40 protein-coding genes and 12 pseudogenes (2 of these 52 running past the window's edge) are annotated in these 57,671 nt (G+C 59.6%); 16 read left to right on the top strand and 36 right to left on the bottom strand.

The annotated features are described in order from the left end of the window. The 10 genes and pseudogenes from hypB to HAP41_RS44240 all read right to left on the bottom strand — a co-directional run. Positions 1 to 170 carry the 5' end (the start) of a hydrogenase nickel incorporation protein HypB gene (gene hypB, locus HAP41_RS44200; protein WP_224580576.1) on the bottom strand. It extends 571 nt beyond the left edge of the window, so the window shows 170 of its 741 coding nt (coding positions 1-170); the start codon lies at positions 168 to 170; the stop codon falls past the left edge of the window. Between the two features lie 4 nt (positions 171 to 174). Continuing rightward, positions 175 to 539, bottom strand: a pseudogene (hypA, locus tag HAP41_RS44205) (hydrogenase maturation nickel metallochaperone HypA). A 405-nt stretch (positions 540 to 944) separates the two neighbouring features. Next, a complete protein-coding gene (locus HAP41_RS44210; RefSeq protein ID WP_224580575.1) occupies positions 945 to 1,625 on the bottom strand; it encodes a hypothetical protein in 681 nt (226 codons plus the stop codon). Positions 1,626 to 1,801: 176 nt separating this feature from the next. Further along, positions 1,802 to 2,644, bottom strand: a complete 843-nt coding sequence (locus HAP41_RS44215; protein WP_166060442.1) for an IS5 family transposase — start codon at positions 2,642 to 2,644, stop codon at positions 1,802 to 1,804. A 116-nt stretch (positions 2,645 to 2,760) separates the two neighbouring features. Continuing rightward, complete coding sequence (locus tag HAP41_RS44220) at positions 2,761 to 3,162, bottom strand: hypothetical protein (RefSeq protein WP_166073132.1); 402 nt, start codon at positions 3,160 to 3,162, stop codon at positions 2,761 to 2,763. After that, on the bottom strand, positions 3,159 to 3,335 hold the full coding sequence (locus tag HAP41_RS50190; RefSeq protein ID WP_224580574.1) for a hydrogenase expression/formation protein: 177 nt from the start codon (positions 3,333 to 3,335) through the stop codon (positions 3,159 to 3,161). The genes HAP41_RS44220 and HAP41_RS50190 overlap by 4 nt, the downstream gene beginning before the upstream one ends. Before the next feature lie 47 nt (positions 3,336 to 3,382). Next, the gene (locus HAP41_RS50195) at positions 3,383 to 3,712 is read right to left on the bottom strand and encodes a hydrogenase expression/formation protein (RefSeq protein ID WP_256478484.1); all 330 of its coding nucleotides are present in this window, start codon (positions 3,710 to 3,712) and stop codon (positions 3,383 to 3,385) included. Positions 3,713 to 3,837: 125 nt separating this feature from the next. Next, positions 3,838 to 4,863 (bottom strand): annotated as a pseudogene (locus HAP41_RS44230) (nickel-dependent hydrogenase large subunit); the annotation flags it as partial. 13 nt (positions 4,864 to 4,876) lie between these two features. Beyond that, positions 4,877 to 5,897: pseudogene (locus HAP41_RS44235) on the bottom strand (hydrogenase small subunit). A gap of 1,372 nt (positions 5,898 to 7,269) precedes the next feature. Then, entirely contained in the window at positions 7,270 to 7,554 is a 285-nt protein-coding gene (locus tag HAP41_RS44240) for a hypothetical protein (protein WP_224580573.1), read from the bottom strand. Between the two features lie 101 nt (positions 7,555 to 7,655). Here HAP41_RS44240 and HAP41_RS44245 point away from each other — a divergent pair, with 101 nt between their 5' ends. Next, positions 7,656 to 8,699, top strand: a complete 1,044-nt coding sequence (locus HAP41_RS44245; RefSeq protein ID WP_166073103.1) for an IS110 family RNA-guided transposase — start codon at positions 7,656 to 7,658, stop codon at positions 8,697 to 8,699. Between the two features lie 194 nt (positions 8,700 to 8,893). Here the strand turns inward: HAP41_RS44245 and HAP41_RS50845 are convergent, their stop codons facing one another. From HAP41_RS50845 to HAP41_RS44280, 7 genes and pseudogenes are all read right to left on the bottom strand, one after another. Further along, positions 8,894 to 9,466, bottom strand: a complete 573-nt coding sequence (locus tag HAP41_RS50845; protein WP_414643356.1) for a molybdate ABC transporter permease subunit — start codon at positions 9,464 to 9,466, stop codon at positions 8,894 to 8,896. Between the two features lie 109 nt (positions 9,467 to 9,575). Further along, positions 9,576 to 10,040: a hypothetical protein gene (locus HAP41_RS44255; RefSeq protein WP_166073057.1), complete on the bottom strand. Its 465-nt coding sequence runs from the start codon at positions 10,038 to 10,040 to the stop codon at positions 9,576 to 9,578. A 424-nt stretch (positions 10,041 to 10,464) separates the two neighbouring features. Further along, positions 10,465 to 11,443 (bottom strand): annotated as a pseudogene (locus HAP41_RS44260) (PDR/VanB family oxidoreductase). Positions 11,444 to 11,539: 96 nt separating this feature from the next. Further along, positions 11,540 to 12,822: pseudogene (locus HAP41_RS44265) on the bottom strand (IS256 family transposase). Between the two features lie 92 nt (positions 12,823 to 12,914). Further along, positions 12,915 to 13,630 (bottom strand): annotated as a pseudogene (locus HAP41_RS44270) (GntR family transcriptional regulator); the annotation flags it as partial. Positions 13,631 to 13,633: 3 nt separating this feature from the next. Beyond that, a pseudogene (locus HAP41_RS44275) lies at positions 13,634 to 14,681 on the bottom strand (aromatic ring-hydroxylating dioxygenase subunit alpha). Between the two features lie 255 nt (positions 14,682 to 14,936). Further along, positions 14,937 to 15,125: a hypothetical protein gene (locus tag HAP41_RS44280; protein ID WP_414643269.1), complete on the bottom strand. Its 189-nt coding sequence runs from the start codon at positions 15,123 to 15,125 to the stop codon at positions 14,937 to 14,939. Between the two features lie 522 nt (positions 15,126 to 15,647). On the opposite strand from HAP41_RS44280, the gene dctA reads away from it, so the two are divergent. The 5 genes from dctA to HAP41_RS44305 all read left to right on the top strand — a co-directional run bounded on the left by dctA (position 15,648) and on the right by HAP41_RS44305 (position 21,741). Beyond that, positions 15,648 to 16,970, top strand: a complete 1,323-nt coding sequence (dctA, locus tag HAP41_RS44285) for a C4-dicarboxylate transporter DctA (RefSeq protein WP_166073047.1) — start codon at positions 15,648 to 15,650, stop codon at positions 16,968 to 16,970. Between the two features lie 467 nt (positions 16,971 to 17,437). Next, the gene (locus HAP41_RS44290) at positions 17,438 to 17,767 is read left to right on the top strand and encodes a hypothetical protein (RefSeq protein WP_166073024.1); all 330 of its coding nucleotides are present in this window, start codon (positions 17,438 to 17,440) and stop codon (positions 17,765 to 17,767) included. A 147-nt stretch (positions 17,768 to 17,914) separates the two neighbouring features. Then, entirely contained in the window at positions 17,915 to 20,587 is a 2,673-nt protein-coding gene (locus HAP41_RS44295) for a PAS domain S-box protein (RefSeq protein ID WP_166073013.1), read from the top strand. Next, positions 20,584 to 21,261 carry a response regulator transcription factor gene (locus tag HAP41_RS44300; protein WP_166072984.1) on the top strand — a complete coding sequence of 226 codons (678 nt, stop codon included), beginning with the start codon at positions 20,584 to 20,586 and terminating at the stop codon, positions 21,259 to 21,261. Before HAP41_RS44295 ends, HAP41_RS44300 begins: the two co-directional genes overlap by 4 nt. Before the next feature lie 93 nt (positions 21,262 to 21,354). Beyond that, entirely contained in the window at positions 21,355 to 21,741 is a 387-nt protein-coding gene (locus tag HAP41_RS44305; RefSeq protein WP_166072973.1) for a response regulator transcription factor, read from the top strand. A 1,847-nt stretch (positions 21,742 to 23,588) separates the two neighbouring features. Here the strand turns inward: HAP41_RS44305 and istB (HAP41_RS44315) are convergent. The 4 genes from istB (HAP41_RS44315) to glmS all read right to left on the bottom strand — a co-directional run bounded on the left by istB (HAP41_RS44315) (position 23,589) and on the right by glmS (position 28,559). Beyond that, positions 23,589 to 24,341, bottom strand: coding sequence for an IS21-like element helper ATPase IstB (istB, locus tag HAP41_RS44315; protein WP_166057122.1), 753 nt, complete (start codon positions 24,339 to 24,341; stop codon positions 23,589 to 23,591). A gap of 14 nt (positions 24,342 to 24,355) precedes the next feature. Further along, positions 24,356 to 25,867: an IS21 family transposase gene (gene istA / locus HAP41_RS44320; protein WP_166105319.1), complete on the bottom strand. Its 1,512-nt coding sequence runs from the start codon at positions 25,865 to 25,867 to the stop codon at positions 24,356 to 24,358. A 156-nt stretch (positions 25,868 to 26,023) separates the two neighbouring features. Continuing rightward, positions 26,024 to 26,218, bottom strand: a complete 195-nt coding sequence (locus HAP41_RS44325) for a hypothetical protein (RefSeq protein WP_175617981.1) — start codon at positions 26,216 to 26,218, stop codon at positions 26,024 to 26,026. Between the two features lie 514 nt (positions 26,219 to 26,732). Next, positions 26,733 to 28,559, bottom strand: a complete 1,827-nt coding sequence (gene glmS, locus HAP41_RS44330) for a glutamine--fructose-6-phosphate transaminase (isomerizing) (protein ID WP_166072953.1) — start codon at positions 28,557 to 28,559, stop codon at positions 26,733 to 26,735. A gap of 553 nt (positions 28,560 to 29,112) precedes the next feature. Here glmS and HAP41_RS44335 point away from each other — a divergent pair. The 4 genes and pseudogenes from HAP41_RS44335 to HAP41_RS44350 all read left to right on the top strand — a co-directional run bounded on the left by HAP41_RS44335 (position 29,113) and on the right by HAP41_RS44350 (position 33,759). Next, entirely contained in the window at positions 29,113 to 30,444 is a 1,332-nt protein-coding gene (locus tag HAP41_RS44335) for an IS5 family transposase (protein WP_166072938.1), read from the top strand. A gap of 342 nt (positions 30,445 to 30,786) precedes the next feature. Next, positions 30,787 to 31,872 (top strand): GDP-mannose 4,6-dehydratase, encoded by a 1,086-nt coding sequence (gene gmd, locus HAP41_RS44340; protein WP_166072935.1) that lies wholly within the window; start codon positions 30,787 to 30,789, stop codon positions 31,870 to 31,872. After that, complete coding sequence (gene fcl, locus HAP41_RS44345) at positions 31,853 to 32,863, top strand: GDP-L-fucose synthase (RefSeq protein WP_166072927.1); 1,011 nt, start codon at positions 31,853 to 31,855, stop codon at positions 32,861 to 32,863. Before gmd ends, fcl begins: the two co-directional genes overlap by 20 nt. Positions 32,864 to 32,923: 60 nt before the next feature. Then, a pseudogene (locus HAP41_RS44350) lies at positions 32,924 to 33,759 on the top strand (IS5 family transposase). A 637-nt stretch (positions 33,760 to 34,396) separates the two neighbouring features. Here the strand turns inward: HAP41_RS44350 and HAP41_RS44355 are convergent. Next, on the bottom strand, positions 34,397 to 34,639 hold the full coding sequence (locus tag HAP41_RS44355; RefSeq protein WP_166072920.1) for a DUF2274 domain-containing protein: 243 nt from the start codon (positions 34,637 to 34,639) through the stop codon (positions 34,397 to 34,399). 4 nt (positions 34,640 to 34,643) lie between these two features. Then, positions 34,644 to 35,408, bottom strand: a pseudogene (locus HAP41_RS44360) (TraB/TrbI/VirB10 family type IV secretion system protein); the annotation flags it as partial. Positions 35,409 to 35,799: 391 nt separating this feature from the next. On the opposite strand from HAP41_RS44360, the pseudogene HAP41_RS44370 reads away from it, so the two are divergent. Beyond that, positions 35,800 to 36,937, top strand: a pseudogene (locus HAP41_RS44370) (IS256 family transposase); the annotation flags it as partial. 224 nt (positions 36,938 to 37,161) lie between these two features. On the opposite strand, the gene HAP41_RS44375 reads toward HAP41_RS44370, so the two are convergent. From HAP41_RS44375 to istA (HAP41_RS44390), 4 genes and pseudogenes are all read right to left on the bottom strand, one after another. Beyond that, positions 37,162 to 37,335 (bottom strand): hypothetical protein, encoded by a 174-nt coding sequence (locus HAP41_RS44375; RefSeq protein ID WP_166072911.1) that lies wholly within the window; start codon positions 37,333 to 37,335, stop codon positions 37,162 to 37,164. 1,019 nt (positions 37,336 to 38,354) lie between these two features. Beyond that, positions 38,355 to 39,115, bottom strand: a protein-coding gene (locus HAP41_RS44380) for an IS5 family transposase (protein ID WP_224580569.1) whose coding sequence is annotated in 2 segments (ribosomal slippage) — positions 38,355 to 38,786 and positions 38,789 to 39,115 — 759 coding nt in all. Because the reading frame shifts where the segments join, the coding sequence is not laid out codon by codon here. A gap of 162 nt (positions 39,116 to 39,277) precedes the next feature. Continuing rightward, positions 39,278 to 40,039, bottom strand: a complete 762-nt coding sequence (gene istB, locus HAP41_RS44385; RefSeq protein ID WP_166072888.1) for an IS21-like element helper ATPase IstB — start codon at positions 40,037 to 40,039, stop codon at positions 39,278 to 39,280. A 16-nt stretch (positions 40,040 to 40,055) separates the two neighbouring features. Continuing rightward, positions 40,056 to 41,528 (bottom strand): annotated as a pseudogene (istA, locus tag HAP41_RS44390) (IS21 family transposase); the annotation flags it as partial. 98 nt (positions 41,529 to 41,626) lie between these two features. Between istA (HAP41_RS44390) and HAP41_RS44395 the strand changes: the two are divergent. Then, positions 41,627 to 42,901 carry an IS256 family transposase gene (locus tag HAP41_RS44395; RefSeq protein ID WP_166064748.1) on the top strand — a complete coding sequence of 425 codons (1,275 nt, stop codon included), beginning with the start codon at positions 41,627 to 41,629 and terminating at the stop codon, positions 42,899 to 42,901. A 220-nt stretch (positions 42,902 to 43,121) separates the two neighbouring features. After that, positions 43,122 to 44,020 (top strand): IS630 family transposase gene (locus tag HAP41_RS44400; protein WP_414643395.1). Its coding sequence is split into 2 segments (ribosomal slippage): positions 43,122 to 43,413 and positions 43,413 to 44,020, totalling 900 coding nucleotides; the frame shifts between segments, so codons are not numbered across the junction. Positions 44,021 to 44,032: 12 nt separating this feature from the next. Here the strand turns inward: HAP41_RS44400 and tnpB (HAP41_RS50850) are convergent. The 3 genes and pseudogenes from tnpB (HAP41_RS50850) to tnpB (HAP41_RS44410) all read right to left on the bottom strand — a co-directional run bounded on the left by tnpB (HAP41_RS50850) (position 44,033) and on the right by tnpB (HAP41_RS44410) (position 46,156). Continuing rightward, on the bottom strand, positions 44,033 to 44,164 hold the full coding sequence (tnpB, locus tag HAP41_RS50850) for an IS66 family insertion sequence element accessory protein TnpB (RefSeq protein ID WP_166072851.1): 132 nt from the start codon (positions 44,162 to 44,164) through the stop codon (positions 44,033 to 44,035). 33 nt (positions 44,165 to 44,197) lie between these two features. Then, a pseudogene (gene ltrA, locus HAP41_RS44405) lies at positions 44,198 to 45,424 on the bottom strand (group II intron reverse transcriptase/maturase). Positions 45,425 to 45,985: 561 nt separating this feature from the next. Next, positions 45,986 to 46,156, bottom strand: a complete 171-nt coding sequence (gene tnpB, locus HAP41_RS44410) for an IS66 family insertion sequence element accessory protein TnpB (RefSeq protein WP_206706260.1) — start codon at positions 46,154 to 46,156, stop codon at positions 45,986 to 45,988. A gap of 352 nt (positions 46,157 to 46,508) precedes the next feature. On the opposite strand from tnpB (HAP41_RS44410), the gene HAP41_RS44415 reads away from it, so the two are divergent. Beyond that, positions 46,509 to 46,787 (top strand): hypothetical protein, encoded by a 279-nt coding sequence (locus HAP41_RS44415; RefSeq protein ID WP_166072791.1) that lies wholly within the window; start codon positions 46,509 to 46,511, stop codon positions 46,785 to 46,787. A 22-nt stretch (positions 46,788 to 46,809) separates the two neighbouring features. Here the strand turns inward: HAP41_RS44415 and HAP41_RS44420 are convergent, their stop codons facing one another. Continuing rightward, positions 46,810 to 48,246 (bottom strand): IS701 family transposase, encoded by a 1,437-nt coding sequence (locus tag HAP41_RS44420; RefSeq protein WP_166105276.1) that lies wholly within the window; start codon positions 48,244 to 48,246, stop codon positions 46,810 to 46,812. Between the two features lie 516 nt (positions 48,247 to 48,762). Then, a complete protein-coding gene (locus HAP41_RS44425; RefSeq protein WP_166072787.1) occupies positions 48,763 to 49,434 on the bottom strand; it encodes a 2OG-Fe(II) oxygenase in 672 nt (223 codons plus the stop codon). Between the two features lie 399 nt (positions 49,435 to 49,833). On the opposite strand from HAP41_RS44425, the gene HAP41_RS44430 reads away from it, so the two are divergent. After that, the gene (locus HAP41_RS44430) at positions 49,834 to 50,094 is read left to right on the top strand and encodes a hypothetical protein (RefSeq protein WP_166072785.1); all 261 of its coding nucleotides are present in this window, start codon (positions 49,834 to 49,836) and stop codon (positions 50,092 to 50,094) included. 793 nt (positions 50,095 to 50,887) lie between these two features. On the opposite strand, the gene HAP41_RS44435 is transcribed toward HAP41_RS44430, so the two are convergent. The 3 genes from HAP41_RS44435 to HAP41_RS44445 form a co-directional block, all read right to left on the bottom strand. Further along, positions 50,888 to 51,730 (bottom strand): electron transfer flavoprotein subunit beta/FixA family protein, encoded by an 843-nt coding sequence (locus tag HAP41_RS44435; RefSeq protein ID WP_166072773.1) that lies wholly within the window; start codon positions 51,728 to 51,730, stop codon positions 50,888 to 50,890. 577 nt (positions 51,731 to 52,307) lie between these two features. After that, positions 52,308 to 54,056 (bottom strand): nif-specific transcriptional activator NifA, encoded by a 1,749-nt coding sequence (gene nifA / locus HAP41_RS44440; RefSeq protein ID WP_166072741.1) that lies wholly within the window; start codon positions 54,054 to 54,056, stop codon positions 52,308 to 52,310. Between the two features lie 252 nt (positions 54,057 to 54,308). Then, the gene (locus HAP41_RS44445) at positions 54,309 to 55,145 is read right to left on the bottom strand and encodes an SDR family NAD(P)-dependent oxidoreductase (RefSeq protein WP_166072738.1); all 837 of its coding nucleotides are present in this window, start codon (positions 55,143 to 55,145) and stop codon (positions 54,309 to 54,311) included. Between the two features lie 499 nt (positions 55,146 to 55,644). Between HAP41_RS44445 and HAP41_RS44450 the strand changes: the two genes are divergently transcribed. Then, positions 55,645 to 56,988, top strand: a complete 1,344-nt coding sequence (locus HAP41_RS44450) for an IS1380 family transposase (RefSeq protein ID WP_166053720.1) — start codon at positions 55,645 to 55,647, stop codon at positions 56,986 to 56,988. Positions 56,989 to 57,315: 327 nt separating this feature from the next. Here HAP41_RS44450 and HAP41_RS44455 read toward each other — a convergent pair whose 3' ends face one another. Next, positions 57,316 to 57,671: the 3' portion of an IS1380 family transposase gene (locus HAP41_RS44455; protein WP_166065068.1), read on the bottom strand. 988 nt of this gene lie beyond the right edge of the window; 356 of the gene's 1,344 nt are visible here — the last part of the coding sequence; its start codon lies beyond the right edge, outside the window; the stop codon is at positions 57,316 to 57,318.

Genomic DNA, 57,671 nt, shown 5'->3' on the forward strand with positions numbered 1-57,671 from the left:
GGATGGCCGGGATGATGATGGCGAGCATGGTCTTGGCGAGCATGGTAGGAATGCAGCAAGCTTTGATCACCATGCACATACGCTCCGTGGCGATCACCGTCCTGCACACGAGCATGATAGCGCCGGTGGTCTTGCGCATCATGAACTTCGACGCGTCCGGTCGAATACATTCCTTCACTGCAACCGCATACGGTCACACCAATTGACCTCCAGCTCTTTCGCGCGCATCTGTTCGCCTGTCGTTATCTGCAACTGATAACTGCCGCAGTAAGGACAACACTCAGCGCGCAGAGCAATTTCGACACTCTTCGAACAGGCCATGCACCAGGACATGCCAGGCACTTCGATGATTTTAAGAACCGCGCCGTCGGCGACGGTCCGTGTTGCGACAGCTGTGCAGCAGAACTTAATAGCTTCGGGCGCGACATCGCTGAGGGCCCCGATCTCCAGACAGATGCTCCGCACCTGCGAAATCGATCGGCGACGCGCCTCCTCCTCGACAATTTCGACGATGCCAGACAAAGCGCCATTTCATGCATCGCCAACCTCGCGAAAATTGAGCGTGAACCCGGCGCAAGGATTGAGCGATGCAATCACCGCACGAACCGCTTCCTGATGTGGTCTCGCCGTCAGCACCGCGCCCTGAAGGCGCCGGACAAGTGGTCCGCACCGAAGGAAATTCCATTCCGTCGGCGCTAGGAATTCGACGCGGGATATCCGGCCCCGAGGATCAAGCTCAACCGCGTGATAGAGGCGCCCCCTGGCGCATTCGACTGCTGCCGCTGCACGGCCAGGACCTAGCCTGTAGCTTTCGATGATCCCATGTTCCGCCGACTCGATATGAGCACGAGCCTCGAGCCAAGCGCACAGCCGAACCATCTCCGTAATTCGGGCCATCAGCCGCGCAACCGCACCCGGCCGGCCCGGCGGAAGCCGATTGCGCGTCATGTGGCGCGCCAACGGCCCCGTTTCGGGCGCAGCCCCTCGAGATCCGGACAACAGCAGAACGTATCGTCGTCCGCGAGTAACCGTTCAACGATATTGCGGTCGTCGGCAACGGACAGGAACGAGTGCTCGATCGAGATTGACTTCAAGTCGACCTCATCAAGCTCTGCAATGCGAAGCGCGAACGGGCTGCCGGACTTCAGCGCACAAGCCTCTCTCGTTATGCCGAACGCGGCCATCGCGGCCCCAATTCGCGCTATTGCTTCGCGTCGAGCAGGGCCGCGGATTGGCTGTTCGCTGCCGATAGACACTGATGTTCCGTGCATCACGGATCGAACCGCTGCCGCACTGCCGACGTTCGGCGTAAGATGACCGACAAAGAGGCCACGCAGCAATTCCGCGATACGCTCGGCAACGACCAAGGTAATACGATGCTGCTTTGTCGCGAGGATGATCTCTTCCTTGCGCGCCGCCTCGATCGGGGCCAGTAAGGCAGCCTGCTGCGCAGCGGCACATAGCGCGAAGAGCCGCGGCAGCCCCTCAATCACCGACGATGCCTGTTTGCCGGCGAACAGCCACGCCAGCGGCGGCCGGGCTCGGGGCACGATCTCGACTGCGCCGATTACGTCGGCAGCAATCGATACGGTGACATCAATCTTGTTGCGGGAGGCGAGGCTCATGGGCGGCGCTCCTCCATCATCTCACGCAACAAAAGCCGGCGACCAGACGCACTGAGATCCAACGCGTGGCTCCAATGTGGCGCTGAGCGGTTGTCCGACTAGACGCCGGCAAGGACCGCTGCTTTGGCGCGGGCGGATCGCATAGCTTTGCATGCAAAGATCGCTGAGAGCCTGACTCAAAATTGCATTGCTGTTTTTATCGCTGCGATGCGCCTTGTCATGAGTTGGACAGAGGCGAGGAAGAGCCAGGCAGTTGCGCTTTCGATGGTTCGCTCGAAGTCCTTGGCCAATCTGCGGTTGCGGCCGAGCCAGGCGAAGGTTCGTTCGACCACCCAGCGGCGCGGAAGCACCTCGAAGCCCTGTGCGGCATCGGAGCGCTTGATGATCTCGACAGTCCACCGGCCGATCTTTTCCAGCACCGCCTTGAGCTTTTCGCCGGCATAGCCGCCATCGGCGAAGATATGGCGCAGCCAGGGGAAGCGGTAGCGAATGCTGCACAGGACATCTGGCGTGCCGTCACGATCCTGGACGTCGGCAGCGTGAACGATCGCTCCGACCAGGAGCCCTTGGGTGTCGGTGACGATGTGGCGCTTTCGACCCTTGATCTTCTTTCCCGCGTCGTAGCCGCGAGGGCCGCCACTTTCCGTGGTCTTGACCGATTGGCTGTCGATCACGCCGGCCGTCGGCGAGGCCTCCCGGCCGATCGCCTCGCGCGCCAGCATCAGGAGTGCGTGGTTGATCGATTGCCACAATCCGCTGTCGCGCCATTGGTAGAAATAGTACTGCACCGTGGTCATTGGTGGAAACAGAGTGGGCGGCAGCATGCGCCACGGCAATCCGCCGCGCAGCAGATAGAGTACTGCCTCGACGATGTCGCGATAGCTCCATTTCGGGCGCCGCCCGCGCTTGGCCCGCACAGGAAGCAACCTCTCCAGCACGCCCCATTCCGCATCCGTCAAGTCGCTTGGCAAACGCAGCTCCTCTCGGGCAAATTGTGCCCGGGTGATATCAGTCCACATTCTCGATCCCTTTGATGCTTCGCAACACCGATGGAATCAGAACTCGCTGATATCACTCAACTTATTTTTCGGTCGGACACTGAGAGGGGAGCAACAGGCAATTACGGCGAATGGCGCTAGCTCGCCGACAATAAGTTCGATGCAACCGGATCCGGCCCGCGGGGGTAGATACCATTTGTGGCCAGCACGCGGTTGGCAAGTGGCCTTACGCAAGATGCAACCGCCTTCATGACCCGACGCGCAATCATGCCGACGGGCGAGCGCTCATGCGTGCGAAATTCGCTCGCCTCGACCCTGGGCGGTTCGCTCGAGGTCCGTCGCTTGCGATTGGCGATATGCCGATTGGCTACCACAAGCATCGCCACCGATGTGAACATATCGTTTTGCATGCTCCCGCGAGGGCTTGTTTCACGGTCAAGCATCGTACTCAATCGACACGCGATCCAGCCAATGTCGCGTTGCCGGCGCGCCGTCTGCGACGAACGCGCCGGATGCCGATTGATTTCCAAGTACTTCATGTGAAGTATGCCTCGATAATTTCCTGCAGGCGTTCGGCGGAATCCTCGAGATCTTCGTCGGCGGCCGACGCAACAATCGGCACGCCGCCGACCTTCCAGCGTATCCAGAGTGATGTTGTCCATAAAAATTGAAGTATTGCACGTTCCGGATCCGGGTCGCCTGCACTCGGCATGCGCCGTAGCCGCAGAAGATCAGTCGGACCGGACCATTGCCCACGCTTCACCGCTGAAACGCCAGCTCGACAGCGCTCATCGGCAGCAGCGTGAGATTGATGACATGCGCGTGCATGCCAGACAGCCAGGCACGAGCCCGTCCGCGTATTTCGGCGAGCACCGGCAGCACGTTCATCGTACCGTCCGGCGCCGGGCCTATCACAAGATCGGTGGACGTCAGATCAGTCGCGGCGCGCTGCACAATCTGTGGGATCGCCCCGACCTGAATATATTCATGTGCCGGCTCCATCCCGATGCGCAGGCGCCAGATTCCCGCATGCACGGTCTCCCCGATTTGCGCCAGAGAGCCGTCCGGCAGTGCAACGACGCCGGCCACCTCACCCTCCCCGAGCACTTCGGCAATCAGCTTGCGTTCGAGATCGTCGAGTTTAGCGAGTCTGTAGAGTTGCGTCCCGGCGCCGCTCGTCTGACCGCCAGCAGCAGCGGCAGCGCTCGACAGCAGCGCTTTGGATCACCATGGTTCGATCGGCAACACCTCGCTGAGATCGCCATCAAGAATGACGCCGCGCGGCAGCTTGAGACTTTTCGCGGAACAGTCGTTGGCATTTTCGGGGATGTCGCCATAGGACATCACACCTTTGCCCGAAAGCCCGCTGCCATGCAGCCAGTCCTTGTAGAACGAGCCGATCGCTGCAATGTCCGGCAGATAGACCTGCTCGACAAACTCGATCGAACGATCGATGATCGAGGACACTAAGCTAAGCCGCTCCATATTGATCGCACCCACCGCGCCAGTTCCGTCGATATTGATCGCGCAGGGCACGCCGCCGACCAGCCAGTTCGGATGCGGGTTCTTGCCCCCATAGACCGCTTGGACCTTGACGATTTCTTTCTGGAAATCGAGCGCCTCCAGATAATGCGCCACGGCCATCAGATTCGCTTCCGGTGGAAGCTTGTAGGCCGGATGCCCCCAATAGCCATTCTTGAACGGACCGGGTTGCCCGGATCCGAAGAACTTAGTGAGCCTGATCTGCAGATCGTTAAAGTAGCCAGGGCACGACAGCGGCCAGGGCGAGATAGACTGCGCCAGCGCCGACGTCGACTTGGGATTGGCCTTGAGCGCGGACATCACGTCAACCCAATCGAGCGCGTGCACGTGGTAGAAATGCACCAGGTGATCATGCACAAGCAGACACAGTTGCATGATATTGCGTATCGAGTTGGCATTCTCCGGAATGGCGATCCCTAGCGCACTTTCAACGGCGCGCACGGAGGTGAGCGCATGGGTGCCGGTGCAGACACCGCAAATCCGCTCGGTGAAGGCCCAGGCGTCCCGCGGATCGCGCCCGCGCAGGATGACTTCGATGCCACGCCACATCGTCCCGCTCGAGACCGCATTGCGGATCACATTATCAGAATCGACATTGGCCTCGACGCGCAGGTGCCTTCGATGCGGGTCAGCGGATCGATGACAATTCGCTTGCCGGAAGGATCGAGATTGAACCCATTTGGTGTCTGAACAGCCACCGTCACCTTCCCCTCAACTCGGCTTACTTTTGTCAGTTGCGCGATCCGGCTTGTGGGTCAACCGCTTCACAGCCGTGACCGCCGCATGCGCAGCGACGGTCAGCCCAACAACGCCGGCAGCGGCCATGCCAATCTGATCGGCGTTCTTCTCAATGCCGAGTGGCCAGATTGAATCGGGAATGACACGCCGCCGTTCCCGAACGGCCGAACAGGCATTGTAAGTGGTCGGCCCCTTGCAGCCCATGTTGTATAAGCAATAGCCCTTGCGTGCGCCCTCATCGTCCCACTCCTCGACAAACTGGCCAGCGTCGAAATGGGAACGCCGATAGCACTTGTCGTGAATGCGCTCGGAATAAAACATCTTGGGGCGTCCCAGGCGATCGAGCTGCGGCAGCTTTCCGAACGCGGTCACGAAGGTCACCAGGCCGGTCATGACCTCTGCGATGTGCGGGCACCCGGGCACCTTGATGATCGGCCTGTTGGTGATCACCTTATCGATCGGCACCGCCCCAGTCGGATTGGGCTCGGCCGCTTGCACGCAGCCCGAGGACGCACACGTGCCCCAAGCGACGATCGCCATGGACTCTTCCGCCATCGACCTGAGCTTTTCAACGAACGGCTTGCCGCCGTCTATGCAGAACATGCCCCCTTCGTTCAGCGGCGGATTGCCTTCCACGGCAAGCACATACCTGCCCTTGTACTTGGCACGGGTTTCCTCCAGGATGGCTTCGGCTTGGTGTCCTGCCGCCGCCATGATAGTGTCGTCATAGTCAGCGAAATCATCGATAGCAGCGGTCTTCAATCAACGGATGAGACGATCGGATAAAGCTTTCCGAGCAGCAGGTGCACTCGAGCCCGTGCATCCAGATGACCGGCACACGCGGCTTGATCTCCAAGGCGGAAGCAATACCGCTTGCGGCGAGCGAACCGAGTCCGAAGCTCCCGGTTATCAAACTGCAGAATTTGTGAAAACTACGACGCGTGATACCCTGACGTCTGATCACGCTGTAGAAAGTTTCCGATGCCCCGCCCATGGCCCCTTCCAAGTGACTTGTCGGCCGTAACAATTACTGACCTCAACAGCAAGAAACAGGCCACCGCATGGGAGCACACTCGGCAGATACGCGACCGCCGCTTCGCGATTATCGGTAGGGATGAGCGAGCCGAGCTCGCGAGGCACAAGCTACGCGTTGTCCGCCATTCGTGCTAATGATCCGTCGGGGCGGATCGATCCGATGCATCTTTCATTCAGTGGGTGCTTGCTGCGCGAGCACTTTCACAGGATCTATAATCGGAGTCTGGACCTTCAAAGCTCACATCCAGCGGCGCCAGTCCAGGTCAACTCACCTGAATTGCCTGGAAGCGCCGAGGAGCCCTTTCATGCGCGCACAGCCGCTCCGAGTCCCAATCCCGCAAAGTCGTTGGAGATTATGTGATGCGCCGTCTTGAGATCTCGATAGCGTTGCCCATCAAGGTCCTGCCGTTTAGCAGCATTTGTCCAAACCGCACAGCGTCATGGACTGTCACAAATACGCAAGCTCCCCCGCAGTCAAACTTCGTCGGACTTCGAGGAGCTCGAGTTCTGTGGCTTTCCTGTCAGAGGGGCGTCTAGAAATTGACGCGCGGGGCGCTCGCGTTGCGATCCCGACAAATGGAACGTGGCATCTTGCGTTTCGATCAGCCTCCACGTGCTGTTCGCAGGATACTGTCACAATCGCTATTCGCTGACTTTTCGACAACAATCCCGAGCACATCGGTCGAGAAGATGGGGCAGCGGCAGCTTAGTATGGCTTCGATGAAAGCCTGTTCATCGCTCTTGACCGGCGGAGCTACGAAATTCGGATGAAGACGCGCTGCTTGATCCGAGCTATCCGGGCGCGCCATAAGTGAGGCTAATCTATGGCGCCCTCGGCGATCGAATTTTTGATCAACCGTCAGGCTGCACCCCCTCTATTGTTTTTGCGAAGTCCAGGTAGTGCCCGGTAATCTGGGCCTGCAGAGGTAAGCAACTTGCCTCAGCGTAATAGGCAATCGCCATTATCGGTTTGGCGACGGACGCGACTGCGAATATCGCTTCGAAGCGCATCGATGTTGCTTTCGCAGGGATCGAATTGCCCGTATGCCTTTAGTGGATGAGCTTGCCGCCTCAGGCGATGCAACCCGCGCCGGCACGCACTTGCCAGCGATCGAGCGCAGAGCTCCTCCAGTTTGGCAAGGCGGCTCTTGGAACTCCGACGTCAAGCCCCAGCCTCCCGCAGAGGCGCGACGTGCGGCGAATTAAAGCCGATTCCAGCGGCAGCCGCGGCCATAACGGATGGCCGGATCCGGCTTGCAATGCGGCTGCTCGCTCACGATCGGACATGTCTGGCCGTCATACCGAAGCGGATTTAATCAGGGCTGGTGCCCTCATGTGCCTCTTCTGGCACAGCGTTTGTCGATGAAGGTTAGAATAAAAATGACGGCAAAGGCAAACATCACCATACCGCCGGCAATCCAACTTGCCTCGCTCCAGCGCGATTCTTGCACATAGTCAATGACATAAGCTGACAACACCTTGGTGCGCCCAGGAATGTTGCCGCCGATCATCATCACTACGCCGAAGGTGCCGATCGAATGAGCAAAGCCAACCAAGGCAGCCTTGAGAAACTCCAGTCGCACCAACGGCAGACCGATAGTAATGAAGGCATACAATGGAGAAGCACGCTGATTGATGTGGTGGAACGGCCCGCTCCGACAGCATCATCGTGCTAAAACGTGGTCGTTGTTCGAACGCCACAAGGAGGGACCGTTCCATGAAGCAGGTTAGCACCATCGGGTTGGATTTGGCGAAGCACATTTTTCAAGTTCACGGCGCGGGTGCCGATGGCTCGCCGGTGTTCAACCGGAGACTACGGCGCAGCGAGGTCCTGCATTTCTTCTCGAAGCAGCCGGCCTGCCTTGTCGGAATAGAAGCCTGTGGCAGCGCTCACTATTGGGCACGCGAGATTGCAACTCTCGGCCATGAAGTGCGGCTGATCCCACCAGCTTACGTCAAGCCGTTTGTGAAGCGTGGAAAAACGGATGCGGCGGATGCCGAGGCCATCAGCGAAGCCGTGACTCGCAAGACCATGCGCTTCGTTCCGATCAAAACGGCCGAGCAACAAGCCGGAATGATGGTCCTGAAGAGTCGCGCACTTCTGGTGAAACAGCAAACGCAGACGATCAACGCCCTGCGCTCGCATCTGGCTGAGTTGGGCATCATTGCCGCCGCCGGCCGGACAAAGGTCGAGGCGTTGGTTGCAATCGTACGGGATGTAGCAGATATCCGCTTGCCTGCGGCAGCGCGCTTCGCGCTGACGGCAATTGCCGATCAGATCGAGGCTCAGGCGGACCAGATTGACAAGCTCGAGCGAGCCATTGTTGCCGCGGCAAGGACCGACAAGGACATGCGCCGACTGACTACCATCCCCGGCATTGGAGCCATTACAGCGGCGACCATCAAGGCGCTGGTGCCAGATCCCGGCGGCTTCAAATCCGCTCGTCACTTTGCTGCCTGGCTGGGACTGACGCCGCGACAGCATTCGAGTGGGGGCAAGGAGCGGATGGGGCGAATCTCGAAGATGGGAAACCCCGAACTTCGGAGCCTCCTCGTTCTTGGGGCGACATCCGTCCTGCGAATTGCCCGGAAGGCTGATCGGGCGCCGCCATGGTTGAAGTCGTTGCTCGCCAGACGTCCGTACAAGGTGGCAGCGGTCGCACTGGCCAACAAGACAGCGCGAATTGCCTGGGCGCTCTTGAACAGGGGCGGGATTTATCGGCATCCGGAGACGCTAGCGACGACTACGGCTGCCGCTTGATGAATACAGCAGTTGTCAAAGATATCTGACCGGCGCGGGCCGGCAGAGGGCAAGGAGCAATAACAGGCGATGAACCCACGGGACGAAATCCCGACACGAGTGAGGCTGGCGCGACAATGCGCTTCAAGCGCGTCTGATTGATTTAGCCCCTTGTGTCGCGGACTTCATCGAGGCCAGCGGTCATGCGCCGCGCTTTACAGGCCGTATACATGACCGCACCGCTCCCATGTGTGAAGTCGACTGAGAAAGCTCTTGCGCCCGCGGGCCGTTCCATACATGACGAGCGGTCCCCCGCCTATCGCAATAAAGGCATTATGGATCGGCTGCACCACCAAAGGGAGCGCTGAGAGGACCGATCCGACTACAATTCCTGCAAAGGTAAAGGCGAGCGTGTGCTCGCCCCAGAAAGAGGCGAGAAAGCCACCCGGTCTGTTCGGGCCGAGCAGGACGAGTACGCAGAAACCAAGCGCCGTCGGAGGCAGCACCAGCGGCAGCGCGATGATCGTCGCCACCGCCTTGCTCAAAACCGTCTTTGAACGTGCCAGCCACCATGCGAGTGGCGCGCCAACAACCAAAAGGATCATCGTCGTCAGGCTGGCGAGCTCGATCGTGAGCGCAACGGATCGCCAGATCTCGGCCGAAAAGGTATCCATGTGCGTCAGCTCCACGGTGAGAGCACGTTGCCATATCGGCAGAGCGATCGCCTGCACGTCCGGCTTGCTGAAGGATTTGGCATGCAGCGCCTTTTGGCCGGATCCAACCTCCAAGAGCGAGCATCCTGCCAGGTCGGTTCACAAGGTCCTTTGCTAACCGCCGGCGCATTCTCACATCGTTGCCTTTTAGCGGCGATTCAGAATCTCCGGTTGAATCAATCGATCAATCTGTGGGATCGACGCACACTGTACTAGCTTCGGCCGCGCCGCCTTCCCCATTGCGAATGCATCTGCGGTGTCCGGCCCACTCGTCCCCTTTTGCGGCGACGACGCGCCTGCGGATCGACGGCACGGAGAACGACGACGGCTTGCGCGCACGATTCACAACGTTCGAAGCCGAACTCGCCAGAGAGGCGAAGTGGCTTTCCAGCGGCGCGAGGCCGCCCTCAAGCAGCCGAGCCGGGCGACCGCGGTCGCCCGAGCGAAACGCCAGAAATGTTGGAGCTTGCGTGGCCTGGCTGTATAGCTCAGTGCCCGCTATGACATTCAACATGGCTTCGGACCACCTCGCCCGCTTTGACAATCCGGCAAGCCTATCCGTCGGCATGCGGAACTTGATGAGGGGTGCCATATTGACGCGCGTCGTTTCTGCGAGAGAGGGCAAGAGGGCGGAAATCGCAGTACTCATCGGAGACTCCTGTGACAGGGCCGCTTCAACAGCAGCTCCTGTCTTGTCGTCCAGCAATGTCTGTGCCGCTTGCCAAATGTGATGCACTCCGTGCTCAACGTGAGGAAAAACGCGCATAGATGCGGGCATTGCTGTGGAGTGGACCTAACGCTCTGTCAGCTTTCTGGCATCATTGTCCTCGAGCGGACAGCGCCGCACACTGAAACTGCAGAGTTGACGTGCGCGAGATGCCCTTGGGGTCTCATAACGTTCCTCGACGGAAATCCTCGCGTGCATCTCCTGCTTCGAAGAATTGGTTAGCCGTTCCTTAAACGCTAGCAGGTATGACGGCCGGCAACCGCGCGACAGTCCCATGCGTGGTCATGCGCCAGTTGTTCCGAGCGCTGGACTAAGACCCACTGCCGAAACAAGCGCTGCAACGAGCCTATATCGTGTCCAGGCGATGTAGTATATCGAGGGTTATCGTGTCGTGAGCGCGCGAATCGCATGCACAGATCTTTGCGTTCGCGCGCTTTTGCTGCTCGCTGAAGAAGACGTCGCGGTGGTCAAGCTCACCGTCGATGTTGACGAGATCGATCGCACACACGCCGCACTCCCCGCGCCGGCAATCCGCAATCAGCTCGTAACCCGCTGCATTGAGTACATCGAGCAACGAGCGATCGCGCGGAATCGTTGGCTCGATGGCACGATCTGCAAGGCACACCCGGAAACCTTCAGTCGGCAGCGAGCCACTCGAACCGAAGGTCTCGTAGCGTAGGTCCGCTAGTGTGCGCCCTGCGCCGGTCCAAGCCCGGCGGGCCGGATCGAGCATCCGCATCGGACCACACAAGAGTGTCAAGGCGTTAGGCGGCAGCGAGGCGAACAAGTCATCGAAATCGAGCCGACGCCCTTCGTTGCTTGCATGGATATTAAGTCTCTCGTTCAGCAAGGGGGCGAGGACATCCAGATAGACGGCTTGATCACAAGAAGGCACGGCATAATGTAAAGTGAATTGGCTATCGCGGCGGGCTATCGCTTGAGCCCCTATTCGTGGTGTAATATCGATGCCCCGGCGATTAGGCAGCAGTGCCGGCGCGCCCAGTCTATCGACAGCAGTGAGACCGGCAATGTAATGGTCAGCCGCGTGCCCGGCGCGAGCGACCACATGTACTGCGAGCCGCCGCGCGAGTCCTCCACGCGCCGCACCGCAATGCCATAGCCCGCCCAGTCGACTTCGCCGACCAAGGAGTAGGACCGCGTCTCCGGCCGTGTCCATCGACAGTGACGGCGACATTGATATGGCTGCCCACCGGATAGGCCGCGCCATCAAAGTTGTCCGGCTTGATCAGCAGCTCGCGGATCGAAGGCGTCAGATCGCATGTCGCAACGAGGGTTGCGGGTATCCAGCTTTCAATGAACCGCATGCAGCTCCCTTCAATCGCCTGCCATCCTAATGAGCGCCAGTCCCGGCAGCTGGTCGGAATGGAGCTATCGCCAAATTTTGGTGACGGCGCGGCCGGTCAGGCGGCGGCGGTTATGGGCTGACGGTCAGTCGGTTTGGCGATGAGCTCGATCCCGTCGTTGAATGTCACACCGAGAACGAGTTTTGGCAACTGGTTGTGGCCATCGAGACGACGCCGGCTTTTCTGCGCGGCCTCAAGCAGTTTGAAGACCATCGCGAGCGCCGTTCTGTTGGACAGGCAGCCCTTTGATCGGATCGTGCGGTGGCGCACGGTAGCGAAGGTGCTTTCAATGGGATTGGTGGTCCGCAGGTATTTCCAGTGTTCGGCCGGGAAGTCGTAGAACGCCAGTAGCGTGTCCCGATCCTTGCTCAGGCAGTCGGCCGCCTTCTCGTATTTGGGCGTATAGCTCTCGATGAAGGCGTCGAACGCCAGCTCGGCGGCGGCCTTGGTTTCGGCCATCCAGCTCTCCTGCAACGCGCGTTTGGCTTTAGGCTGCTGGCTCTTCGGCAACTTGGCGATCACGTTGGCGGTCTTGTGTACCCAGCAGCGCTGCTCGCGCGTTTTCGGCCAGACCTCGCCGGCGGCCTTCCAGAACCCGAGCGCGCCGTCGGCGATGGTGAGCCGCGGCGGCACGCCGAGCCCGCGCCGCTTCAGGTCGAGCAGCAGATCGCGCCAGTCCTGCGCGCTCTCGCGGGCGCCATCGGTGAAGCCGACCAGTTCCTTGCGGCCTTCCGGCGTCGCGCCGATCAGCACCAGGATGCACTGCTTTTCGTCTTCGAGGCGTGCTTGGAGATGGATGCCATCGGCCCAGATGTAGACGTAGCGCTTCGCCGACAGATCGCGCCTCTGCCACGCGGTGTGTTCGTCAAGCCAACCGTCCTTCAGACGGCCGATGGCGGATGCCGACAACCCGGCAGCATCCTTGCCGAGCAGCGCCGCCAGAGCCTCGGAGAAGTCGCCGGTGGAGATACCCTTCAGGTAAAGGATCGGCAGCAGCGTCTCGATCGATTTCGAGCGGCGCATGTAGGGCGGCAGGATCGACGGAGAGAACCGGATGCGGTCGGGATCGGTAGCCTCCGCCTCGCGATCGCGTACACGCGGCTGGCGGACGCCGACCGGACCGATACCGGTCATCACCTCGCGTTCCGGCAGGTGACCGTGGCGCACGAGCGCTGGTGGCCGTCCGCAGTCTTCAAATCGGCATGCTTGCCGAGAAAGTCCGCGACCTCAGCCTCGACCGCCTGGGCCAACAGAGCACGCGCCCCATTGCGCAAGATTTCGATGAGTTGATCGTCGACGTTTCCTGGCTGAATCAACTTGATGATGTTATCTTTGGACACGGCATATCGCTCCTTCGGTGGAGAAGTGGAGGCGTCAAGCACCCCCACGATATGCCGCCTTCCCGATTCCCGCCGTCACCAACTTTTAGCGATAGCTCGTCGGAATGCGTCTTGTTCTTGAGCACCAAGCGCAAATTGCGCGCCGCCACTTGCGGGTGCTCTCGCAAGATTGCTTCGGCGCGCGCGCCTTCTCGATTTTCGATTGCGTCGATTACGACGCGGTGTTGATCCTGCGCAATTAGGAGTGTGTGGCGCACATCCGGCAGTGTCGATTGTGTCATCACAAAGCCGCTAGGCGAGGCGAACGGTAATGCGGACGCGCGATCGACCTGCCTGATCAAGGGCGGATGCGCGACAATTCCGTCAGCAGCGCGTGAAAGCGCGCGTTGAGCGCGACGTAGGAGGAGAAAGTCTGGACGGAGATTGGATCCTGCCGCACAAGACCGTCAGTCTCGTCAAGACAACCTTTCAAGGGTTCGAGATCGCGCAATGAAACACCCCGCTCGGCGGCAACGCGTGCGGCCAGCCTCTGGAGCGTGCCGTGCAGTTCGATCGAGTCCACGACATCACACTCGGAGAATGCCTTTACCATGAAACCACCGGAAGAGATCGCTTCCAAAAGCCCTTCCTCCTGCAGTCGAACCAGCGCCATTCGCACCGGAGTGCGCGAGGCGCCGGTCGCCTCCACAGCCTGCAATTCGGAGATCCGTTCGCCAGGCAGCAAATCACCCGACAGAATCAGATCGCGCAAACTGAGCTGGGCACGCACCGTCTGTGAGACAGAGCGATCGCTGTAACGCTCGGCCATGTCCTACTCCGCGGCTTGCCGGTGCTGCGGCGGATTTCCGCGTCGATCATGGATCTATCAGGCGGCGTGCCCACATCGCGCCAGCGTCGATGTTGAGGTTGTAGAAGACCCGATCGGCATGTTCGTCGATGGCGCGCTGTTGCGCCTCGAGAATAACCTCATCCTCCCGGAAGATGCCGGAAACGCCTTGGCGGGGTTCGGTGGTCAGACACTGTTCGCTTAAGCGGTAACTACGTACGAATGCCCAGAAATAATGGCAGCTCGTCTCCGTTTCGGGCGTGATGGTGTTGAAAACCATACCATTGACACCCGCCGAGCGATCGCCTTCGGGCGCTCCTGTTCCGGCGGGCGCCACCCCGACGTCGATATTGATGGTGCACGGCGCCTCGAAACGAATGATTTGCCAGCGGTCCACCCGACCAGGCTTTTGCAACTGTTTCGACCAGAACGGCGGCGGGGGTATTCCCCTTCATCCAGCGCGTTACCGTGGCAGTCTTCTCGCCGTGCGTGACGTCAAGCGGCGCTTCCGCGATGGCGTCGTTGCCAATACTGGCCCCGTGCACAAAGGTCTCGTGCGTCACGTCCATGAGATTGTCGACGACCAAACGATAGTCGCATTTGGGGTGAACGGTCTCACCATCAGCGACCCAAGCAGGATCGTCGTTCCAGTGCATGTCCGGCACCAAATCTGGGTCAGCCAGCGCCAGATCGGCCATCCACAGCCAGATGAAGCGATTGCGCTCGACTGCGGAATAGGCACGCACGCATGCGGAGGGATTGATTGTCTCTTGCGAGGGCATGAAGGTGCAGCGCCCCTGCGCATTGAATTTCAGCCCATGATAGCCGCGGACAACGCTGTCGCCCTCAAGGCGCCCTTTTGAGAGCGGCACCAACCGATGCCAACAGGCGTCCTCCAGCGCCGCGACTTCACCATCGGCCCGCCGATACATTACGGCGCGCCTGCCGCAGATCGTGCGCGGCAACAGCGCCTGCTTGACCTCGGCATCCCAAGCGGCCGCGTACAGGCATTGGTCGGAAAGCAACAGCTCATGCGGCAACCTCGCTTCTCTGTATAGTTAATGTATACAGCAATTCGAGATTTCGCGCGAAATATGCTCATTATGGTGAAATCTTTGCGGTCAGATCGTCGTCGTAATGGCAGCATGTATACAAAATTCGATTTTATCAACCCTATATGTCCCGGCCGGCGATGGAGAGGCATCAGCTAGTCAAACTCCCGGGACATCGCCAGACGACACATCCTGCTGCATCACAGTCCTGCATCGTCGCTATTCTCGTGCGGCGATCACCGTGACTCCTGGCGTGCATAGGGCGCAGCCTTGGGCGATTCTTGGCCGGCAGTAACGATGCCTTCACCGGGATCGGACGTTGACGCCCTGACAGCGAGATCGGCCCGCGCTTTCAGCTCTTTCAGCTCATCCAGTGCGTAGATGACGCGACCGCCAAATTCTTCGATACGTTGGCCCTGCGCCATATGTCCGGCGCTTCTTGAGCGTGCGGCCCGCCAGACGGAGATAACGCGCCCAAAAGAATCTCGATCTGACGCTCAGATGTCGCCAAGCTTCCATCGCGCGGATACCTGCGATCCAAACAATCGATTTTACCAATGCGACGCACTGTTGCATCAACTCGGCACTCGACACATTCCGATCACATCAAGCTTCAACGCTGAGACGCGACTCGGCTTACGTGCCCTGCCAGAGCAAGAGATACGTCACCCAGCGCAACGCCTTCCATTCGAACATGCGAACGCAGGTCCGAGCATTCAGATAACTCATCAAGAGATAGACGGCTTATGCCTGGTTTGATCGGCCGCAGATTAGCGTCTGGTGCAAATCTTGCTTGCCGAAAAAGATAACGTGACTGAATGCCTGCCTTTGGAATGACGCGCCGGCTCCCGGAACCGTCTTCAATCGGACAAGGCTACGGCCAAAAGGACAGCCTCGTATGATGCCGTCGGCGGCTCACATTCGAGGGAATTCGGGAAGGAAGCGTCATGACCACCATGGCAACTGCGGCGCCTGCGCGCGCGTCACAAACCTGGTATAAAATTCTCTACGTCCAAGTGTTGATCGCTATCGTGATTGGCGCCATCGTCGGATGGCAGTGGCCATCGGTCGCGACCAACGACTGGGTCAAGGCGCTCGGTGACGGCTTCATCAAGCTGATCAAGATGGTGATCGCGCCGATCATCTTCTGCACCGTTGCATCCGGCATCGCGCATATTCAGGACGCAAAGAAAGTTGGGCGCGTCGGCGTCAAGGCGCTGGTATACTTCGAAATCGTCTCCAGCTTTGCCTTGGTGTTGGGCCTTGTCATGGGCAATCTGGTTCAAGTCGGCCGTGGCGTTGCCGTCAAACCCGACGCTGCGGCAGTCGCCAATTTCGTCAAGCAGGCGGAAGCCTCGAAAACCGTCGATTTCTTTCTCAATATCATTCCCGATACCGTGGTCGGCGCCCTGGCTCGCGGCGATGTTCTGCAGGTGCTCCTGTTCGCGATCCTGTTTGGCTTTTCGCTGATGGCGCTGGGAGAGCGTGGAGCGCGGCTGCGCGGCATGATTGACGACGTTGCGCACGCGGTGTTCGGCGTGATCGCTATCATCATGAAAGCGGCTCCGATCGGCGCGTTCGGCGCAATGGCCTTCACGATCGGCAAGTTCGGGCCGGCGGTGCTCGGTAATCTGATCGGTCTGATCGCGCTATTTTATGCGACGGCCGCGATATTTGTAGTGGTCGTTCTCGGCCTAATCGCGCGCCTTGTCGGCTTTTCGATCTTCAAGTTCATTGCCTATATCAAGGATGAGCTTCTAATCGTGCTCGGCACCTCGTCTTCGGAAAGCGCGCTGCCGCAATTGATGGAGAAGCTCGAGCGGCTGGGCTGCTCCAAGCCCGTGGTCGGCCTCGTGGTGCCAACCGGCTACTCCTTCAACCTCGACGGCACCAACATCTATATGACGCTTGCGACCTTGTTCATTGCCCAGGCGCTCGGGGTCGATCTCACTCTTGGCCAGCAGCTCACGATCTTGCTCGTGGCAATGCTGGCCTCGAAGGGGGCAAGCGGCGTCACCGGCGCGGGCTTCATCACGCTCGCTGCTACGTTGTCGGTGGTCAACCCAACGCTAGTGCCGGGCATGGCAATCGTGTTCTCGATCGACAAGTTCATGAGCGAGGTACGCGCCCTTACCAATATCACCGGCAACGGCATCGCAGCTGTGTTCGTCTCCTGGTGGGAAGGCGAACTCAAGCACGGGACGCTGCACGCCCGCCTCAACCAGCCCGCCGATTCCACCAGCATCGACGTTAGAAGCACAAGGAGGTAGGCCCCGGACTTTATCCGTGATTACAAGACGCGTCGAACGCGAGTGTTGCCCAAACTTGTGATTCTTCGCAGTTCAGATCGGCTCAGCCGACCTGAACAGCAAACCGGAGCGTTTTCTCACGCGATCTCGGACCGCCTGCTTTGCGCTGCGGTCCAGGCAACTGCTCTGAGAAAGATCCTCACATATAAAGGGAAAAGAGAGCATTGTTTTCGGCAGCCATCTCCAGGCGCGCCTTTTGAGGTACAGCTCCTGGCCATCCAAATGCCGGGGCAAGGTTGGCCGAGCCAGACCATACGGTTAATGACAGAATCTGTGCGGCGTGACGGTCCACGGTACCCGGTCCGCCCATGAAACGGTTGGTACGTGGCTACTGAACCCGCCATGTCCGACCGACAATGTGGCGGCGACCTCGCTGGCGCAACTCGATCATCTGGCTTGTTCCGGTGCGCATTGCGGAAGAGACCGCGATGGACGTGATCACGGTGGACCAGATTGCCCCCTTCACCAGCATGAGATGGATCCCAGAGGGTAACGTCACGGCGCTTCACAGCTTTTCGCTGCTCTCTCCGCATAGGCAGAAGGCCTGCCGCATTGTTCAGCGTCAGCGCTTAGCTGAATTGATGTGGCCGGTGACCCTGACCTTGATGTGCCTTGGCGCCACGCAGCTGTACTCGGCCGCAGCCTCACGCGCCCGCGACCGTTTCAATAGCGAAGGAAAACAGATAGCCCGGGCTCGGTTGTACGCATGTCAGCGCGCGATATTGGATGGTTTAGGACAACTATACGTACGTTTGTAATGCGCCTTCCTTCGGTACGTGCTCAGTTCAACCGTAAGCAATCGATCCCGGAAATGCTCGTGAGCGTCTCTGGGGCAGAAAGGATTGCCTTACTTTTGCCTAGAATGTTATAGCTCTCCTGCCGCATAACGGCCGGATGGTCGAAGAATGCATAATCAGATCAGCAATTTCAAACGTTCGGCCACGCAGTTTGCCTTCGGCAGCATAACGCTGGCGGTAGTGACGCTAGCTTCCTTTTACCTTCAGGCGCATTTCGCCGCGATGGCGCTCGTCTATCTGCTGGTGATATTGCTGTTTTCGCTGATCGGCAGCTTTTTCGCTTCATGCGCGCTTTCCGTCTTAGCCATCGCTGCTTTGGCCTACTGCTTTGTGCCGCCGGCGTTCAGTCTACGGATTGACGACCCCCAAGCTCTTCCGGTGGTCGTCGCATTTCTTACGGTCTCGATCGTTGGAACACACCTGATCGGAAGAATCCGCCAGGAAAGAGAGGCTGCGCATGAGGCTGCGGCCCAGCTGCGGCGCGGCGCGGCCGATTTGAAGGATCGCGAAAAACGGTGGCACGCGATCTTTGAGCACAACCCGGCCATGTACTTCATGCTCGATGAAGCCGGTACGGTCCTCAACGTCAATACCTTCGGCGCAACACAACTCGGGTATGCTCGCGACGAACTGATCGGCCAATCCGTGCTGGGAATCTTTCTCGAGGAAGATCGCGCGTTCGTTCACAAATGCGTTCGCACCTGCCTTGAAAATATCGGCCAATCGCACACCTGGGATGTCCAGAAAATCAGGAAAGACGGCTCGGTACTGTGGGTACGTGAAAACGCTAAAGCCATGCTCTGGGCCGATGACCAGCCCATTGTCCTAATAGCGTGCGAAGATGTCACGGAGCGAAAGCGAACCGAACTTGCCCTGCAGCGGAGCGAAGCCCATTTGGCTCAGGCGCAGGAGTTGAGCCACACAGGCAGCTTCGGCTGGAACGTTGCTACCGGCGAGGTCTTTTGGTCAAAGGAGAGCTTTCGAATTTTCCAATTGGACCCGCAGACGGCTCCTGGGCCGGAACTGGTTGTCGAGCGTACCCATCCAGACGATAAAGCTTCGGTCCAAGAGATCATCGATCGAGCGATGCGAGACCCAAGGGACTTCGAGCACGAATACCGGTTGCTGCTGCCGGACGGCTCGGTGAAGCACATCCACGCGAGGGCGCGAGCAACAAGAACTGCCACCGGTGACATCGAGTTTGTCGGCGCAGCGACGGATATCACGGCAGCAAGGCAAGTAGAACAGCAGCTACGCCGTAGCGAAGCCTATTTGGCCGAGGCCCAGCGTCTCAGTCACACGGGCAGCTGGTCTTGGGACCTCTACAGTCTCGACTTTGTGTATCGCTCCGCTGAGGTCGACCGTCTATTTGGCTTTGAACCGCAAGAGACTGTATCGATCGAGACCATTCGGTCGCGCGTTCATCCAGATGACCTGCCGCCGCTTCAGGAAGTGCAGCGCCAGGCTATCGAAGGCAAGGAAGAGCGCTTCGAGTATGATTTTCGAATCCTTCTAGCAGATGGCGGGATAAGACGCATACACTCCGTCGCGCATGCGGTGGTCGGCAGCGATGGCAATGTGCGCGAACTGATCGGAACACACATGGATGTCACCGAGCAATACGCCGCTAGGGAACGCTTGGAAAACACACTTGCCGCGCTGCGCGAAAGCGAGCAGCGCTTTCGCGATTACGCCGAAACAGCTTCCGACTGGCTCTGGGAGACGGGACCAGATCATCAGGTCACCCACTTATCCGAGCACACCAGCGCTGCGGGAATATTGGCGACGGGATTGATAGGCCTGCCTCGCTGGGACATCGCGTGCGACGTCGAGGAAGAACCTGAGAAGTGGCGGCAACATCGGGCGACGCTGGAGGCGCATCTTCCGTTTCGGGATCTGGTCTACCGCACTGTCAACCGTATGAGATCTCCGATCTACGTCCGGACGAGCGGCAAGCCTTTTTTTGATTTAAACGGCAATTTCCTCGGCTACCGCGGAGTCAGCACCGACATCACCGCTTTGATTCGCGGAGATCAAACCGAACAAGAGCTCCGAAAGGCGCAGGCGGAGCTTGCGCATGTGACGCGTGTGACGACGCTAGGAGAGCTGACAACCTCCATCGCCCACGAAATCAACCAGCCACTCGCCGCGATTATCAGCAACGCCGACGCGTGCCTCGGTTGGATGGGCCGCCAGACACCTGACCTTTCCGCCGCTCGCTGTTCGGTTGAGTGGATAATCGAAGACGCAATCCGGGCAAGCGAGGTGATCCGTCGGATTCGCGCACTTGCGAAGAAAGGCGAGATCGAGATGGTACCGCTCGATATCAATGATGTCGTTAAGGATGTTATTGCTCTGGTGGCACGTGAGCTGGTTAACCACCGAGTGAAGCTAAAGACCAAGTTGACGGAAGCGCTGCCCGCGATCCTCGGTGATCGGATTCAGCTGCAACAGGTGATTATCAATCTGGTGATGAATGGGATCGAAGCCATGGACGCAGTTACGGACCGGACGCGCGAACTGGTGATTCAGTCGTCGGAGGACGACACGGGATATGTGCAGGTTACCGTGACTGATTGCGGCGTCGGGATCGCTGAAGATGATACCGACCGAGTATTAGACCCCTTCTTCACGACAAAGTCGAGTGGCCTTGGCATGGGCCTTTCGATCTGCCGCTCGATTGTGGAAGCTCATGCAGGCCGCCTCTCAGTCGTTCGCAAGCAGGGGCCGGGAGCGAGCTTTCGGTTTGACCTGCCGTTGCACAAGGAGCTCGTGCCGTGAGCGAACGCCCTTCCCCCCCGCGCGAAGGCAGCAAAGCTGAAGCGTCGGCAAATGCGACAGTCTTCGTTGTCGAAGATGACGTCTCGATGCGTCGGTCGCTAACGAACCTTTTTCAATCGGTCGGCCTGGACGTCGTTGCATTCGGATCGGCCCGCGAAATGCCACAGAGCGGGCTTCCCGATGTTGTTAGCTGCCTGGTTCTTGATATCCGGCTGCCAGGTCTGAGTGGACTTGAGTTCCAGGCTGACCTGGCGCGGTTGAACATTCATATTCCGATCATCTTCATCACCGCCCATGGCGACATTCCCATGAGCGTCAGGGCCATGAAAGGCGGAGCCGTCGATTTTCTGACCAAACCGTTTCGCGATCAGGAGCTGCTTGACGCCGTGGTCGCCGCGACCGAACGTGATCGCAAAAGACGGAAGGCTGAGCAGACCGTCGCGGAACTGCAGGCTCTATTTAACACCTTAAGCCCGCGCGAGCAGGCGGTGATGAGGCTGGTCGCTACCGGCCTGATGAACAAGCAGATAGCCGCCGAGCTGGGGCTCGCCGAGATTACGGTCAAGATCTACCGTGGACACGTAATGAAAAAGATGCGCGCCCGGTCGCTCGCGGATTTGATCAGAATGACTGAGACGCTGAGCATCCGCGCAAATCGGCCCGAACAAACCTAAGTATGATTTTACAATTTCAACACTCAAGCCCACTTTTCGCCGAGGGTGGCTAATGCTGCGGCAGCCGCCATTCCCGCGTCCGGAGGGCACGTCTTGTGCACGCCTTTAATATCTGTCGTTGACGACGACGCGTCGGTCCGCGCGGCGACAGAGAACCTTCTGAAATCGCGTGGCTACATCGTCCAAACGTTTGCGTCGGCCGAGGACTTCTTGAGGTCACCGCGATTGAACGAAACCTCCTGCGTAATTTCGGATCTGCAGATGCCGGTTATGAGCGGCTTGGACCTGTTGGCAGAAATGCGGGCGAGGGGTCACGGTGTGCCGTTCATTTTCATTACTGCGTTCCCGAACGACCGCGTGAGCGCCTCAGCCCTGGACGCGGGAGCGATTGGCTTTCTGGCCAAGCCCTTCGCCGGGCATACGCTGATCGAGTGCCTCGATGCTGCACTGCAGGAGAATCGCGACGGGGGGCACACCTAATCCAGAAGACCGCCAACCTCATGTCCAATCTGCGCACTTCTCACGCTACACGACATCGATCAGCTTCTTGGCGCCGAGCACGCTGCGCCTGTAATTAGAACTCCCAGAGGCCGGGTCCGCGCGCTCCAGTCTAATTGGTTGGTCCGCTTTTTTAGGCTCGTCACCCGCGAGTTCGCTCAAGCACGGTTCAAGACCTGCATGTTGAAATCCTATCTCGAGCTCGTACGATCTACTGGAATGAACTCCCCGAAATCGGCCGGCATCACCAGCGGTCGATTTCTTACTTTGGCTTATTGATCCTTTGACGTGCTCCGCTCGCTAGCCGCGTTGATCAAGACCAACGTTGCCGCCGCGAGGCTCGCGGTACTCGGCACTCCCGGCTCCGTTCAATCTCCGTAGGCTGGTGCTCAGGGTGATCCTCCTCCCGGACAGGATTCGACAGGTTCGCGCGCTTGCTTAGCTCGGTCTCGTTGCAGCAAGCATACTATTTTCAACAACGAAAGAGCTCTGCTCAGCCCAGGAGCTCTCCGGAAAGCATTTTCGAACCAATTGCTTGCGTCTTGTTCATCATCGATGTTGGTCGTCGGGCGAAAAGCTCTGTGGGACGAGCTCCTGTTCACCGCGCCTCCTTGTCTATTGGGGGGCCGCAATCGCTCCGTAGCTCCTTCACGCCCTATCTCAGGCTGCTCCTTTGCTCCTCATGAACTCTTGGGCCTCATCAGATCGCCCGGAAGACCTTTGCCTCCAGATACCCCACATAATCTGCGTGCAAAATGCCCGGCCTCCTTTCGACGGCCGGGCGGATCTTGGCCGCGCCTCGTAAAGTTATTACGACGCCGCCAATTCGATCTATCGGCTTGTGCAATGCTGTCACAGAGCGCACCAGGCACTAGCAGCTCGGCGAAGACTACGCCGGCCGGCTCAGTCTGCGTACCATCTTCTCCGCGCAGGAGCTCTTCTGAATGTGAGCCTTCCCCAAGGCCGCCTAGCGCAGCAAAGACGGCGCGAAGAGCACGACGAGATACGTTCCACGCAACTATACTCTAGTCACATAAAATCATCCTCGCAATCGTAGGTCGCTGAGCCTTCTGCGATCTCGGTATCACCGTTCTCACAGCTGCCAATTTCGGAAAGATATCGCGCGGCAGCGCCATTTCGCTGCCATTCACCATCACTGTTCCTTATCCAATTTTCTGACGTCTCTGGGTCGAGGACCATTTGTCGGCGTCAACCTCGACAAACCCCAACTTCTCCGCACCGGCTCCTGCTTCTGGATTAGCCGGACGCAAATTGAGCAACGGCCTTACCGTCCATTCGAAGTCGATGCTCGAGCAGAATATCGCCAGCGTTCTCGACAAGCGGATGAACGACCTGAAGATCTACACTCGAGGTAGTCCCCGTTCGCCCAGGAAACAGCTCCCGCCATCGCTTGACGTCGAACTCTGTCATGCTGTCGCCGCCTTCCATTCTTAGAAGCCCGACACTCTTGTTTCCTAATTGGCAGCTGAAATATCGCGCATTATCGGAATCTCGAGTTGTTCCATAGTCCTCAGCAATTTCCGCAGTTCGCCTTGCTCTTGCGGACACGAAATCTGAGTACTCTTGCGGGTTGTCGGCGATGTACTTGATCTCTTCGCCGTGATAGGTCTGAGCCTATTGCACCACAGGAGGGTTTTGAACGAGCGAATACGGTCTTGTTGCCGACGATGAGCAGCCACTGTGCGGATTCCGACGAAGCCGGCCATGCATTCCAATTCGAAGCCGGCCGGGTATTCCGATCTGAAGCCGGCCACCCGTGGCGTCGTTCGCATGGGTCAATTTCATGATGTCGTCGAGGGCTGGGAAGGTCAAGAGACCGGTTGATCTTGAGCGGGTTGCTTCTGCTTCCTGAGGCTCTCTCCTTTGAGTTCGATGCGGTAGGCATTGTGGACGAGGCGATCGAGAATCGCGTCGGCGATGGTGGGGTTGCCGATGATTTCGTACCAGCGATCGACGGGCAGCTGGCTGGTGACGATAATCGAGCGGGCTTCGTATCGATCCTCGACGATTTCGAGCAAATCACGGCGCTGGTCGGCGTCGAGAGGTTCTGGTCCCCAGTCGTCCAGGATCAGCAGATCAAGTCGTGCGATCGCCCGCAGCATCTTGGTATAGCGGCCATCGGCGCGGCCGAGTGCGAGAGCGGCGAAGAGACGCGGCACACGATGGTAGGCAACTGAGAAGTCGTCTCGGCAAGCCTTGTTGCCGAGGGCACAAGCGAGCCAGCTCTTGCCGACGCCGCACGGCCCGGTAACAAGGAGATTATGTCGTGCCCGGATCCAGTCGCCAGCGGCGAGTTTTAGAAAGAGCGTGCGGTCGAGGCCGCGGATAGCGCGGTAATCGACATCCTCGACGCAGGCGGCATGACGCAGCTTGGCGGCTCGAGCTCTGCTTTCGAACCGCTTTTGCTGGCGCAGCGTTTTCTCGTGTTCCAGGAGCAACGCCAGCCATTCGGCGTGTTCGAGGCTGCGCGCTTCGGACTGGGCATCGAGGTCCTTGAAGCCTTTGGCCATACCGTGGAGACCAAGGCTATGCAGCAGGTCGAGGGTGGGATGGGTGAGCATGCTGGATAATCCTTTCAATGGAAGTAACCGGGGCCGCGCAGATTGGGATGTTCGATGATCGCGTCCTCGGTATCGCGAGAACTGCGTTCGAGCTTGTTGGCGATGATGGAGGCGATGCTCTTGTAGGTCAGTGCGCTGACCGCGACCGCGCGGGCCGCGATCAGCTCGGCGCGTTCGGGATCAATATCCTTGAACAGCCGAAGCACGCCGAGACAGGTCCGGAATCCCTGTTCGGGATGAGGCCGATTGGCCAGGATGGCGAGAACGAGCCCCTCGGTGTTGGGCCCGATCGACCGCCCCCAGCGCCGGAATCGATCGGGAGTCCACTCGGCGTAACGCCGATGCGCACTGGGCATGTGATCGGGATCAGTGCCGTGCCGGCGGCCGCCATAACGGCGCTGGTGAGCAGCAACACGCAAACCCCGATGGAACAACTCGATGGTCCGGGTGGTGGCGCGAACGTCGACCTGCTCCCGGATCAGGCCGTGTGGAACTGAGTAGAAGAAGCCGTCGACCTCGACGTGATAATCGAGCGAGACGCGGGCCAGGAGCCATTCCGCGAACTGATAGTCGGCATCCGGCAACGGCGCCAGGACAGGCATCTCGACGGTCTCGAACAATTGTCGGCGGCTGACGCCGATCCGGCGCATGACGTGGGCGTTGATGCGCTCCAGCGCGGCGGCGATTGCCGCATTCGCCTCAGCCAGCGAGAAGAAGGTCTGCCGGCGAAGCCGCCCGAGGATATAGGTCTGGGCAAAACGCACTCCGGCTTCCACTTTTGCCTTATCCCGGGGCTTTCTTGGCCGTGCCGGAAGGATGCCAACGCCGTAATGGGACGCCATCATCCCGTAGCTGCGATTGATTTCGGGGTCGTAGAACGACGCCCGGTGCACGCCGGACTTCAGATTGTCAGGGACGACGAGGCGTGGCACCCCGCCAAAGAACCGGAACATTCGGACATGAGCCTCGATCCAGTCCGGAAGTGTCTGCGTCCAGGTCGCCTCGGCGTAGGTGTAATTCGAGGCGCCAAGCACGGCGACGAAGATCTCCGCGTCGCGCACAACCCCGGTTGCGCGATCAACGATCATGATCTTCTTGCCGGAGTAATCGACAAAGACCTTGTCGCCGGCCGGATGGTCCTGCCGCATCGTCGGAGACAGCCGCCGCTCGAATTCCCGGAATAAATCGCAGAACCGGCTGTAGCCATAACCTTCCGGATGGACCGCCCGGTACTCCTCCCACAGCACCATCAGATTGACGCCAGGCCGCTTCAGCTCACAGGCCAGCGAGGCCCAATCCGGCTCCCGGCGCCGGCGGAAGCCGCGCCTGACGCCGGCATGGGCAAACAGACGTTGTTCAAGAACGGCGTCGGTCAGATCGCCCGCCAAAGGCCACGCCAGCCCGGCAGTCGAGGCACGCTTGAGATTGTCCTGGATCGTGCTGCGCGCCACCCCGAGCGTGCGCCCGATCTCCCGGGCGCTCACCCCATCACGGGCAAGCCGCAGCATCTGTCGTATCTGTCGCATGGTCAGTTCTCTCTTGGCCGGCATCCGCTTCCCCTCGTGGATCAACGAGGGACTTGATGCCTGAAGGACTGACCCAAACGAAAACGCCGACTTCCAAAACCCGGCCGGCTTCAAATCGGAATGCCGGCCGGTTTCATTTCGGAATCGTGGCCGGCTTCAAATCGGAACGATGGCCGGCTTCAAGTCGGAATACCCGGCCGGAATAAATCGGAATCCGCAGCCACTGGGGCCTGGCGCGGCCAAGCGCATATTGGCGAACGCATCCGCGAAGCTGTTTGCATCCCATTGCTCGTCAGCTTCGACAAAGCGTGAGGATTGGAAGTCGGACAAGCCATTGATCCGATTATACATGGCGATTGGTGCTCCCAACGGGCATACACTTCCGCATTTGGTTCAGGCTTGTTAGACTCGGCGGAGTTGATAGGCTGACTGCCTTACCAGAACCTGACGCGAGACCGTGAATGCCCTCTCATCCTTTCGGCAAGCTTTCCTAAAGCGGCACCAATGCACGTCGCATTGGCGTTGCCGGGATTGGTGAGGCTACGAGCATGGCTCGCAATGTCAGCCTATCAGGAGCAGGTTCGATCGATAGTTCTTTTAATTGAATCAGCCGTCGAACGCTCTCCTTCTGATGCCGCGCGCCATGCTAGACGTATGCCCAGATTGCAGTCTCGATAAGTCCGGGGGAGCTCACGGCCTGCTAACAGTTACCAGAATTCGCGACAACCAAGTATCCGCCAACCATGACCAACCATGGATAAGCGCGAGACTACAGCCTTTCCGGATTTTGAATCCACCAGATGGGGCAGCCACCGCAGCCTGATGGCTAGACAACGGAGAAGCACCTCGACATTGCCGCGGCCGGCTATTCGACGGTGACCGATTTTGCTAAATTGCGCGGCTGATCCACATCCGTCCCCATAACGACGGCAGTATGATAGGCTAAAAGCTGAACCGGGATGGCATAAACCATGGGCGTAAAGCTTCCACCCATGTCCGGCATCACAATGGTCATGAGCGTATCCACCGTCGCTTCCGAAGCGCCCTTCGCATCAGTGATCAAGATGATGTTGCCGCCGCGAGCCGCGACTTCTTGCATGTTCGAGACAGTTTTTCCGAAGACCGCGTCGTATGGCGCGATCACCACCACGGGCACCGTCTCATCAATCAATGCAATCGGTCCGTGCTTGAGCTCGCCAGCGGCGTAGCCTTCTGAATGGATATACGAGATTTCCTTCAGCTTGAGCGCACCCTCCAGTGCCAGGGGGGCCGATGTGCCGCGGCCGAGATAGAGCACATCGCTCGACTTGGCGACATGACGCGCGAGTTTCTCGATCTGCGGCTCGATCAACAGCGCCGCAGCAATCAGCCGCGGCACTTCGATAAGCTCGCGGACAAGCTTCGATTCATCGATCTCGTGCAGTTTACCGCGCTCTTTGCCTGCTGCCAGGGCAAGCGCCGCCAATACCACTAGCTGGCAGATGAACGCCTTGGTGGAGGCGACGCCGATTTCCGGTCCCGCCAGCGTGGGCAACACGGATTCGCTCTCACGCGCAATCGTCGAGGTCTGGACGTTGACTACAGATATCGTGTGCAGACCCTGGCTCTTGGCGTAACGCAGCGCAGCCAGTGTGTCGGCAGTCTCCCCCGACTGCGAGATGACGATCGCGAGATCGCCCTTACGCAAAGGCGCCTCCCTGTAACGGAACTCGGATGCTACATCGATTTCGACCGGCAGACGTGCTAACCGCTCGAACCAGTATTTGGCGATGTGACCGGCATAGCTTGCCGTGCCGCAGGCCGTAATCGAGATTCGCTGAATCGAATTGAAGTTGAACGGTAGAGTCAGCGGCAGGGCTACGCGCTCGGCGCCGATATCGACATAATGAGCCAATGTCTGCCCGGCCACCATCGGCTGCTCGTGGATTTCCTTGGCCATGAAGTGTCGGTAATTCGCTTTATCTACCAGGAGTGACGACGCGCCTGACTTTGATGTTTCCCGGTGGACGATAGTGCCGTCCGCGTCGTGGATCACACAAGTCGTGCGGGTCAGCACGGCCCAGTCGCCATCTTCAAGATAGGCAATGGAATCGGTCAAGGGTGCGAGCGCGATCGCGTCCGATCCTAGATACGTTTCGCCATTGCCATGCCCAATCGCAAGGGGTGATCCCTTGCGCGCACCGATCAAAAGATCGTCGTGGCCTTTGAACAGGAATACCAGCGCGAAGGCTCCGTGCAGCCGCAGCAGCGACGCCTGCACCGCATGCTGTGGCGAGTAGCCATTCATGAGATAGGATTCAACGAGATGCGCCACCACCTCGGTGTCGGTCTCTGAACTGAAATGAGCTCCATTCTGTTCCAGTTCGGCTCTCAACTCGCGGAAATTCTCGATGATCCCATTATGAACGACCGCGACATTTTCCGTCGCATGCGGATGGGCATTTCTTTCGGTAGGCCTTCCATGAGTCGCCCATCGGGTGTGACCAATACCGATATGACCCGATAGCGGATGCCGGTGCAGCCGCTCGGCAAGGTTTCTCAATTTGCCTTCAGCGCGGCGGCGCTCGATACGGAGACCTTCGAGCGTCGCAACGCCTGCGGAGTCGTAGCCACGATACTCCAACCGCTCGAGCGAAGCGACCAACTGTCTAACGACCGGACCACGCCCCAGGATGCCGACAATTCCACACATGCTGATCAATGCACCCCAAGTTCACGAAGCCGCGGCTTCCGAATGGTCTGCTGTCGACGTAGTTGCGGGGCTGCTCTAGCGTGTGTTGCCATTTGTTACTGGAAATGTTTGTCGCGCTCGTTCAGGCGAACATGCGATACTCGGACAGATGCATGCTCCGCTTGTCGAGATCAGACTAAGCGATCAATATCGATAGCTCGATTGTACGAAGGTAAACTTTCGATGTCGAAACGTTCGAAGAACTATACAAGTGTTTGCAAGCTCCCCGTATTTCCTGCACCAGCAGAAGCGATTGTCATCGATATGGTCGATGAGCTTGCTGCGCCCTAGGCTGAGTGTTCTGTTGGAAGTTGAGTGAGCGGCACGCATTGTGGGCTGCGATATCTAGTCGTCCGTGAAGAGCGGCTAAGCGATTGAGCTGGAATCGCATTTGTCGTTTTGGATTGTTAGGATTGCAGGGTTTTGATGCTTCGGACATCGGAACCTTGCAGTTTCATTTTCGGGTTTCCGTCGAATCGCCAGTCATGATTCCGTCGTTGCGTCGGAGGTGGCGATGCGACCGAAGAAGCACAAGACGACGGGATCGGGCGATCTGTTCCGGGCCAGGCTGGACCAGATCATCAATATGAAGCACGAGCTGGTTCAGCTCGCCGGCAAGGTCGATTGGGACTGGATCGACGGCGAGATCGCGCCGCTCTATAGCGAGAACGGCCGGCCGGGCATCGCGACCCGCTTCATGATCGGGCTGCTGCTGCTCAAGCACATTTACGGCCTGTCCGACGAGGGGGAGCGTTGGGTCCACGACCCGTATTTCCAGTACTTCACCGGCGAAGAGTTCTTTCAGCACGCGTTCCCGCACGAGCGCTCGGACCTGAGCCACTGGCGCAAGCGGCTCGGCGACAAGCTGGAGCTGTTGCTGGCCGAGAGCTTGCGGGTGGCGCACGAGGCCGGCGCGTTACGCAGCCAAGACCTCAAGCGGGTCACGGTCGATACCACCGTGCAGCCGAAGGCGATCACCTTCCCGACCGACGCCAAGCTGCTGCACGCGGCGATCAAGGGGCTCAACCGCCTGGCGAGGAAGCACGGGGTCAAGCTGCGGCAGTCCTATCTTCGCATTGCCAAGACCGCGGCAATGATGGCGGGACGCTACGCCCATGCCAAGCAATTCAAGCGTCATCATCGGCAGCTGCGCAGCCGGCTGGGCCGGATCATCCGCGATATCCGCTGCAAGATCGAAGGTCAGGCTGTGCTCGAGAACGCGTTCGCCCTCTCGCTCAGCCGGGCCACGCAGATTCGCGCGCAGCAGCAGCGCCAGCGCGGCTGGAAGCTCTATTCCTTCCACGCCCCGGAGGTGGAATGCATCGGCAAGGGCAAAGCAGCCGCGCCTTACGAGTTCGGTGTCAAAGCCTCTATCGTCACCAACAACCGCCGGGCTCCCGGTGGCCTGTTCGTGCTGCACGCCAGGGCGCTACCCGATAACCCGTACGACGGTCACACCTTGCGGGACGTCATCGACCGCACCGAGACACTCACCGGCTGCGCGATCGAGCGGGCCTATGTCGACAAGGGATATCGCGGCCACGACGCACAAAATCCCCGTCGCGTCTTCATCTCTGGCCAGAAGCGCGGCGTCTTCGGTGTCATCAAGCGCGAGCTGCGCCGCCGCTCCGCCATCGAACCCATCATCGGACACCTGAAAGTCGATGGTTACCTCGGCCGCTGCTACCTCAAAGGCCGTGCCGGCGATGCGGCCAACGTCATCCTCTCCGCCGTCGGCTATAACTTCCGCCGTATCCTCGCCTGGCTCAGGAAGCTCTTGCGCTTCATCCTGACCGTCCTTTGGCGCGCCTTCGCAACCCCAGTCGCCCTCAATCCCGCTTGTTAACGGACGACTATCTATGCACAGGCTGTGGCTGGGTGTCGGCCTGCATGCTGCGATTCTATCAATGCAATGCCGATCTCCTAACTTTCAACTGGCTAACCTCAGCACGTCGCTTTATCCGGCCACGATAAGCCAGGTCCGAATGATTTTAATGTTGGGAGCAACTGCCGGATCGGTATAAATCAATGTATGTAGTGTACATGTATATATGATGTGTATGATCGGAGCTGACGATCGCTTTCCTCTAGTTGCGGGTGGAGCGCGCTTGAGCATCTAGATCTCTCGCAGCCGCTTCGCAACTGGCGTTCTTAAGGGGGGCTCTTTACGGCGCAACCAATAGAGACCATGGCGGCTCAGAATTCAAAGCGGCGCGTTGCGCTGATCACCGGCATCACCGGGCAGGACGGCGCGTACCTCGCCGAATATCTGCTCGGCCTCGGCTATACCGTGCACGGGATCAAGCGTCGATCGTCCTCGTTCAACACCGCGCGCGTCGACCATCTCTACCAGGATCCGCACGCCGGCAACGTGCCGTTCCTGATGCACTACGGCGACATGACCGATTCGACCAATCTGATCCGGCTGGTGCAGCAGATCCGGCCGACCGAGATCTACAACCTCGCCGCCCAGAGCCACGTCCAGGTCAGTTTCGAGAGCCCGGAATACACCGCCAACGCCGATGCCATCGGCGTGCTGCGCCTGCTGGAGGCGATCCGCATCCTCGGCATGGAAAAGGAGACCCGGTTCTACCAGGCCTCGACCTCGGAGCTCTACGGGCTCGTGCAGGAGGTGCCGCAGAAGGAGACTACGCCGTTCTATCCGCGCTCGCCCTACGGCGTCGCCAAGCTTTACGGCTACTGGATCACGGTGAACTACCGTGAGGCCTACGGCATGTTCGCCAGCAACGGCATCCTGTTCAACCATGAGAGCCCGATCCGCGGCGAGACCTTCGTGACGCGCAAGATCACCCGCGCCGTCGCCCGCATCGAGGTCGGCCTGGAGAACAAGCTCTTTCTCGGCAATCTCGATGCCAAGCGCGACTGGGGCCACGCCCGCGACTATGTCGAGGGCATGCACAAGATCCTCCAGGTGGACGAGCCCGGCGACTTCGTGCTCGCGACCGGCGAGACGCGCTCGGTTCGCGAATTCGTCGAGCTGGCATTTGCGGAAGTCGGCCGCAGCGTCGAATGGCGCGGCAAGGGCGTCGAGGAGATCGGCGTCGACAAGGCGACCGGCAACACCCTGGTGCAGATCGACCCGGTCTATTTCCGTCCGACCGAGGTCGATCTTCTGATCGGCGACGCCAGCAAGGCGCGCGCCAAGCTCGGCTGGACGCCGAAGACGCCGTTCGCGCAACTGGTGAATGAAATGGTCGCCAGCGATCTCGTCGAGGCCAGGCAGGATGCGGCCAATGGCAAGCACGGCGTTTGAACTGAAGGGCAAGACGGTCTTCGTCGCCGGCCATCGCGGCATGGTCGGCTCGGCGCTGATGCGCCGGCTGGCGCGCGAAGGGGCCGAGCTGCTGACGGTGTCGCGCGGCGAGGTTGATCTGCGCGACCAGGCCGCGGTCAGCGCCTGGTTTGCCGCGAAGCGGCCGCAGGCGGTGTTCCTCGCCGCCGCCAAGGTCGGCGGCATCGTCGCCAACAACACGCTGCGGGCGGAATTCCTCTACGACAATCTGGCGATCTCGACCAATGTGATCCAGGCGGCGCATGCCAATGGTTGCGAGAAGCTGATGTTCTTCGGCTCGTCCTGCATCTATCCGCGCCTGGCGCCGCAGCCGCTGCGCGAGGATTCGATGCTGACCGGCCCGCTGGAGCCGACCAACGAGCCCTATGCCATCGCCAAGATCGCCGGCATCAAGATGGCCGAGACCTATCGCAGCCAGTACGGCGCCGATTTCATCAGCGTGATGCCGACCAATCTCTACGGTCCCGGCGACAATTATCATCCCGAATACAGCCACGTCGTCGCCGCGCTGATCCGTCGCTTCCATGAAGCCAAGGTCTCGGGTGTCGGCAGCGTCGTGGTGTGGGGCACCGGCACGCCGCGCCGTGAATTCCTCTATGTCGACGACCTCGCGGATGCCTGCATCCACCTGATGAAGACCTATTCCTCACCGGAACTGGTCAATATCGGCACCGGCGAGGACATCACCATCGCCGAGTTCGCACTCTTGGTGGCGGCGGCCGTCGGCTATCGCGGTGAGATCAGCTTCGACACGTCGCGCCCGGACGGCACCCCGCGCAAGCTGCTCGACGTCAGCCATTTGGCCAGGCTCGGCTGGCGTGCCCAGACCTCACTGGAGGAAGGCATTAAGTTGGCGTACCGGGCGTATCTCGGCCAGAGCAATAAAGGCCACCAGAGTGATCCAGCTCATCCCCGGCAAGTGGGCTTAAGTGTCTGTTCCAAAACATGTTGAGTCGAATGAATCGGTTGTGATTCAAGGTGAGCGGCCTGATTCGATGGGGACGCGCCGCCAATGTGGACTACCGAGAACCGTGCACGCTACGACCGCAGCCGCCTGCGCTATCCGAGCGACTTGACCGACGAGGAGTGGGCGCTGATCGCGCCTCGCATCCCGCCGGCCAAGCGCGGCGGCAACAAGCGTACGGTGGACCTGCGCGAGATTGCCAACGGGCTGATGTACATCCTGAGCACAGGTTGCCAGTGGCGCGCGATCCCCAAGGACCTGCCGCCGCGCTCGACGCTGTATGGCTACTTCGATCTGTGGAGCTGGAACGGCACGCTCGATAAAATTCATCACGCCCTCTATGTCGAATGTCGCGAAAGGGCCGAGCGCGAGGCTTCTCCCACCGCCGCCATCATCGATAGCCAGAGCGTGAAAAGCGCTGAAAAAGGGGGCCTCATGATCTCCATGGCTACGACGCGGGCAAGAAGATCAAGGGCAAGAAGCGGCACATTCTCGTCGACACGCAAGGCCTCTTGATGCACGCCATCGTGCATGCGGCGGACATCCAGGATCGCGACGGCGGCGTGCTCCTGATGGCAACGTTGTTCGGCCTCTATCCCTTTCTTCTGAAGCTCTACGCCGACGGCGGATATCAAGGGCCACATTTCCAGAAGGGGCTGCGTAGCGCTCTGAAGCGCGTGAACCTCGAAATCGTCAAACGCTCCGATCAGGCTCACCGTTTCGTCGTCTTGCCCAAACGCTGGATCGTCGAGCGTACCTTTGCCTGGCTCGGGCGATGCCGAAGACTGTCCAAAGATTGGGAATGCTTCAATCACAGGGCGCTCGCCTTTCTCAAGCTGGCCTCCATCCGACTCATGCTGCGAAAGCTATGCAATCCAAGGTAATCTTTCCGGACAGACTCTAAGGGAAGGCAATCCTGCACGACGAGTCCGCGGCGACTCTCCCGGCCGTCCGTCAGCCCAGGCCATTCGGTAATAATGTACTCCGTGAACGGCCTTCTTCTCACACGGCGACCGGTTGGATCCTCAACATGTAAGTCCCGGTACATGCTGGCCAGCATGCGGATCAACCGGCTTGCATCACGACGCAAAATGATCATGATCGCGGATGTGTTGTTCTACTCCGCCGAAGTCGACAGTTGATAAGCGCGATCTGAAGTCGATGCTGAGCCGCGATCGATCATTGAGTTGGAACGCGCCAATATTCCTCTTCAGCCATGCCCAGCGATAGTCCGTCATCAGCACCCACGGCGATAGCGTGACGATGCAGAACTACGAGAGACGAAAAGCCTTTGAGGATTTTTTGTTTTCCAAGCCAGTTTAGCCTGAAGGCGCCAAAAATCGAGCGCCACGGTGTCAGCCGCCGCCGCGAGCCTGATTAGCACGAACGCAGGAATCGTATGCGAGCCTCTTCTACGCGAATTGCGCGACGGAACCGGCCGCGGCCGGCTCGACTCTTGGGCATATTCGCGAGCGGACAACGACAACCCAAGTTGGCCGCATTGAACTTGCTGTCAGAGCGCTACCCCTCGCCTCCAGTCGCACGCTGACGCGCGCGCCGAGCTTTGCGAAAGCTCCTGTCCGCCGCCATGAACCTCGCCAGCATAGGTGCGATCAGCTTGGCTGGATCCTGAACGGGTTGTCCCGTTTCCTGGGCCAGGATTTCAGCGTAGGCAGCGAGGTCCCGGTGGACGATTGCCGGCAGTTCGTGCGCCACTTTGATCGGTTTGTCGTCTTCGATCGCTCCAAGCTTGAGCTTGGCCATCGCGTTATCCCCTATATGGTTCGAGCACCAGGTCGCGGTTGACGATCACCCTCACCGGGAATGCCTGGCGGATCGTCAACGTTGGCTGGATGTTGAGATTGCGGCAAACCAGCTGCTGTCCTGTCTGATTTGCGGAATCCTCCGCTCCACGCCGGAGCGCAGCAATGAGGTCGCTGTTGGTGTTGCCTGCGTCCGCGCCCGAATTGACCTCCGTGCCAACAGCGAGCAGTCTCGAAAGCGCTGCTGCGCCCAAGAGCTCTTTCCAGTGATTGTCGACCTCGTCCTCGAGGCCGGCGTATCCAGATGCATCTGCGCCAGGCTGCCGTTCCAGGACGATCGAACGCCCGTTCGGCATAATCAGCCGCGTCCAAACCAACAGTACGCGCGACTGGCCAAATGCCGCCTGGCTGTCGTAGGTGCCGATCAGCCTTCGAGCTCGCCGCGTTGGATTGTCATAGACAGCTTCCGTCACCTGCGCCGTGATTTGCCCCGGTAGATCGGATCGAATGCCCGTGATAAGAGCGGCCGGAATGACTGTGCCGGCCTGCACCACAAACGGCGAAGCTGGCCTCACGAGGCGATCCGGACTGGTCGTCCGGCGGTCGACGGATGCGCTGACGAAGGCGAGCTTCCGTTCCTGGCCATTCTGGGCGAACGTTTCATCAGATGATGTCGTGGCATTCGAAGGCGTTTCATTGGCCGATGTCACAGCAGTTGAGGGACAGACATTGGTGCTGGCAACGACCTTGCTGGTACGACTCGTGCTTGTCGTGAGGATCGATCACACGCAACCCCGCTGACGCAGCATGTACCACATCAAGAAGGTGCTTCATTCTCATATGACATTCGCCGGTGCCACGGCCGAACGCAGCTTCTAAGACCGCGCCCTTTGCTTCTCAGTCAACCTGAATAGCGTTGGCTACATCGTCTCGCATTTTCCCGTACATGAGGATGATGCGCGAGCCACCGAGAAACTGCTCTATGAGAATCCGGTCGTGTCCCAGTGATGGTGTAGCTCGGTAGAGCAAAGCCGCCCGTACGCGCGCCTCAAATAGCGCCGTAGCGGGCGGGCGGCTTTGCGGTGGTCACCGGCGATTCGCCGGTAGGATCGGGTTGCGACACGCCAACGCAACCGAGGAACCACCGATGACCGACGATATGTGAACCTGCGCACGCTCGTGGAGAAGACCCCTGATGCCGATCTGTTGCGCGAGATGATCGGCTTTTCCGCCCAGCGGCTGATGGAGCTGGAAGTCGAGGGCCACACCGGGCGGCCTACGGCGAGAAGAACCCCGAACGGCTGGCCCAGCGCAACAGCTACCGCGACCGGACCTGGGAGACCCGGGCCGGCACGGTCGAGCTTCGCATCCCCAAGCTGTGCAAGGGCTCCTACTACCCGGGTTTCCTGGAGCCGCGCCGGATGGCCGAGAAGGCGCTCACCGCCGTAGTTCAGGAAGCCTATGTGCAGGGCGTCTCGACCGCTCATCGACGATCTCGTCCAGGCGATGGGGATGAGCGGCATCTCCAAGAGCCAGGTGAGCCGGCTCTGCGCGGAGATCGACGACAAGGTGAAGGCGTTCCTCGCCCGGCCGATCGAGGGCGACTGGCCGTATCTGTGGATCGACGCCACCTACGTGAAGGTGCGCCAGCAGGGGCGTATCGTGTCGGTCGCAGTGATCGTCGCTGTTGGCGTCAACAGCGACGGCCGGCGCGAAGTTCTCGGCATGGATATTGGCCCTTCCGAGGCCGAGACGTTCTGGACGGCGTTCCTGCGCAAGCTCGCTCGCCGGGGCTTGCGTGGCGTCAAGTTGGTCGTCTCCGACGCCCATGAGGGCATCAAGGCCACCGTCGCCAAGGTGCTCAACGCCGGCTGGCAACGGTGCCGCGTCCACTTCATGCGCAACGCGCTGGCGCGCGCCGGCAAGAGCGGGCGGCGCGTCGTCTCCGCCTTCATTGCCACCGCCTTCGCCCAGGACGATGCCGAAGCCGCAACGGCGCAGTAGCGCAAGGTCGCCGATCAACTCCGCCCCAAGCTGCCCAAGCTTGCCGACTTCCTCGACGAAGCGGAGACCGATGTGCTGGCCTACATGAATTCCCGCCGCAACATCGCACCAAGCTGCACTCCACGAACCCAATCGAGCGCCTCAACGGCAAGATCAAGCGGCGCACCGAGGTGGTTGGCATCTTCCCCAACGAGGATGCCATCTCCGCCTCATCGGCTCGATCCTGCTCGAGCCGAACGATGAATGGGCCGTCCAGCGTGCCCGTTACATGACACTGGAAACCATCGCGCCGTTGAGTAAGGCGTCGGGTTCGCTCGCGACCTTTGCTTCCTTCAGGATTTTACCCTGGGCATCACAACGCACACGCTCGACAGTTCCAATGACACGTCGATTCCGGCCTAGTTCTCCACGGCAACCCTCCGTCTCAGGATGCTTGGGCCGACTCAAGTCGTGACCCCGTTTGATCAGGGGACAGCCACCATCATGCCCCCTTGCTCGGAGCAGGGCCCCTTACCGCATCTAGCCTGACCAGGCCGCGCTCTGCGGCTGATCAATCGTCTTGAGCGATGCATCGAGTTCTGCGATTAGCGCGCTGTGCCTGTTCTTGTCCGCTATTGGCGGGCAGCTATCGCCGATCGCAATTGGCTTTCGAAGATGAGCGATATCGGCAGCGACAAATTCGTCGAGTGTCATGGCAGTCACCTCCTTTCTGCCTGACATCCGCAGCATGAGTGGTTAAGAGAGCGTAAAGACCTAGCGTCTCGCCCATAGGGCTGAGAAGACCTTCGCCTTTCCGCGCGGCATATGCCTAGCGCCTATCAGCCCCAACAGAATGACTTTGGCATGCATAGACGACCGTGCGGTGCTGCGCGGCGTTGATAAGTCCGGCGGCTCCGGATTTGCAAGATTATCGGTGCGAGCCGGCCTCACATAGCCAGGACTCTTTCCAAGGTGCAGCAAGATGGATGGTTGGATAGTGACGGTCACCATCCTCAAGGAAGACAGCGACGACGACGAACAGGCATGTAACTTTGCGGTCAGCCGTGAAGCTGCCCCTGAAAGACTGCGGGGGCAAAGGCCGCAATGCTAAACTGCCCGATCGAAGAGAAGCAATTGCAAAGGCCCGGCGTGGAGCCTGGCGAGCTGATCGCTATACTCGATGACTAGATCGATCCAATCATCTCGCGACCCCAAAGTCACTAAAAGCGCTGCACGTCTGATCTCGCTCACCCGTGTCCGATTGATGACATGTGTCCGGAAGCCGCCATTTGAATTGCGAGAAATTGCTCGGGCCAAAGCTGGAAGCGATGCGTTCTGCCTCTCCTTCAAGCAGAGTTGCATTTCGACTATTTGGCACGCCGGTTGCTACCCCCTTATGGCTTGGTTGCTTACTGATGAACCTCGTGAGACGGCCAAGTCTCCACCAGCAACTCGTGCGGGCGGCTCCTTCCGCCGTCCGCACCCTTTTCACGGTGCTGGCCTTAGCGCCGCGCTTCGTGTGGATCGTGACCTGTGGAAAGGCTGCGCAGCTTTTCGCCTCTTTTGCGTCGCGACGGTCTGGCATGAGAGTTGCTGAGAGACGTTTGGACTCGGCTTCTCATACTTTCGCGCAACCCCCATGAGATGGCGAAGTCCGCGCAGCCTTGCGCTAGCGCGAGCGGCTCCTCCAGCCGCTCGCGCTTCTTTCGGTAGCATCGGCCTAGGGTCTGGACTCAATTGATCCACCAAGTGATCGCGGCGGCCAGCAGGATTGCAGACAGGAAGATGTCTGCGCGCTTGTCGTATCGGGTTGCGATGCGGCGGAAGTCCTCGAGACGGCAGAACATCCGCTCGATGACGTTGCGGCCTTTGTAGGCGACCTTATCGTAGCGATGCGGATGCTTGCGGGTCGGATTTGGCGGGATCACGGCCTTGATGCGGCGTGCGGCTAGTTCGTCGCGCAGGCTTCTGGCGTCGTAGGCTCGATCAGCCAGCAGACGGCGCGGGGTACGAACCATGCCGATCAAACCGCGTGCACCGACCAGGTCGTGGGTGTTGCCGGGGGTGATCAGGAAGGCAAGCGGACGGCCGATATCGTCGGTCAGCGCGTGGATTTTGGTGGTCTGCCCGCCGCGCGAGCGGCCGATCGCGTTGTTGAAGGCCCCCCTTTTGCGCCGGCCGCGGAGCGATGGGCTTTGATGTAACTGGAATCCACCGACATCGATCCGTACATGCCGGTCGATCCGGTCAGGGCGTAAAAAATATCCGTCCAAATCCCCTGTCGGTTCCAGCGGTTGAAGCGGTTGTAGACCGTCGTGTAGGGGCCGTAGACTTCCGGGCAATCGCGCCAGCGCGAACCAGATTTCAGCATGTGCACAATGCCGCTGATCACGCGTCTATCATCGACCCGATGCGCTCCCTTGCGCCCTCGTGGCAACAACGGCTCAATCCGCCGCCATTCCGCATCGCTGAGCCAGTAGACCTGCTTTGCCATTCAAGCCTCCCTTCCGCTGAGAAGCTTGAATCACAGTCCAATTCCAGATGGAATCTGGAGGGTTGCATATTTCAGTGATCGTGAGCAGCGATTTCGCGCGATCATGAGCGCCGAATTCAGACGATCGTGAGCAGCCTCGCTCCGGCCGAGGCGGTGATAGGGTCAGCGTTCTGGCTGCTCGTCAAGGGTGATGGTTTTGGCGTTGCGTTTTCGCATGCTTTCGCCAGCAAGCTGGAGGCGGTGAGCGTTGTGGACGAGGCGATCCAGAATCGCGTCGCCTAGCGTGGGATCTCTGATAACTTCGTGCCATGTGTCCACAGGGAGTTGGCTGGTTACGATGGTGGAGGAGCGGCCATGGCGATCGTCAAGGATTTCCAGTAGATCGCGCCGCTCGGCAGCGGTGAGCACCGACAATCCCCAATCATCCAAAATCAGAACCTGGGCGCGGCCAAGGGTTTTGAGCAAGCGGGCATAACGTCCATCGCCCCGCGCGAGCCCCAACGCTTCGAACAATCTTGGGACGCGGTGATAGAGGACCGAGCGATTATCTCGGCAGGCCTTGTGGCCGAGGGCACAGGCTAACCAACTTTTGCCCAATCCGGTCGCCCCGGTTATGAGCAAATTCTCGTGGCGATCGATCCAGTCGCCGCTGGCGAGCTTGGCGAAGACGGCCCGGTCGATACCCCGCGGCGTGCGCAAATCGACGTCCTCCACGCAGGCATTCTGGCGGAGCGAGGCCAGCTTGAGGCGCGTGGTGAGCCGCCTGGTGTCGCGTTCCGCCGCTTCCCGGTCGACCAGCAGGCCGATGCGATCTTCGAACGGCAAGGCTTCGAGATCAGGCGATCGTCGCTGCTCCTCGAAGGCCTTGGCCATGCCGCTCAAGCCGAGCTCGATCAGGCGTTCGTGGGTGGGATGGTTGAGCATACAGGTCTCCTTGGCTTCAGTGAAAATAATCGCGGCCGCGGATGTTGCCGTGGCGCAGGGGTTGGTGTTCGGAGGGCTCGTCGAGAAAGGTACGATCCAGACCGTTCTGGAGGATGGAGCGGATCGAGGCGACGGATCGCGCCTTGATCAGAATGCCGCGCCGGCAGGCCGCTTCGACGCGCTCCGCGCTGTAGCTTTTGACCAGTGACAGAATGCCGAGGCAGGTGCGAAAGCCTTGCTCGGGATGCGGCCGGGCCGCGATCACGGCCTGGAAGAAGGCGGCGGTCGACGGACCGATCCGCTCGCCGGCGACGATCACTCCGGCGGGCGTCCATTGACCGTAGCGCCGATGGGCGCTGGGCATATGGTCGGCGATGGTGGTGTGGCCCCGCCGGTTGGGCGCGCGGGCGTGGCTGGCGATCCTGCGGCCGTTGTGGAAGATCTCGACCGTTCTGTCATCGATGCGTGCGTCGACAAGCTCACGGATGAGCCGATACGGCGCGGAATACCAGTGTCCATCGATCTCGATATGATAGTCGGGGCCGATCCGGCATCGCTTCCAGCGTGCGAAAGCGTAAGCCTGGTCCGGCAGCTTTGTAAGCTTGGGCTTGTCGAGCTCGGCGAACAGTTCGGCGCGACTGGCGCCAAAGTCGCGCATCTGCCTTGCATTGAGTTCGACGACGAGTGTTTTGATGGCTGCGTTCAGCTCCGCCAACGAAAAGAAGCGTTGGTTGCGCAGCCGCGCCAGAATCCATCGCTGGGCGACTTGCACCGCAACTTCGACCTTTGCCTTATCTTTTGGGCGCCGCGGCCGGGCTGCGAGAATGGCCGTGCCGTAATGGCTCGCCATCTCGGCATAGGTTCGGTTGAGGCCGGGATCGTGGCGGTCGGGATTGGTGACGGCGGCCTTGAGATTGTCGCAGACTACGAATGTCGGCACGCCGCCGAGGAAGGCGAAAAGATTGATGTGGACCCGGATCCAGTCGGCGAGCCCCTCGCTTGGACAGGCCTCGGCATAGGTATAGTTGGAGGCGCCCATCGCCGCGACGAACAGCTTCATCGACTGCACTTCCCCGTTTGAGGGATCGATGACGTCGATGGTGTCGCCGGCGAAATCCACGAAAACCTTCTCGCCGCCCAGATGCGTCTGCCGCATCGAAGGCCGGGCTCGCCCCTTCCAGGCCTCGTACGTCGTGCAGAACCAGGTGTAGCCGAAGCCATCGGGATGGGTGGCGCGATACTCGTCCCACAGCAGCCGACGGGTCACGTTGCGTCGGCGCAGCTCCTTGTCGACATAGCCCCAGTCGGGAACGGCCCGCTGGGGGCTCTGCGACGCAGGCCTCGGCGCCGGGAAAAGCAGCAGCTCCAGGTCCTCGTCGCTCATTCCGGCCGGCAACGGCCACTTCAGCCCGGCAGCCCCGGCTCGGCGTAGATAGCTGTGCACGGCGCCGTTGCTGATGCCCAAGGTGCGCGCGATGGCTCGCTCCGGGGGATGTCCCGGGTTCTGTTGAATTTCTGAAGAGGTCGGCGTTGCCCACCTTGAGCCGGTAGGCTCGGGGTGCTGATTCCACAAAGGAGAGCAACGCCATGACGAGAGATATCACACCGGCTGGTTGGCCGGCGACCGGGGCTGTGGAGAAATCATTTGCGGAAGTGCGAGCGAGCTTCGATCGGTTCTGCCTTGCGGCAGGAATCGAGGCGCTCGGCACGATGATGGAGGCGGATGTGACAGCGGCCTGCGGGCCGCGCCACGGTCGTGATGCGGCGCGGCGGGCGCACCGTTGGGGCCGAACGCGGGGGCGGATCGGTTTCCACGGCGGCAAGATCGAGGTCGATCGCCCGCGGGTCCGGGGCATGGACGGCCGCGAGGTCACGATCCCGAGCTGGGAAACGGCGGCGCAGGAGGACTGGCTCGGTCGCTGGGCGATGAACCTGATGCTGATCAATGTGTCGACGCGCCGGTTCGGCCGCGCCGTCCGGCTGCCCGAGGGTGACGTGCCGGCACCGCCCGGATCGGGGATTTCGAAGTCGGCGGCCTCGCGGAGGTTCGTGGCTCTGTCGGCGGCGCGGCTGGCCGACTTCATGGCTGCCGATCTGTCCGCGCTCGACCTTCTGGTGGTCCAAATCGACGGGCTGCATCTCGACGACGATCTCGTGCTGGTGGCCGCGATCGGGGTTGACGGCGAAGGCAACAAGCATCCGCTGGCGCTGGTGGAAGGGGCGACCGAGAATGCAGCAACGGTTCAGGCCCTGCTGGACAACCTGGTCTCGCGCGGGCTCGACCCGACGGTGCCAAGACTGTTCATCGCCGACGGCGCGAAGGCGTTGTCGAAGGCGATCCGCCGCACCTTCGGTTCGGCCGCTGCGATCCAGCGCTGCCAGATCCACAAGGCGCGCAACATCATGGAACGCCTGCCGAAAGAGCATCATGCGGCCACCCGCCGGGTGCTGCGCCAGGCCTGGGAGCTCGATGACGCCGACAAGGCTGAAAAATTGATCCGCAATCTCGCGCGTCGACTCGACCAGCAATGGCCCGGCGTTGCGGCCAGTATCCTCGAAGGCCTCGACGAAATCCTGACTGTCGTCCGGTTGAAGTTGCCGAAGGAGCTTCGCCGATCGCTCGCCTGTACCAATATCGCCGAGAACATGATGGGCACCATTCGCCGCGTCACGCGCAACGTTAAACGCTGGCGGGATGCCGGTATGGCCTTGCGATGGGTCGCGGCCGGTATGATCGAGGCCAACAAGGGCTTCCGACGATTGAAGGCGCATAAGCAATTGTCGGTTCTGCGTGCGGCCCTTCAAGCTCACCACGATCGCATGACAATCAAGTCCGTTGCCCACGTCACGAGGGCTGCGTAATATTCATTCCGGCAACGTCGACCCGACGTAGTTCAACAGCGATCGGGACATCCCCTCGCTCCGGCAAGCCTTGAACATGTTTTAAGCGGAGAACCTCTTTGATCCGGCGCATCGACAATCTCTGGGTGGGCATCGGCCTTCCTCGTTCACTGACGAGGCAGTTCCTAAGCCGGTTGAGTTGTCGGCCGAAGCGGGCTGAGTTGCTGAAAAGCTGCTCACGATCCCGCGAAATCCGTGCTCACGATCGTCTGAAATCTCTGCTCACGATCCCCTGAAATCCGTGCTCACGATCCCGCGAAACATGCAGAAAGTTGGCGACATCGTTCCTAAACGCCAGGGCGGTGACCGCAAATCGCAGCGCATCGAAGCGCATTCGCAATTGATTCTGGAGGCGGTGACAGCGAGGCCGGATATCACGCTTGCCGAGTTGCGAGAACTGTTGAAACGTCGTGGAATATCGACTGGCATCGCGTCGCTCTGGCGTTTTTTCCAGCGCAGAAAGATCACACTTAAAAAAAGACAGCGCACGCCGCCGAGCAACGGCGCGGCGATATAAATGCCGCACGTGAGGAGTGGTTCGAAGGGCAAATCGACCTTGACCCTGAGCGTCTCGTCTTCATCGACGAAACCAGCGCCAACACCAAAATGGCGCGGCGTTACGGGCGCTCGCCACGCGGCGAGCGATGTCGTGCAGCTATCCCACACGGACATTGGAAGACGACGACGTTCACCGCTGGATTGCGCTCCGACGGTCTGATCGCGCCGCTTGTTCTGGACGGTCCAATGGATGGCGACGCTTTCCTGGCCTACGTCGAGCAATTGCTCGCCCCATCGCTGCGGCCGGGCGATACCGTTATCATGGACAACTTGCCCGCTCACAAGGTCCATGGCGTTCGAGAGGCCATCCAGGCGGTCGGAGCTAGCCTGCTCTATCTTCCGCCCTACAGTCCAGACTTCAACCCGATTGAAATGGCCTTCTCCAAACTGAAAGCGCTGTTGCGGACCGCCGCAGCCCGCACCATGCCCGATCTCTGGCAAGCAATCGCCAACGCTCTCAAACGCTTCTCACCCGAGGAATGTCAAAATTATCTCGTCGCGGCTGGTTACGACGCAACGTGATCGGAAAACGCTCTAGCTCATCTGCGCTGGCGAGATCGTCACAGCTTCACCCGCAACGGATGGCCATATACACCTTCCTCTCTCCAGTCTCTTGGTAAACAGGCATGCCCCCTGGCCATGGTGAGTCGGCCCCGGGAGTTGCACCCGGAGCCGCTCTCCGAACCGTACGTGACGCTCTCACGTCATACGGCTCTCAACAAGTAACGAAGCAGAACTCAACATCGCCCAATGAGCGAACAGCTTCGGCCTGCGGCAGCGGATCAATCTGAGCCATGTGGAGGCTCTGACTGTTCCATTCTTCAGCCCTTTGTATTTGCGTCGCGCCCAGCGGTTAAGAGATTCATCGACGTATCGATACAGGTTGTGCATTTCTGACCGCCCATATCTGCCGTAGTACTGCATCCATCCACGAAGGACGGGATTCAGTTCCAAGGCAATTGCGTCGACTTCCGTCTGCGAGCGAAGCCTGAGCCGGAGCTGCCGGATCGTCATACGCATAGACTTCATCGCCGCCCTGCTGACCGCTGGCGAGAACGTACAGAAGTTTTCTTTCTTCTGATGGTTTCTTGCCCTGCGCGGTCGAAAGGTAAATCCCAGAAAATCAAATGACTGACTGGCATGGCTACCCGGGCGATTGCTGTCTTTGCAGTAGACGATCTTGGTCTTGTCGGGATGCATTTCGAGTTCGCATTCCTTAAACCTTGCTTGCAGCGCCGCCTTGATGGCTTCCGCTTCAGCCTTGGTTCGGCAATGAACGAGCCCGTCGTCCGCGTATCGACACCACGGCGACTGCGGGAAGTTCCGCGCCATCCATGTATCGAACGCATAATGCAAGAACTAATTGGCAAGGACGGGACTGATCACGCCGCCATGGGGTGTGCCCCGGTCGCGAGCGGTGATCGCTCCGTCTCTGTCTTGCATCGGCGCTGTTAGCCAGCGTTCGATGTAGAGCAGAGCCCATTCGTCTTGCACATGCTTCCTGACGGCCTTCATAAGCAACTTGTGGCTGATATTGTCGAACAGGCCTTTGATGTCGAACTCCAGCACCCAGTTCATCTTCCAGCACCGTTGCCGGGTGACGCCGACGGCGTCCAGCGCGGATTTTCCGGGCCGGTAGCCGTAGGAATCGGGAAGGAAGATTTCCTCGAGTGCTTGTTCAATCTGCAGCTTGACGACCGTCTGCGCCACGCGATCTGCTACTGTCGGCACACCTAGAATGCGTTGTCCGCCGTTCTTCTTGGGAATGAGGACAGCCCGAACGGCAGGTGGAAAGTAGCTGCCAGAAGACATTCGATTCCAGACCTTGTAAAGGTTGCCCTTCAAGTCCTTCTCAAACGCTTCGAGCGACACGTTATCCACGCCGGCCGCGCCCGCATTGGCTTTGACCAGTTTGTAGGCCTTCATCACTGTCTGCTTGTCGATATCGTACTGCTTGCGTCCGGTTACACTCACATGTCCTCCTGCTCATCACAGTTGCATATGGGCGCAACCCACTTGTTTCGGCCCCTTCGCTCCAGTTCCACTACAGCACCTTCATCACTACTACGAGCCGATCCGCCCCAGTGTTGTGCTTCGGTACTCTCGTCTCGCGGTGTGCGCCGCTTGAACTTCTCCCTTGGCATCACAACGACTGGTTCCTGCAGTTCTCTACAAGAGCCTGTATCCAGATCGCGTCCCCTAAACGCCGGTCGCCATCCGCGCAGTAATCCAGGCGTCTCACGGATTGATCTCAGGGATGGCACGCGCCCCTGATTTTGGCGACGTCTAAATAATTTTCGACGCGTCATCGGAAGATTCGCTTTCGCTCGCCTTCTGGATACTTACCTGCCCCGTAAACCCGGGACTTTTGCAACACTTGCTCATGACCGCGCCTTTTAAGCGAAGCCACAGTGTCGTGGTTTTGCATCTGCGCCTGAAACGCCGATGCAGGAGGGCCATCCTCCATCTCTCATAAAGCTGTACGCATTAAATTCGGTTATTCACCTCCTTCATGCTCTGCAGCACACCGTGCCAGATCACCTTCACAAGATCGCTGCGGCGCCCCCGGAAGACGAACAAATGACCGCTGAGCGGATCCTTGCGCAGCACCTCTTGCACCTGGAGTGCCAACGACGGAAAGCCCCGGCGCATATCCATGTGGCCTGTCGCGGGCCACACTCGTGCGCCTGTCGGAACCGGGATCATCGGTGGGCCAAAGCATCGAGAACGCGACGTAGCGCGTCTCCATCAACGTCGCCATCGACCCGGATGCGATGCCCGCTATCAAGATCGATCTCGATGATGCCATCGCTCTTGCGTCGTCGTCAACGGCACTTCGGCCAGCTCCCGCGGTGACGCAGGCGGCCCAATCTCGACTGGAACAAACGGAGCCATGCTCGCTTCGCCGTGCTTGCAGAGCTCCTTCCGTCCTCGAAATCGTCATAGCGCTTCTCCTAGGATTACCCTAGGACCTGCAGCGATCCCGTTCGTCAAACAAAGGCGGCCTTCAATGGAGGATACCTTCCTCGACCTCGTCGAACAGGCGCATCTCACCTTCACGGGCAAGTCCGACGGTGAAATTGCCTTCGGTGCGCTGAAGGGCTTCCTCGATGTCCGCTACGGCGCGCGAGACGGTTCGGCCTGTGCGGAGTTCTCATGGGAAGGGCACGACGAGAATGACCCCGCCTGCGGTCGCAGATGGGCTATGATCGGCACTGCGGGCAGGCCCGTCGGTCACTTCTACATACACAATGGCGACGATTTAGCCTTCGTTTGCGAACGCGGCTGAGTTCTTCAACAGCCTGCTAGTCTTACTGCGTCACAAACGGTGGTCTGTGAAATGGGCGAACTTGATTGCACAACAAGGACATCTCGACAACGTTCGGACCAGCCCTTGTTCGAGTCGCCGTCGCATCGTCGTGATCGAATTTGGAATGTGACGTTGGGTCCGTAGCGGCAGAACCGCGGGGTCTGTAATCCGCGGAAACGCGAGCGAGCGGGATCGGCCGGGCGCGCCGAGCGCCTGAGGGGGGAAACGCCTCCCGCTCGGAGATCAGGAATCCGAAGGCTGCAATGCACATCGTTGCGTGATGATGAAAGCCGCGCCAGCCGCGTCCCTCGAAGTGGCCAAGCCCGACCTCCTGCTTGAGTTCCTGATAGTCGCGTTCGATGCGCCAGCGCAATTTAGCCGTCTCTACGAGAGTCCGGAATGCCACATCCTCCGGCAATGTCGAGAGCCAGTATTTGGTAGGCTGGTCCTCGCCTTTCGGCCATTCGATCAGCAACCATTCCTCCAACCGCTGGGTGGTTTGCCAATAATCACGGTGCGCGGCACGGACCCGCACGCGGGCAAAGCGCGAGCTCAGCTTTTCGTTCGTTCCTTGCCGCCACGTGATGGTGCGCCAAGCTTTGGCCGGCAGGCCGATCGCGAGCGCTTTAACGGCGGCCGGCCGACGCTGACGGTTGCGGCGCATCAGTTTCGGGGGACGGCCGCGGCCCGACCATGGCTTCGGCGGCAAGGGACCGGTGCCGGGCGCCCATACCGTTGTGCTCGACAGAAGACCCGCCACATAGGTCAATCCCAGCGCCGTGATCTCCGTGCGCAGATCGCTGTTGTTGCCATAGCCCGCGTCCATCAGCACGACACCACGCGGAAGGCCGGTCGCACAGGCCCACCGCAACTGCTCCAGCGCGATCTCCGGCTTGGTCCGGAAGCCGACTTCGGCAGGAATGCCCACCTTGCGCCGCCGATCGCAATCCTCAGTCCATTCCTTCGGAAGATAAAGGCGGTAGGCAACAGGCAGGCTGGCGTGGTGATTGGCAATCGATAATGACACCGCCACCTGGCAATTATCCTGCTTGCCGAGCTGCCCGCAATATTGCCGTGCAACTCCAACCGAATGTCGCCCCTGCTTGGGAAATCCGGTGTCATCGATGATCCAAGCTTCGATCGGGCCCTGGCGTTCGATCGCCGGCAGGACCATCTCTCGTACCTTGCCCAGCACCTTCTCATCCGACCAGGCGCCGCTGCCGACGAAATGCAGCAGCGATTGATGTTGGGCGGCCGTCCGTTCCGGAGCCGTCATCGCCGCCATTGGCTCCACGCTCTTACGACCGCCACAGGCCATGAGGCCGACGCAATAGTCGCGCAGCGGTGCCTTCCGATCAGCATGACCGATGACGCTGGCAAGCCCTTCCAAATACGTCGCAAATCGCATCTCACTGGTCTTGGTGCCACGCCCGCTCATGTAGCCTCCTCGGCTGATGGTCCATGCTTCAACCATCGCTGATTCCGGCCGGATAAAGCCTGCGGTTTTGTGACTCAGTCGTACTAGCTAGGTCTTCAGGACGCCCCACGAGGTGATACAGCTCTTTAAGACGCGCGGCTTCTGGTGGGAGATTGGTTGTGAAGACCATATTCGCGGATCCAAGCGGAGAATGTCATCGGCGCTATCGGCTGTCCAGCCTACCGCACGGGGCGCCGCTGTGAGCGAGGACCGTTCCATTGAGCTCGTCCCGAACCACGATTGCCTTGAGCCTGATTTAGGCCGACCGGCGATTGGACGATTCTCAGTCCACGCGTATCGACTCGCGAACGGCGCCAACGTCATGGTTTCCGGCTCCATCTGGCCACTGCCACTGTAGCGCACAGCAATGACGAGCTCACGGACATCTGCCCGAAGAGATGCTCTGCCGATCTCGTCCGGCAAGCTGCCCGTTACTTAATGCATCCACAGATCCCTCCAGCTACCTCTTGTCATCGGCTAACTAGTAGAGCTCTCGATGATCCGGCGGTTCGCGCCGCTGCGTTTTGAACAGAAATAAACCAGTGAACGACGCTCCCCAGCGTGCACAGGCTTCACCTCATGCCGGTTCCTGCATGTAGTAACAAGTACGCTTCCAAATGGTGGTCGAAACACGTATTGTTCGTACGCACTAGGATATATCACAAACTCACCCCCCTCAAATTCTCTAGTGAGTTGAACAATCACGGCGTACTCGAAATCAGGGTCGCTCTCAGCATCCAAATGGATGCCAACAAAGGATCCGGTCGGCATACGATGTATTTGGCAGCGGCGAATCACATAATCAGACCATCCACCTAAGATCTTTTTCAACGTGAGGCGACGGTGTTTCCTTTCGAGTAACTCGATGATTTGAGCTGGAGCTGTACCATGCGCATTGCTAGGAGGGCGGCCGGGCAGATCTACCCTGACGCGTTTCACAAAGACACTGTGTGAATCGCCGGCATCCCCTTCCCGCACCTCCTCTTCGGGAATCTCGGTCTGCAGCTGATCGACCCTTGCCAAGTCATCATCGGTGAACAAGGTCTGGGGGGCGATCAAGACCGTCCCCTTAACCAACAGCTCTATGCGGTATTTTGTGAGAGCCTCTTCTGCAAGCAGACGGGATTTATCATTTACTGCGCGTGCCATTCGCGTTTACTCCAAGTTCGGACTTAAGGATCCTTCGCTATCGCCTTGCATCGAGTGGATGGCCTGCTCCCAACGCTCGCCATCAAAATCCTTTATTCATACGCTTTCGATCGTTCGTTTATCCAAACATACAATATTTACGCTGAATCCTGAAGGACTGGATCGAGGCCTGTAGAATGGCTTTACGCCGCAGATCCGGCAAAACGTGTGCCGAGCGACGTTCTTATTAAACTGGTACGAAGTGAGAAATTCTTAGCCGCACTCAATGCCCACTTTGTCGCCAGGCACGAGCAAATTTAAAAATTTCGACATTTGGCAAATTGAGCAGTTGCATCGCACTGCGGAAAGCACTCGCGGCGCTCGAACGCAGAATTTCACAGAACCACAATGACAGCGGCCATGGTGGCGGATCTCGGCACCATCGCCTTCGAGGGAAAACCCTGCGAGCAGATCCCGGCACCACTCCAAGCTGTGCCGATAGGCTCGATCAAACTCATCGAAAAAACGGCTACTGCTGTCAGCCGGGACAATTTCGCCAATGAGGCGGCTTGTCATCTCCTCGTGATATTTTTCCGCTGGATCCTCGCCGCCGACATGGACCCGAAAGTACTCAAGATCGTCTGCCTCCACATCAAAGGTCTCGACCACAGTGGCCGATAGCAGGGGGTCATCTCCGCAGCATGCAGTTCGAATGCGACCATGTAGGCGCAACGCACCACGGGGTCTTTCGATGACAGCCCGGCATACAGAGAATGCAGATATCGCTTTGTTGTGGAGCTATAGTTTGGTTTTACTGCCCCACCGAGTAGTCGCGATTCATCTTTTCTAAATAGGTTCGAGTGGAACTGTTCGGTGGCCAGAATATCGGGTAACGCCGCGTTGCCGGCCCGGAGAACTCGGCTATGACCACCCGTCTCATCCCAACAGATGAAATTTGCGACCACGCTGGTCAGTTCAACATGCCTCGGAAGGTCGCGATTGGTATGCATCGCGGCGAATACAAGGTCCTTTTGGGACCCTGCCCGCAGATATGGGAATGCCTGTGACATCGCCAAGTATTCAGGAATCAGGCTGACAATCTGGTCCTTTGACATCGCCGCAGCGAACGGATGGGGGCCGAACACGCCCGCGCTTTCTGTGTCAAATACTCATGGACCGAGATCTGAGGAGGCTGATCCAGTGCAAATTCAGATGCGCGAGAAGACGTCATTTGATCTCTAGCTATTAAGGTGACGCAACTGATCAACGATTTCGTTGGGAAGGCGGTCTATGATGGCGTTGACCATGCATGTGAAACTCCCCTGGGCCGGCACCTTCACGGCAACAGACTGCGGCATGACGAGCTCGGTCCTATTGATGATCGCATCGATGGAAACATGTCCATTTGATGATGGCGGCGACGATGCGCCCGGCAGACTCGACGCGTCACTCGAAGGCAGTAACGCAGTTGAGATCAAGCATTGCGGGCTAACGCCGCGAGTTCGGCTTCTAGCTTCGGTTGATGCTTGAAGATGGCGTCGATCAGCGCTTGCGCTGGTTGCTCGGCCGCTTCAACCAGTGCCGCCTTCTCAACGCGGGCGGACGGAGCGAACACCCGCTTGACGACAGTCGGCGAGCCCCTAAGACCGCATTTTGAGACGTCCTCGACGCCGACATCCTGGGCGCTCCATTTCACGATCGGGGCGCGCGCAGCGCGCAAGGCATCCGCCATGGCGCCACGACGAATCTGGTTGGTCGCCTCCAGCATGGTGATCAGGCACGGCAGCCTGGTGTGCAGAACCTGGACCCCACCTTCGGAGCGCCGCTCTGCCTCAATTGTGCGTGCGGCGAGATCAAGCGACCTGACCTTGGCGACGTAGGTTAGCTGAAGCACGCCTAGCCGCTTTGCGATGCCGGGCCCGACCTGCGCAGTATCGCCGTCGATGGTTTGCTTGCCGGTAAAGATAAGATCTGGCCGGCCATATTCCTTGTCGATCTGTCGAATGGCTGTTGCCAGTGCGTACGTTGTGGCCAGGGTATCGGAGCCCGCAAAGCAACGATCGGTTAGCAGTACCGCGCGATCGGCGCCAAAGGTCAGCGCTTTTCGGAGCGAGTCTTCCGCCGACGGCGGCCCCATTGTGAGCACGGTTATTTTGCCGCCGAACCGATCGCGCAGCTCCAGTGCGGCCTCGAGCGCGAAAAGGTCATATGGGTTGATGATCGTCGGCACGCCCTGGCGCATGATCGTATTGGTGACCGGGTGCACGCGGATCTGTGCAGAATCGGGAACTTGTTTAATGCAGACGACATTGTGCACAGTTCAGCTCCATAAATTGCCAAGCTGCGAAGAAGAACAGCAAGTGTTGTACCAGCGCGCATGATTTCGGAATCAGCTCAACAATCCAAAAGCTTAGGCGAGCCAGGCGATATCGCCCGACGCTCCCGACGAAGCAATGTCGACACTCGTCGCGAATGCGACAGGGCTGTTCGAGCGACGTGATCGGCAATTGAGCCGGCCCGGGAGAGTTCCTCCTCAACGAGGTGGGTTTTGCTCCAGACGATCAAGATACGGATCCAGTTCGTCCGAGCCGGCGTTGGCTTGATATCTCGGTTGAACTATGGATCAACCAAGCCGCTCGCCACGACGACCGAACGTATCGACGCTCGGTGGTGTTCTGCACGTCGAGCGCAAGCCGACCTCTATCCCGGTCGAGCGAGCTCATGCTCACAGCTCTCGAGTCCGGTCCGGGTCTCTATCCATGATGAAAACCTGCCGTGGATAGGACCGTCCTCAGAGGAGGGGTAGACCAGCCCCCCCCGAAACCATCGACGATTAACCTGCCACGGCTATTTGCCTCAATGTGATGATCGCAGCTCCCGCTCCTGTGTCCTTCTCAAAATCGCTTGATCTCGATTCCGTATTTCCTCAACGCGTAGCCGATCTGGCGCGGAGTAAGTCCGAGCAAGCGCGCTGCCTTTGCTTGAACCCAACCGGATTTTTCCATGGCGGCAATGACTCGTTGGCGATCGGCAATCTTCGCGCCGCTCACGAGGACTGTGCCGGGAGGTCCCAGTGAGGCCAACTCGCTGCCAACAGGCGGCAGCGGCGCGTCCGCCTTAGTCACGGGTGTGACAGGACTCGCCGGCATTGGCATGGTTGGTGCAGGCTGGACTGTCATCTCATCCGATGTACTTTTCCAGAGCATCGCGGAAAGGCACTGGCCATGGCAACATGCAAAGTCATTTCTCATGATCGAGGGCCCGGCGGCCAGGGTCGCTGTTCGCTGGATGCAATTTTCGAGTTCGCGGACATTTCCTGGAAATCCGCAGTTCATCAGCACATCGATCGCACTCGCCTCAAAGCTCAGCGTACGGCGGTTCTCGCTGTTGAAATTTTTCAGAAACTCGCTGGCTAGCAACGGAATATCACTTCGCCTTTCGCGCAGCGCTGGCAGCATCAAGGGAACTACGCTGATGCGATAATACAGGTCTGCGCGGAACTCGCTCCTCGCCACAGCCTCTTCAAGATTCCTATTGGTCGCAGCTATGACACGAACATCCACCTTGATGGTCTGGTTACTGCCGACGCGCTCGAACTCCTGCTCTTGCAGAACGCGCAGCAACTTCGCCTGGAACGGGGCCGAAATTTCACCGATCTCGTCAAGAAACAGCGTGCCCTTGTCGGCAAGCTCGAAGCGCCCTTTGCGCGCGCTGAACGCGCCGGTAAAGGCACCCTTCTCGTGACCGAACAATTCGGACTCCAGAACTGTCTCAGGGAGCGCCGCGCAATTCAGCTTGATGAAGGGCCGCTTGGCACGCAACGACAACTCGTGAATGGCCTTGGCTACGAGTTCCTTCCCAGTACCGGATTCACCGCGAAGCAAAACGGTGCTGTTCGATTTAGCGACGACCGCGATCTTCTCGAGCAGCCCGCGCAGCGCCGGGCTGTCGCCGATGATCCCGTGGATCGGCACCTTCTTGCGCTCCCTTGCGGGCTGCTCTGACAGTTGCTTATGCAGCCGGTCTTTCTCCACCATCAGTCGTTCGCGGTCACAGGCGAACAGGCGATGCAGCTTAACTGTCTGCCCGACCAGGTTGGCGATCATGCCGAGCAGCCGCGCGTCGTAGTCAAGTTGTTGGCTCGACCTGTCGTCCCGAATACGATCAACCGTCAGCGTACCCACGACTTTCGGATCAATACGAATTGGAACCCCGATGAATGACACCAGCATACTGTCTGTGGCGCCGAGCACCTGCAGGTCCGCAGCGCTGAACGCCGGCTCGACTGCCACATTCTCGGCGATCAGGGGTGTGTCCGTCGCGACGATCTGATCGATCGCCTTCCGCGGCAAGTGCATCCGGTAGCGCTCGTCACTACCCTCGCTCCAGCCGGCCCCCACGGCGATGTCCGGCATCCCTTCATCGTCGAAGAGTGAAACGATGCCGTGTCGCATCTGCACAAACGATTGCAGAAGATCGACCACTTTGGCCAACGTCACTTCGAGCCGGCAAGGTGCAGTGAGCGCCCTTGATATTTCGAAGATGCCTGTCAGGGCGCTCTCGCACAGCGGTTCGACCGAGACCTCGCGCTCCGTCTCTGACTGTGAGTTAGGTCTTTCGCGTGCGGATGCGATATGCAGCATAACGAGGTCTCCGTTGTTCTGATCGGCCTCCCCTGGCACCTTGTTCGGGTTTGCGAGCGTTTCTTTGCATGTCATGCTCGATCTAGCGCCAAGTGTTGACGAGATGACATAGAAGGGTAACACCTTTTCATGGCACGAGGGTAACTCACAGGGCCTCGATCTCAGCTTTTGCGGAATGGGTGCGTAACGTCGGCGTGAACGCAAGTTCCACTACTTCGGTTCAAATCAGCTACCTTGCTGGGCCTCGCCGTTTCAAAGATGTTGCCCACCATTGATCGGCACCTCGGCGCCGGTGACATAACTTGCAGCATCCGAACATAGGAAAAAGATGACCTTGGCCACTTCATCGGGTGTTCCCACTCTGCGCAGCGGAATGCTTGGCACGAGACGCGCTTCCGTGTCGAGCGACAACATACTCGTCTGTATTTCGCCGGGTGCGATCGCATTCACGCGAATGCCATGCGGCGCATAATCGTGGGCCATTTCTCGTGTCAGACTTGCAAGCGCAGCTTTCGACGTCGCATACGCACTACCGGCAAATGGGTGCACACGCGAGCCCGCGATGGACGTCACGTTGACGATCGATCCTGACGCAGCTCTCAGCTCCTCAAACAACCCTTGCGCCAGCATTATCGGAGCCACCAGATTGAGATGGAACACCCTCATCCAGGTTTCGGATGAGGTCGTCAACGACGTCAGCCGGCCACCATTGGACGATTTCGGCGAGACGCCGGCATTGTTCACCAGCGCGTGCAACGGTGCGCCCGCCAACCGTTTCTTGACCTCGGTGATCACGCGCGGCAGCATTCGATGATTGCCAAGATCGACTTGGACATGATCCTCGTTCCCTGACTCCCACGGGCACCGCTCGCGATCGAACGGTTGGCGCGCGCAAGAAATGATCCGCCAGCCCGCCTGCGAAAACAGCTTGGCAGTGGCGTGACCGATCCCGCGTGAGGCGCCGGTCAGCAACATCGCCTTCTTTTCTCCCCGGTGGACGCCGGCGTGGCAGGCATGCACGGGACAACCCGACTGTGTTGCAGACAACAGACCTCCGACCATATCGTCATTTGGCAGATCGAGACCCACGCCAGCCTCCCATCCTGTAGCACCGTTGGCGGACACGTAGCAGGATTTGGGCCATCGCTATGCACGCAAACGCGCCCCGCTTTTGCGTCCTAATGTCGCGCTCGCGTAACAGCTGGAGACTTGGCGACAAGGCGCGTATGCATTGCGACAGCGACGGCTTATCACCTACAAAATGCCGCGCGCACTCGCCCGCGCTACGCGATCAGGGCGTAAAGCACGCCCCGCCTTGCTGGCTCGTAGCCTGACCAGCGAGTGGATGGACAGCGTCTCTCGTCCGAGCAACTATCGGTCAGGATCGCTTTTGCAATGTACGGCCGCATCAACTTGTACAGAACATGACGTAACCAGCTTCATACGTCAGGTTCGCCCGTCACTAGCCCGTCTTATTCGTCAGAGGGCGCCTGAGAGGCTGGCGAGCGTGGTGTAAAGCGCTGATGCGGCGTAGGATTCGGTTGCAAAGCCAACCCCATCACCTTCAGCCGCGAACACCACGCCCGCCATGACCGACGATACGATTCTGCCCTTCTCGTTTCCAGCCGTTCACGCCAAGAAAGTCACAGCTGCCTTCGATGGCGGTCGGCTGACCTCGAACGGGGGCGTGATGCTTCTGGCGATGGCCGAGCGGCGTCTCGGCTTGGCCGACAATTTGGCCCGGGTGTTCCCGGATCGGCGCGATCCGACGCGGGTCGTGCACAGCCTGGTCGATATGTTCCGCGCGCGCATGTTCGCGATCTGCTGCGGCTACGAGGACGCCGACGACCTCGATCATCTGCGGTCCGATCCCGCATTCAAGCTGGCCTGCGGACGGCTGCCGGACACGGGTCGCGATCTGTGTTCCCAACCGACGCTGTCGCGCCTGGAGAATGCTCCGCGCCTGCGCGACGTGATCCGACTGACCTACACTTTGGTCGACGCATGGATGGATAGCTACCCGCGCGAGCCGGCATCCGTCACGCTCGACATCGATGATACCTGCGATGTCGTCCACGGCCATCAGCAGCTCTCGCTGTTCAACGCTCATTATGACGAACGCTGCTTCCTGCCGATCCACGTCTACGACACGGAGAAGAGCCGGCCCGTGGCGGTCGTGCTGCGGCCCGGCAAGACGCCGGGCGGCGTCGAGGTGCGTGCCCATCTGCGCCGCCTGGTACGGCATATCCGGACGCGGTGGCACAACACGCGAATTACGTTCCGTGGCGACGGGCACTATGCCCGGCCGGAGGCAATGGCGTGGTGCGAGACCAACGGCATCGACTACATCTTCGGTCTGTCCGGCACCAAGCCGCTCGCCAGAAAAGTCGACGCGGTCGCCGACGACATCCGCACGCGACGCGCCATCGAGAACCTGCCGGTTCTGCGCGGCTATACCGAGACGCGCCACAAGGCAAAGTCCTGGGATCGCGAACGACGCACCGTCGCCCGTATTGAGGCGACGATGCTCGGCCTCGACATCCGCTTCGTCGTCACCAGCCTCGATGTCGGCTCGGCCGAGTGGATCTACGACAGCCTGTATTGCGCGCGCGGCCAAGCCGAGAATCTGATCAAGCTGCATAAGACGCAGCTCGCCTCCGATCGCACCAGTTGCCGTTCGGCGCTCGCCAATCAAGTCCGCCTCGTTCTCCATACCGCCGCTTATTGGCTGATGCTGACCGTGCGCGACGCCATTCCCAAAGTCCGGGAATTGGCCACTGCCGAGTTCGCGACGCTGCGTCTTCGGCTCTTGAAAATCGCCGCCCGGGTTGTCGAGACCAAGAGCCGCATTCGCCTTGCGTTCGCCGCGGCATGTCCCGAAGCCGACCTGATCCGCAGCTTGCCCGGCGCGCTGCTGCCGCTCGGTCCTTGACCGGTGGGGCGTCCGCCCGCGTTCACCCAACCCATCCCTCAAGCGCGTTGCAAAGTACCGGTCGTCAGGCGGTGAAAAGCCGAAGGCAATCCTGTGCGCCTCGTCAGCGGAGGTGTGCGGATGCACCAGTCGGACCAAAATACCGCGCTCTCACGAATAGGGCGGGCTAACCCGATCTATTCACGAGAGCACGGTCGTTCTTGACGTCTGACTGGGGCTGGCGGCTGGCGTGGGTGACCGTCCGGCCTTTTGTCACCGGGTTCTACATCAAGCTGTTTTGTACGCGTTGGAGGAGTGGGGCGGGTGAGCGGGCGCAGGCCCGGTCGGTTACGGGCCGAGCGGGAGCAGCGCGCCGGGCAAGCTGCGGAAGAGGTCGGCTTCGGGGCATGCCGCGGCGAACGCAAGGCGAATGCGGCTCGCGGTTTCGACGACCCGGGCTGCGATTTTCAAGAGACGAAGACGCAGCGTCGCGAACTCGGCGGCGGCCAATTCCCGGACTTTGGGAATGGCGCCGCGCACGGTAAGCATCAACCAATAAGCGGCGGTGTGGAGAACGAGACGGACCTGGTTGGCGAGCGCCGAACGGCAACTGGTGCGATCGGAGGCGAGCTGCGTCTTATGCAGCTTGATCAGATTTTCGGCTTGGCCGCGCGCGCAATACAGGCTGTCGTAGATCCACTCGG

Origin of the sequence: Bradyrhizobium barranii subsp. apii (genome assembly GCF_011516635.5) — a bacterium.
Classification (GTDB): domain Bacteria; phylum Pseudomonadota; class Alphaproteobacteria; order Rhizobiales; family Xanthobacteraceae; genus Bradyrhizobium; species Bradyrhizobium barranii.

What these genes read in the sequence shown, in the direction of transcription:
- HAP41_RS44210 (WP_224580575.1), bottom strand. Translation starts at nt 1,625, where the DNA reads ATGAGCCTCGCCTCCCGCAACAAGATTGATGTCACCGTATCGATTGCT.
- HAP41_RS44215 (WP_166060442.1), bottom strand. Translation starts at nt 2,644, where the DNA reads ATGTGGACTGATATCACCCGGGCACAATTTGCCCGAGAGGAGCTGCGT.
- HAP41_RS44220 (WP_166073132.1), bottom strand. Translation starts at nt 3,162, where the DNA reads ATGAAGTACTTGGAAATCAATCGGCATCCGGCGCGTTCGTCGCAGACG.
- HAP41_RS50190 (WP_224580574.1), bottom strand. Translation starts at nt 3,335, where the DNA reads ATGCCGAGTGCAGGCGACCCGGATCCGGAACGTGCAATACTTCAATTT.
- HAP41_RS44245 (WP_166073103.1), top strand. Translation starts at nt 7,656, where the DNA reads ATGAAGCAGGTTAGCACCATCGGGTTGGATTTGGCGAAGCACATTTTT.
- HAP41_RS44255 (WP_166073057.1), bottom strand. Translation starts at nt 10,040, where the DNA reads ATGAGTACTGCGATTTCCGCCCTCTTGCCCTCTCTCGCAGAAACGACG.
- HAP41_RS44280 (WP_414643269.1), bottom strand. Translation starts at nt 15,125, where the DNA reads ATGGCGCAGGGCCAACGTATCGAAGAATTTGGCGGTCGCGTCATCTAC.
- dctA (WP_166073047.1), top strand. Translation starts at nt 15,648, where the DNA reads ATGACCACCATGGCAACTGCGGCGCCTGCGCGCGCGTCACAAACCTGG.
- HAP41_RS44290 (WP_166073024.1), top strand. Translation starts at nt 17,438, where the DNA reads ATGGACGTGATCACGGTGGACCAGATTGCCCCCTTCACCAGCATGAGA.
- HAP41_RS44295 (WP_166073013.1), top strand. Translation starts at nt 17,915, where the DNA reads ATGCATAATCAGATCAGCAATTTCAAACGTTCGGCCACGCAGTTTGCC.
- istB (WP_166057122.1), bottom strand. Translation starts at nt 24,341, where the DNA reads ATGCTCACCCATCCCACCCTCGACCTGCTGCATAGCCTTGGTCTCCAC.
- istA (WP_166105319.1), bottom strand. Translation starts at nt 25,867, where the DNA reads ATGCGACAGATACGACAGATGCTGCGGCTTGCCCGTGATGGGGTGAGC.
- HAP41_RS44325 (WP_175617981.1), bottom strand. Translation starts at nt 26,218, where the DNA reads ATGTATAATCGGATCAATGGCTTGTCCGACTTCCAATCCTCACGCTTT.
- glmS (WP_166072953.1), bottom strand. Translation starts at nt 28,559, where the DNA reads ATGTGTGGAATTGTCGGCATCCTGGGGCGTGGTCCGGTCGTTAGACAG.
- HAP41_RS44335 (WP_166072938.1), top strand. Translation starts at nt 29,113, where the DNA reads ATGCGACCGAAGAAGCACAAGACGACGGGATCGGGCGATCTGTTCCGG.
- gmd (WP_166072935.1), top strand. Translation starts at nt 30,787, where the DNA reads ATGGCGGCTCAGAATTCAAAGCGGCGCGTTGCGCTGATCACCGGCATC.
- fcl (WP_166072927.1), top strand. Translation starts at nt 31,853, where the DNA reads ATGGCAAGCACGGCGTTTGAACTGAAGGGCAAGACGGTCTTCGTCGCC.
- HAP41_RS44355 (WP_166072920.1), bottom strand. Translation starts at nt 34,639, where the DNA reads ATGGCCAAGCTCAAGCTTGGAGCGATCGAAGACGACAAACCGATCAAA.
- HAP41_RS44375 (WP_166072911.1), bottom strand. Translation starts at nt 37,335, where the DNA reads ATGACACTCGACGAATTTGTCGCTGCCGATATCGCTCATCTTCGAAAG.
- istB (WP_166072888.1), bottom strand. Translation starts at nt 40,039, where the DNA reads ATGCTCAACCATCCCACCCACGAACGCCTGATCGAGCTCGGCTTGAGC.
- HAP41_RS44395 (WP_166064748.1), top strand. Translation starts at nt 41,627, where the DNA reads ATGACGAGAGATATCACACCGGCTGGTTGGCCGGCGACCGGGGCTGTG.
- tnpB (WP_206706260.1), bottom strand. Translation starts at nt 46,156, where the DNA reads ATGGATATGCGCCGGGGCTTTCCGTCGTTGGCACTCCAGGTGCAAGAG.
- HAP41_RS44415 (WP_166072791.1), top strand. Translation starts at nt 46,509, where the DNA reads ATGGAGGATACCTTCCTCGACCTCGTCGAACAGGCGCATCTCACCTTC.
- HAP41_RS44420 (WP_166105276.1), bottom strand. Translation starts at nt 48,246, where the DNA reads ATGAGCGGGCGTGGCACCAAGACCAGTGAGATGCGATTTGCGACGTAT.
- HAP41_RS44425 (WP_166072787.1), bottom strand. Translation starts at nt 49,434, where the DNA reads ATGGCACGCGCAGTAAATGATAAATCCCGTCTGCTTGCAGAAGAGGCT.
- HAP41_RS44430 (WP_166072785.1), top strand. Translation starts at nt 49,834, where the DNA reads ATGGTGGCGGATCTCGGCACCATCGCCTTCGAGGGAAAACCCTGCGAG.
- nifA (WP_166072741.1), bottom strand. Translation starts at nt 54,056, where the DNA reads ATGCTGCATATCGCATCCGCACGCGAAAGACCTAACTCACAGTCAGAG.
- HAP41_RS44450 (WP_166053720.1), top strand. Translation starts at nt 55,645, where the DNA reads ATGACCGACGATACGATTCTGCCCTTCTCGTTTCCAGCCGTTCACGCC.